General features: G+C 39.2%; 38 protein-coding genes. 11 read left to right on the top strand and 27 right to left on the bottom strand.

Annotated elements, in window-relative coordinates; genetic code table 11:
* Positions 1 to 202 (bottom strand): Clp protease N-terminal domain-containing protein (locus tag AC37HE_RS11875; RefSeq protein WP_500783064.1); only part of this gene is annotated, 202 nt, incomplete at its 3' end.
* 279 nt (positions 203 to 481) lie between these two features.
* Between AC37HE_RS11875 and gyrA the strand changes: the two genes are divergently transcribed.
* The gene (gene gyrA / locus AC37HE_RS11870; protein WP_500783063.1) at positions 482 to 2,980 is read left to right on the top strand and encodes a DNA gyrase subunit A; all 2,499 of its coding nucleotides are present in this window, start codon (positions 482 to 484) and stop codon (positions 2,978 to 2,980) included.
* Between the two features lie 73 nt (positions 2,981 to 3,053).
* The gene (locus tag AC37HE_RS11865; protein ID WP_500783062.1) at positions 3,054 to 4,241 is read left to right on the top strand and encodes a tetratricopeptide repeat protein; all 1,188 of its coding nucleotides are present in this window, start codon (positions 3,054 to 3,056) and stop codon (positions 4,239 to 4,241) included.
* 273 nt (positions 4,242 to 4,514) lie between these two features.
* Here the strand turns inward: AC37HE_RS11865 and AC37HE_RS11860 are convergent, their stop codons facing one another.
* The 10 genes from AC37HE_RS11860 to AC37HE_RS11815 all read right to left on the bottom strand — a co-directional run bounded on the left by AC37HE_RS11860 (position 4,515) and on the right by AC37HE_RS11815 (position 13,483).
* Entirely contained in the window at positions 4,515 to 4,733 is a 219-nt protein-coding gene (locus AC37HE_RS11860; protein ID WP_500783061.1) for a hypothetical protein, read from the bottom strand.
* 57 nt (positions 4,734 to 4,790) lie between these two features.
* Complete coding sequence (locus tag AC37HE_RS11855) at positions 4,791 to 5,261, bottom strand: methylglyoxal synthase (protein ID WP_500783060.1); 471 nt, start codon at positions 5,259 to 5,261, stop codon at positions 4,791 to 4,793.
* Between the two features lie 152 nt (positions 5,262 to 5,413).
* Positions 5,414 to 5,923 carry a flavodoxin gene (locus AC37HE_RS11850; RefSeq protein WP_500783059.1) on the bottom strand — a complete coding sequence of 170 codons (510 nt, stop codon included), beginning with the start codon at positions 5,921 to 5,923 and terminating at the stop codon, positions 5,414 to 5,416.
* An 11-nt stretch (positions 5,924 to 5,934) separates the two neighbouring features.
* A complete protein-coding gene (locus AC37HE_RS11845; protein ID WP_500783058.1) occupies positions 5,935 to 7,980 on the bottom strand; it encodes an alpha-ketoacid dehydrogenase subunit alpha/beta in 2,046 nt (681 codons plus the stop codon).
* Between the two features lie 7 nt (positions 7,981 to 7,987).
* A complete protein-coding gene (locus AC37HE_RS11840) occupies positions 7,988 to 9,283 on the bottom strand; it encodes a dihydrolipoamide acetyltransferase family protein (protein WP_500783057.1) in 1,296 nt (431 codons plus the stop codon).
* Positions 9,284 to 9,460: 177 nt separating this feature from the next.
* Complete coding sequence (locus tag AC37HE_RS11835) at positions 9,461 to 9,919, bottom strand: hypothetical protein (RefSeq protein WP_500783056.1); 459 nt, start codon at positions 9,917 to 9,919, stop codon at positions 9,461 to 9,463.
* A gap of 79 nt (positions 9,920 to 9,998) precedes the next feature.
* A complete protein-coding gene (locus tag AC37HE_RS11830; protein WP_500783055.1) occupies positions 9,999 to 11,303 on the bottom strand; it encodes a serine hydrolase domain-containing protein in 1,305 nt (434 codons plus the stop codon).
* A 20-nt stretch (positions 11,304 to 11,323) separates the two neighbouring features.
* Positions 11,324 to 12,235 carry a dihydroorotate dehydrogenase gene (locus tag AC37HE_RS11825; protein ID WP_500783054.1) on the bottom strand — a complete coding sequence of 304 codons (912 nt, stop codon included), beginning with the start codon at positions 12,233 to 12,235 and terminating at the stop codon, positions 11,324 to 11,326.
* Positions 12,223 to 13,002, bottom strand: coding sequence for a dihydroorotate dehydrogenase electron transfer subunit (locus tag AC37HE_RS11820; RefSeq protein WP_500783053.1), 780 nt, complete (start codon positions 13,000 to 13,002; stop codon positions 12,223 to 12,225). The genes AC37HE_RS11825 and AC37HE_RS11820 overlap by 13 nt, the downstream gene beginning before the upstream one ends.
* Positions 13,003 to 13,039: 37 nt before the next feature.
* A complete protein-coding gene (locus tag AC37HE_RS11815) occupies positions 13,040 to 13,483 on the bottom strand; it encodes a helix-turn-helix domain-containing protein (RefSeq protein ID WP_500783052.1) in 444 nt (147 codons plus the stop codon).
* Between the two features lie 777 nt (positions 13,484 to 14,260).
* On the opposite strand from AC37HE_RS11815, the gene AC37HE_RS11810 reads away from it, so the two are divergent.
* Positions 14,261 to 15,484 (top strand): metallophosphoesterase, encoded by a 1,224-nt coding sequence (locus AC37HE_RS11810; protein ID WP_500783051.1) that lies wholly within the window; start codon positions 14,261 to 14,263, stop codon positions 15,482 to 15,484.
* Here AC37HE_RS11810 and AC37HE_RS11805 read toward each other — a convergent pair.
* Positions 15,455 to 18,325 (bottom strand): TolB family protein, encoded by a 2,871-nt coding sequence (locus AC37HE_RS11805; protein WP_500783050.1) that lies wholly within the window; start codon positions 18,323 to 18,325, stop codon positions 15,455 to 15,457. The genes AC37HE_RS11810 and AC37HE_RS11805 overlap by 30 nt on opposite strands.
* A 183-nt stretch (positions 18,326 to 18,508) precedes the next feature.
* Here AC37HE_RS11805 and AC37HE_RS11800 point away from each other — a divergent pair, with 183 nt between their 5' ends.
* Together AC37HE_RS11800 and AC37HE_RS11795 are read left to right on the top strand one after the other, a co-directional pair.
* Positions 18,509 to 20,575 carry a hypothetical protein gene (locus tag AC37HE_RS11800; protein WP_500783049.1) on the top strand — a complete coding sequence of 689 codons (2,067 nt, stop codon included), beginning with the start codon at positions 18,509 to 18,511 and terminating at the stop codon, positions 20,573 to 20,575.
* Between the two features lie 52 nt (positions 20,576 to 20,627).
* Positions 20,628 to 21,674, top strand: a complete 1,047-nt coding sequence (locus AC37HE_RS11795; protein WP_500783048.1) for a DUF6340 family protein — start codon at positions 20,628 to 20,630, stop codon at positions 21,672 to 21,674.
* Between the two features lie 11 nt (positions 21,675 to 21,685).
* Here the strand turns inward: AC37HE_RS11795 and lgt are convergent, their stop codons facing one another.
* A complete protein-coding gene (gene lgt, locus AC37HE_RS11790) occupies positions 21,686 to 22,507 on the bottom strand; it encodes a prolipoprotein diacylglyceryl transferase (protein ID WP_500783047.1) in 822 nt (273 codons plus the stop codon).
* An 89-nt stretch (positions 22,508 to 22,596) separates the two neighbouring features.
* Positions 22,597 to 25,911, bottom strand: coding sequence for a preprotein translocase subunit SecA (gene secA, locus AC37HE_RS11785; RefSeq protein ID WP_500783046.1), 3,315 nt, complete (start codon positions 25,909 to 25,911; stop codon positions 22,597 to 22,599).
* Between the two features lie 242 nt (positions 25,912 to 26,153).
* Between secA and AC37HE_RS11780 the strand changes: the two genes are divergently transcribed.
* The gene (locus tag AC37HE_RS11780; protein ID WP_500783045.1) at positions 26,154 to 26,336 is read left to right on the top strand and encodes a hypothetical protein; all 183 of its coding nucleotides are present in this window, start codon (positions 26,154 to 26,156) and stop codon (positions 26,334 to 26,336) included.
* 55 nt (positions 26,337 to 26,391) lie between these two features.
* Here AC37HE_RS11780 and AC37HE_RS11775 read toward each other — a convergent pair whose 3' ends face one another.
* From AC37HE_RS11775 to AC37HE_RS11755, 5 genes are all read right to left on the bottom strand, one after another.
* Positions 26,392 to 26,862, bottom strand: coding sequence for a hypothetical protein (locus AC37HE_RS11775; RefSeq protein ID WP_500783044.1), 471 nt, complete (start codon positions 26,860 to 26,862; stop codon positions 26,392 to 26,394).
* A 198-nt stretch (positions 26,863 to 27,060) separates the two neighbouring features.
* Positions 27,061 to 28,203 (bottom strand): pyridoxal phosphate-dependent aminotransferase, encoded by a 1,143-nt coding sequence (locus tag AC37HE_RS11770; protein WP_500783043.1) that lies wholly within the window; start codon positions 28,201 to 28,203, stop codon positions 27,061 to 27,063.
* A 78-nt stretch (positions 28,204 to 28,281) separates the two neighbouring features.
* Positions 28,282 to 28,839, bottom strand: coding sequence for a hypothetical protein (locus AC37HE_RS11765; RefSeq protein WP_500783042.1), 558 nt, complete (start codon positions 28,837 to 28,839; stop codon positions 28,282 to 28,284).
* A gap of 33 nt (positions 28,840 to 28,872) precedes the next feature.
* Positions 28,873 to 29,454, bottom strand: a complete 582-nt coding sequence (locus AC37HE_RS11760; protein ID WP_500783041.1) for a porin family protein — start codon at positions 29,452 to 29,454, stop codon at positions 28,873 to 28,875.
* A gap of 117 nt (positions 29,455 to 29,571) precedes the next feature.
* Complete coding sequence (locus tag AC37HE_RS11755) at positions 29,572 to 30,225, bottom strand: thioredoxin family protein (RefSeq protein ID WP_500783040.1); 654 nt, start codon at positions 30,223 to 30,225, stop codon at positions 29,572 to 29,574.
* Between the two features lie 211 nt (positions 30,226 to 30,436).
* Here AC37HE_RS11755 and AC37HE_RS11750 point away from each other — a divergent pair, with 211 nt between their 5' ends.
* The gene (locus tag AC37HE_RS11750) at positions 30,437 to 30,649 is read left to right on the top strand and encodes a hypothetical protein (RefSeq protein WP_500783039.1); all 213 of its coding nucleotides are present in this window, start codon (positions 30,437 to 30,439) and stop codon (positions 30,647 to 30,649) included.
* A 25-nt stretch (positions 30,650 to 30,674) separates the two neighbouring features.
* On the opposite strand, the gene AC37HE_RS11745 is transcribed toward AC37HE_RS11750, so the two are convergent.
* The 3 genes from AC37HE_RS11745 to AC37HE_RS11735 are packed head-to-tail and all read right to left on the bottom strand — an operon-like array spanning position 30,675 to position 33,018.
* Complete coding sequence (locus tag AC37HE_RS11745) at positions 30,675 to 31,640, bottom strand: D-2-hydroxyacid dehydrogenase (protein WP_500783038.1); 966 nt, start codon at positions 31,638 to 31,640, stop codon at positions 30,675 to 30,677.
* Between the two features lie 18 nt (positions 31,641 to 31,658).
* A complete protein-coding gene (locus AC37HE_RS11740; RefSeq protein ID WP_500783037.1) occupies positions 31,659 to 32,003 on the bottom strand; it encodes a DUF4907 domain-containing protein in 345 nt (114 codons plus the stop codon).
* Complete coding sequence (locus tag AC37HE_RS11735; RefSeq protein ID WP_500783036.1) at positions 31,990 to 33,018, bottom strand: Kelch repeat-containing protein; 1,029 nt, start codon at positions 33,016 to 33,018, stop codon at positions 31,990 to 31,992. The genes AC37HE_RS11740 and AC37HE_RS11735 overlap by 14 nt, the downstream gene beginning before the upstream one ends.
* Positions 33,019 to 33,429: 411 nt before the next feature.
* On the opposite strand from AC37HE_RS11735, the gene AC37HE_RS11730 reads away from it, so the two are divergent.
* Entirely contained in the window at positions 33,430 to 34,767 is a 1,338-nt protein-coding gene (locus tag AC37HE_RS11730) for a DUF4270 family protein (protein ID WP_500783035.1), read from the top strand.
* Positions 34,760 to 36,031, top strand: a complete 1,272-nt coding sequence (bamG, locus tag AC37HE_RS11725; RefSeq protein ID WP_500783034.1) for a BamG family beta-barrel-assembly machinery protein — start codon at positions 34,760 to 34,762, stop codon at positions 36,029 to 36,031. Before AC37HE_RS11730 ends, bamG begins: the two co-directional genes overlap by 8 nt.
* An 11-nt stretch (positions 36,032 to 36,042) precedes the next feature.
* On the opposite strand, the gene AC37HE_RS11720 is transcribed toward bamG, so the two are convergent.
* The 5 genes from AC37HE_RS11720 to AC37HE_RS11700 form a co-directional block, all read right to left on the bottom strand.
* Positions 36,043 to 36,771: a LytR/AlgR family response regulator transcription factor gene (locus AC37HE_RS11720; RefSeq protein ID WP_500783033.1), complete on the bottom strand. Its 729-nt coding sequence runs from the start codon at positions 36,769 to 36,771 to the stop codon at positions 36,043 to 36,045.
* Positions 36,752 to 37,843, bottom strand: coding sequence for a sensor histidine kinase (locus tag AC37HE_RS11715; RefSeq protein ID WP_500783032.1), 1,092 nt, complete (start codon positions 37,841 to 37,843; stop codon positions 36,752 to 36,754). Before AC37HE_RS11715 ends, AC37HE_RS11720 begins: the two co-directional genes overlap by 20 nt.
* A gap of 201 nt (positions 37,844 to 38,044) precedes the next feature.
* Complete coding sequence (gene odhB, locus AC37HE_RS11710) at positions 38,045 to 39,286, bottom strand: 2-oxoglutarate dehydrogenase complex dihydrolipoyllysine-residue succinyltransferase (RefSeq protein WP_500783031.1); 1,242 nt, start codon at positions 39,284 to 39,286, stop codon at positions 38,045 to 38,047.
* A gap of 15 nt (positions 39,287 to 39,301) precedes the next feature.
* Positions 39,302 to 42,028: a 2-oxoglutarate dehydrogenase E1 component gene (locus AC37HE_RS11705; RefSeq protein ID WP_500783030.1), complete on the bottom strand. Its 2,727-nt coding sequence runs from the start codon at positions 42,026 to 42,028 to the stop codon at positions 39,302 to 39,304.
* Between the two features lie 257 nt (positions 42,029 to 42,285).
* Positions 42,286 to 43,587, bottom strand: a complete 1,302-nt coding sequence (locus tag AC37HE_RS11700) for an MFS transporter (RefSeq protein ID WP_500783029.1) — start codon at positions 43,585 to 43,587, stop codon at positions 42,286 to 42,288.
* A 235-nt stretch (positions 43,588 to 43,822) separates the two neighbouring features.
* Between AC37HE_RS11700 and AC37HE_RS11695 the strand changes: the two genes are divergently transcribed.
* Positions 43,823 to 46,498 carry an AMP-binding protein gene (locus tag AC37HE_RS11695; protein WP_500783028.1) on the top strand — a complete coding sequence of 892 codons (2,676 nt, stop codon included), beginning with the start codon at positions 43,823 to 43,825 and terminating at the stop codon, positions 46,496 to 46,498.
* Between the two features lie 124 nt (positions 46,499 to 46,622).
* Positions 46,623 to 47,630, top strand: a complete 1,008-nt coding sequence (locus AC37HE_RS11690; protein WP_500783027.1) for an alpha/beta hydrolase — start codon at positions 46,623 to 46,625, stop codon at positions 47,628 to 47,630.
* Positions 47,631 to 47,686: the final 56 nt, after the last annotated feature.

The following is a 47,686-nucleotide window of genomic DNA, read 5'->3' as shown; positions in this document are numbered from 1 at the left end:
TTAATTCGTTTTCAACAGCTATTTTGATCTCAGATAAATTAACGCCTAAACTTGTTAAAATGTCAATAGCAACTCCTTCACCATCTCTTAAAATTCCCAGGAAAATATGCTCTAACCCAATCTGTTCATTTCCTAATCGAATCGCTTCTTCGCGACTGTAGGAAAGTACGTCCTTTATTCGTGGAGAAAATTGAGAATCCATATCTATTAAGTTAAAGTAATTAACGGTTTTTTTCTGTAACAATACTAAATCTGAAAGGTTGTTTCAGATTACCCGTAAAAATAACATTTATCATTTTAAAAATACGCAAAAGCCTTAGGTGGTGATATTTTGACTTATTGATTTTTTAAACATACCGCTGTTGAAATTTAATTTGGAAATAGCCGCGAAAAAGCCTCCAGAGCCTACCGTATTAACAGTATTTTTTTATTTTTGTAAGTCGTTTTTTTGCAAGTATAAAATCTTTGAAAGGAATATTAAATGACTGAAGGCGAAAGAATTATTAAAATAAATATTGAAGAGCAGATGAAAACTGCTTACATCGACTATTCTATGTCGGTGATTGTTTCTCGTGCTCTTCCAGATGTTCGCGATGGTCTAAAACCGGTGCATCGCCGTGTTTTATTCGGAATGAGTGAGTTAGGTGTGTTTTCTAACCGATCATATAAAAAATCTGCAAGAATCGTGGGTGAAGTTCTTGGTAAGTATCACCCGCACGGAGACTCTTCTGTTTACATGACAATGGTACGTATGGCTCAAGATTGGTCGTTACGTTATCCGCTGGTCGATGGTCAGGGTAACTACGGCTCCATTGATGGAGACAGCCCTGCAGCCATGCGTTATACAGAGGCTCGAATGGCAAAAATTGCAGAGGAAACACTTAGTGACATTGAAAAAAATACGGTTGACTTTCAACCCAACTTTGATGAGTCTCTTAATGAACCAACTGTATTACCAACCCGAATTCCGAATCTATTGGTAAACGGAGCATCGGGTATTGCAGTAGGTATGGCTACAAATATGCCACCTCATAACTTATCGGATACAATTGATGCTATTGTTGCCTATATCAACAATAAAGACATTGAAATAGCTGACCTAATCCCTATTATTAAGGCACCAGACTTTCCAACGGGAGGTATTATTTACGGTTACAAAGGTGTTGAAGAAGCATTTGAAACGGGGAGAGGACGTATTGTAATTCGCGGAAAAGCCCATATTGAGACACATGGAAATAACCGAGAGCGAATTATTGTAACTGAAATTCCATACCTGGTCAATAAAGCTGAGTTGATCATTAAAATTGCGGAATTAGTTAACGACAAGAAAATCGAAGGTATTTCCAATGTCAATGATGAATCGGACCGGGAAGGTATGCGTATCGTGATTGACATTAAGAAAGATGAGATTTCGAATGTCGTTTTGAACAAATTGTTCAAGTTTACGCAGTTGCAAACATCGTTCAGTGTAAACAACATCGCTTTGGTAAATGGCCGGCCAAAGTTGCTTAACCTAAAAGACCTGATTCACTATTTCGTCGATCACCGCCACGAAGTGGTTGTTCGTCGTACTCAATACGAATTGGAACAGGCCGAAAAAAGAGCTCATATATTAGAAGGCTTGATCATTGCCTCAGACAATATTGATGAGGTAATTGCAATTATCCGGGGATCAAAAACACCGGATGAAGCACGTGAAAGCTTAATCGCTCGTTTCAACCTGACTGAAATTCAGGCTCGTGCAATTGTGGAAATGCGTTTGCGCCAACTAACCGGTTTGGAACAAGACAAATTACACCAGGAGTACGAAGACCTCATGAAATTCATCGATCATTGTCGTGAAATTTTGAGCAATGAAGATCTTCGGATGCAAATTATTACGGATGAATTGAATGCAGTAAAAGCACAATACGGCGATGAACGCAAAACTGAAATTGTGCCGAATGCAGAAGAATTTAATCCGGAAGATTTCTATGCCGATGAAGAGATGGTTATTACAATCTCGCATTTGGGTTACATTAAGCGTACTCCGCTATCTGAATTTAAAACGCAGGGTAGAGGAGGTGTTGGTTCGAAAGGAAGTAATACGCGTGATGAAGACTTTCTGGAACACCTGTTTATAGCAACGATGCACAATACCTTGTTGCTATTCACCGAAAAAGGGAAGTGTTTTTGGTTGAAGGTTTACGAGATTCCGGAAGGAACAAAAACAAGTAAAGGACGTGCAATTCAGAATCTGCTAAATATCGAACAAGATGATAAAGTGTTGGCATACATCAACGTAAAACGCTTGGATGATGCTGAATACATTAATAACAACTTTATTATTCTTTGCACGAAGAAGGGAATAATCAAGAAAACTTCGTTAGAAGCCTATTCTCGACCTCGTCAAAATGGAATCAACGCCATTACGGTTCGCGACGGAGACCAATTGCTGGAAGCTCGCTTAACAAATGGAAATCACGAATTGATGATTGCTGTCAGATCAGGAAAAGCAATTCGCTTCCACGAAAATATGGTTCGTGCCATTGGACGGACAGCTTCAGGTGTAAGAGGTATAACACTTGGTAGTGAGCAGGATGAAGTAATTGGCATGATCTCTGTAGAAAATCAATCAGAAGATGTTTTGGTTGTTTCAGAAAAAGGCTATGGAAAACGTTCCAGCATCGAAGATTACCGGGTGACAAACCGCGGTGGTAAAGGTGTGAAAACAATTAGCGTGACTGAAAAAACAGGAAGCCTGATTGCAATCAAAAGTGTTACTGATACGAATGACTTGATGATCATTACTGAACATGGTATTACGATCAGATTACCGATTTCTGCTATTCGCGTGATGGGTAGAGCTACTCAAGGAGTTCGATTAATTAATTTACGCAACGAAGATGCAATTGCATCAGTTGCCCGTGTTGAATTCGAAGAAACTGACGACAATATTGAAGATGTCGAAGGCACGGAAATATCTGAAAATGAAGATTAAAGAATAAAATTGCATTTGCGTGCACAATATTAAAGATTAAATTTGTAGCTAAAAAAAGTATCTTAAATTAACTATGATGATGAAGAAGACAATCTTATTATTAGCCGTATTTATTACTGCTGTTACCGGGTCTTATGCACAGAAGGGAAAGGTTTCCAGTGCATCTACACTAAAGGACAGTGGTAAGTTAGATAAGGCTCTTGAAGCGATCAACGAAGCTATTGATCCGAATAACGAAAAAGCAGAAAAATCGATTCCATGGCCTAGAACCTGGGAAGTTCGTGGTGAGATTTATCATGCAATTTATAAGTCGAAAGACGAGAACTATAAAAAACTTGCTACGGATCCGTTACAAACAGCCTTAGATTCATACAAAAAAGCACTTGAATTGGATGACAAAGGTAAAAACGGAAACGCTGTAAAAATCAACTTAACCTTGTTGATTAATGATTTTACAGACCAAGCAGTAAAAGCTTTCAATGACAACGACTACCCAAAAGCGCTGAAATCTTTTGAAGATATTTTGGAAGTCCAAAATATGCCATTGATGCAAGAGAATCCACCGACAGTTGATACTGTAATCATTTTTAATGCTGGTTTGGCAGCTTATAACGCTGAAAACTACGATAAAGCGATCAAGTATTATAAAGAAGCAGCAAAATACGATTACAATGGTTCTCGTACCTACGAATTGATTTCTGCTTGTTATACAAACGAAAATGATACTGTTCATGCTTTAGAAACTTTACAGGAAGGTTTCAAAAAATATCCTGAAGCAAGTTCAATTCTTGTTCAGATGATCAATATTTACATGAGTGCAAACAAAACAGATGATGCTATGAAATATTTGGACTTAGCGATCAAGCAAGATCCAAGTAATGCATCGTTCTATTTTGCACAAGGAGCCTTAAATGATAAGTTAGGTAACACAGATGATGCAGAAGCTGCATACGAAAAAGCGATCGAGCTTAAACCAGATTATTTTGATGCGTACTATAACTTAGGTGCCATTTATTATAACAAAGGTGTGAAGCAATTAGATGTTGCGAATGCAGTTCCTACAAATAAGCCAGATCAGTACGAAGTTGAAAAGAATAAAGCTGACGAAGAATTCAAAAAAGCAATTCCTTACATGGAAAAAGCTTCTGAAATCAACACAGAAGATACTTATGCTTTGGAATCATTAAAACAATTGTACTATCGTTTGAAAATGATGGACAAGTTTGATGAAGTGAACAAGAAACTTGAGGATCTTAAATAATTCAATTAAAAAGGGGGAAAATTTATTCTCCCTTTTTTTGAAAACACAAAAACAACATAATATCAACTATAAGACAATCGAATTACTATTTTTCAAACGCTACAATACTCTGGGGCCAAATGCAAATTAAAATTATTCGGACTGTAGATAATTTGAAATCGTTAAAGCCAAGGATTCCACGTTAATTATGTTGCCTTATATTATAAGCAATAAAAAAAGCAATACAGTCATTTTGTATTGCTTAATCTTAAATTTTAAAAATTGCAGAATTCATTAATTGGTTCTAAGAGTATAAAATTCCTCCAAACCCAAATTGATGATATCCTGAATATCATTAATTACTTTCGATTTTGATCTTTTTCGAAATACGCGGTCATCATCTTTCTTTTTAGACATGATATCTTTTAACAGATACATTGCCTTAATCATTTTACGTAATTTTTCTTGTTCCATAGCTGCGAGGTTTTTTACAAATTTAAGTCCTGCTGCCATATTTTTAGATTACCAATTGATTATGGCTTTCTTAAGAAAATGTGAACCTATACTCACTTAAATTTCCACATCACGTTTGATATAGCTGGTATAATCTTTTAGTATTGGCTTATAATCATCGTGAAACAAGTGCGAAGAGATCATGAAATCGGCTGTTGAACGAGTAATTGCAATCGGGATATTATAAACAGTAGCTATTCGTAATAAGGCTTTTACGTCCACATCATGTGGCTGTGCCTGCATCGGATCCCAAAAGAAAACTAACATATCTACTTTTCCTTCACTTATCAACGATCCTAACTGCTGATCACCACCAAGTGGTCCTGATTTTAACCGGTCAACTAATGGTGGTACTTCATCATTAATTTTACACTTCTGATCAATCGTTTCCTTGATCAAACGGCCTGTGGTCCCGGTACAAACTAAATCATGAGACAGGAGTTCTTTCCAGTTATAGGCTACCCACTCCACCATATCTTTTTTCCTGTTGTCGTGTGCAACAAGTCCAATTGTTTTCTTCTTTTTCATTTTCTGCTTTTAATCTGATTCGTTTGTAAAATTAGATTTTTATCATACTTGCATGTCTTTTTTTCAGAATGTACCGATTACTTTAACAGAAAGGTAGCAAAAAAGGCACGGTTTTATTGCCGTGCCTTTCTTATTCTATCTAATGTAGCTCCCTAATTGAACTCTTTCTTGAGTGTTTCAACCCATTTTTCAACCCGCCCCTTTGTCAAGCGAGGTTGGTTTTCCTGGTCAACACACAATCCGTAAAATTGACCATTGCCCTTGTCTGCTCTGGAAAATTCAAATTCGTACCCATCGGTTGAAGTAAATCCAACAATTTGACCACCACGAGATTCAATAAGCTCAGCGAAAATGCCAACACCGTCATTGAAATTCTCAGGGTAACCTTTCTGATCACCTAAACCGTAGATTGCAAACTTCTTACCAGACAAATCCAGATCTTCGATTGCAGGAACAAATTCATCCCAATAATTCGGAAGTTCACCATCCCACCAAGTTGCAACACCGATGATGTAATTATCAAAGTTCAGAAAATTTTCTTCATTAACCTCTTCTGCATTAATTACTCCTAGGTTATCTTTTCCAAAAGCTTCGATAATTTTCTCGCTTACTTTTGCAGTTTTATTAGTGTGAAAGGCGTAAAATATACCTGTTTTGCTCATGATTCCTTCTTTTAGTATTCAATTAATTCTTTAGCGGCAGCTATGATTTTTTCTGTATTTGGGAGAATTGCTTTCTCCAGAATACGGTTAAAACCAACCGGTGTATAAGTTGAACCAACTCGTTTAACCGGTGCATCCAGGTATTCAAACGCTTCTTCCATAATGGTTGAAGTAACTTCTGAACCAAATCCTGCGAATACTTTGTCTTCGTGAACAACCATCACTTTATTGGTCTTCTTAACCGATTCCAAAATGGTCTCTTTATCCAAAGGTACAATAGAACGTAAATCAATCACCTCTACATCAATTCCATCATCTGCAAGTATTTTTGCTGCATCTAAGCTGTGAATCAGTGTGTTACCGTAAGTAATCAGTGTAATATCATTTCCAGGACGACGGATTCGTGCTTTGCCAAACGGAACTTCAAAATCATCAGGTACGGCAGATGAAGCTTGCGGCGCATTATAGAGTGCTTTAGGTTCCATGAACATAGTCATACCTTTTGATCGCATTGCTGTACGTAACAATCCGGCTGCATCGTCGGCAAAACAAGGATAAACAATGCGCACTCCTGGGATGGTTGCTAAAGCTCCCTCTATATTTTGTGAGTGGTACAAACCACCACCAATGTAACCACCGGATGCTAATCGAATTGTCATGTTCGGAACGAATTGACCGTTCGAACGCCAGTAATCGTGGCTGGAATCCACATATTGCTCCATGGCCGGCCAGAAATAATCGGCAAATTCAGCCCCTTCAATAACGAGACGAATTTTATCGTTAAAACGGCTCATGCCATTTGCAGTACCAACAATAAAATCTTCAGCAATAGGTGCACTGAAAACACGCTGGTCACCAAATTCCTGTTGCATTCCTTTTGTAACGTTAAAAGCACCACCCTTTTCTTTATTGGCAACATCCTGTCCCCAAATAAAGGTATCCGGGTTTGCACGGAATTCCTCTTTCAGTGTTTTATTGATTGCATCAACCAATTTCAGCTTTTCACCATCCGAATCATGTGTTCCGTCCGGATATTTATCAGCACTGTAAGCTTCCGGCATTACGAAATCGAAGATCGATGCAGGATCCGGATCCGGGGCTTTCATACATTTTTTATGAGCAGCTTTGACAATTGCCTTTGCCTCTTCCTCAATCGCCTGGATATCCTCTTGGGTAAAACGATTGTAGCGAATCAGCATTCGAATGAATTTAGCCAGAGGGTCGTAGACACGTGTGTAATTACGTTCATTTTCACTACGATATAACTCGTGACGATCTGAGTTTGAGTGTGACTCCATACGTACACAGTTTGCCTGTACGATAACAGGCTCACCATGTTCCAGTACATGCTTTTTGGCCTCAGTCATGGCATTCATCGAGTCGAAAATATCTTTACCGTTACAGTGGATGATTCGGAGGTTCTTAAATCCGGCAAAGTTATTTGCTGTTTTCCGGTTTGCAGTTTGCATATTCTTAGGTACTGAAATACCATAGCCGTTATCCTGCAAAACGAAAATCACGGGTAATTTCTCGCGAGAAGCACCATTAATTGCCTCATATACATAACCTTCAGATGTCGAAGATTCTCCATGAGATGTAATAGAAACTCCTTTGTGGTTGTAAAATTTCATGGCTCGGGCAACACCAACAGCATGTAAGTCGTGGTTACCGGTACAGCTCGATACATTATGAATATTCCACTCAGGCTTCGCAAAGTGGTTTGACATGTGACGACCACCACCTGCAACGTCGGTCGCTTTAGAAATACCATTCAGGATAATTTCTTCTGCTGTCAGACCAGCCGAGAAGCAAGTCATCATATCACGGTAATAAGGAAAAAGGTGGTCAGTTTCGCGGTCAAAGACTTGTCCAATCGCAAACTGAATTCCATCATGACCGGCATAAGGAGCATGATAAGACCAACCAATAGCCTGTTTGAGGTAGTTTGGAGCTCTTTCATCAAGCTTACGACCGACAACAAGCGTCGTTAACCAGCCTTTCAGAATTTCCTTGTCAACATTCTTTATGGTATAAATTTTCGGATAAATACTACTCATAATCGGATTAAATTTTACGGTTTACGTCGAATTGTTCTAGAAGATCTGCAATACGTCTCAGGAATGCTCCACCCAGTGCACCATCAATGATACGGTGGTCGTAAGAAACAGACAGGAACATTTTATGACGGATAGCGATTACATCGCCAGCAGGAGTTTCCAGAACCGCCGGTTTTTTGGTGATATTTCCGGTTGCCAGGATTGCAACTTCCGGTTGATTAATAATTGGTGTGCCAATATCGTTTTTGAAAGTACCAAAATTACTGATACTGAATGTGCCTCCTGAAATTTCATCCGGAGTTAACTTATTAGTGCGGGCGCGGTTCGCTAAATCATTCATTCCGGAAGTTAAGCCTACCAGGTTTTTCTGATCCGCATCTTTAATGACTGGTACAATTAAGTTTCCATCCGGTTTGGCAACCGCTACTCCAATATTTACTTTTCCACGCAAAATAATTTTATCGCCATCAACCGATGAATTCAGCATTGGGAATTCACGCAATGCTGTTGCAGCTGCTTCAATAAATACAGGCATAAATGTCAACTTTTGACCAAATTTTTCCTGGAATTCATTTTTCACTTTATTTCTCCACAGCACAACGTTTGTCACATCGATCTCAACAACCGAAGTTACGTGTGGCGCAGTTTGTACTGACTGAACCATACGCTCAGAGATAATCTTGCGGATGCGATCCATCTCAACGACCTTATCATCTGCTCCAACAGTAATGTTCAATTTCGGAGCTGCAGGTTTTGCAGGCGCAGCAGCCGGAGTTTCAACTTTTGCTGCTGGTGCAGGAGTAGCTTTTTTAGCACCTTTACCTTCTAAATAATCTAATACATCTTGCTTTTGAACACGACCACTGGCTCCACTACCATCAATTGTTTCTAACTCTTCAAGAGAAATATTTTCTTCTTTGGCAATCGATCGCACTAATGGAGAATAAAAACGTGTTGCTTCTTTAAAATCAGCCGGGGCGCTCTCTTCGGCTACTTTATCTTCTTTGGGTTCCGCTGGTGCAGCTGCTTCTTCACTTGCTGACGAATCGCCATCATCTTCTCCATCAATTTGGATGATTGCAACAAGATCTCCTACCGGAACAACTGAATCAACTTCAAAAAGTATTTTTTTAATTACCCCATCAACAGGTGAAGGAATCTCGGAATCAACTTTCTCGGTCGCAATTTCGAAAAGCATATCATCTTCTTCTACCTTGTCCCCTTCTTTTACAAACCACTTTGTAATAGTTGCTTCCTGAACACTTTCGCCCATCTTGGGCATCTGAATTTTAAATTCTGACATTTTCCAATCTATTTATTTAACACTTTATTATCTGGAATTTTCATCACATTAAACACGCAGGTTTTAGAAATGTTCAAGCAATAGAAGACTTTCCAAAGCATTGATTGTTTCTATGCTTTATGCCGTAAATTAAATGTGAAAATTGAATGATTGCTTTGCCGTGAAATTGAACAGATTTTAGTTCTGAATTTCAATTTTATCAAAGATTCCGACGAGCTCGGTTGGATTGCTGGTAGCTCGCAATTCAGCTTCTAATGGAGTAGTATCTTTGGATGCAATGAGGATGCACTTCTCAAGAATACTGCCGAACTCACTTTCTGCTTCTTGCTTTTGTATTATTCCTTTTTTCAGACACTTACAAAAGTACTTCGATAATTTTTGGACAGAATAGTATAAATCAGGTTTTATGATTTCGGTAGAAACCTGAAAATCAGGAGCCCCCATATTAATCTGACGCGAGTAAACTTGATTAAATTGAGCTAATTTAATCCGGATGTCTTTACTGAGGTACTGATTGGGAGGGCATTCATCAACGATTGGGTAATGCAAGGAGTCAGCTTTAAAAACATATTTGTTCTGGGCCTTAGCTCCACAAACAATACTGATTAAAAAGCAAATAATACAAACACTCCTCATAGCCGTAAAAATTTCCTTTTAAAAATAGGAAGTTTCGGGAAAGAAGTAAAAAAGAATACGTTAAAATAGCTTAAAAAGGTTATTTAACAGCTGCAATCTCCAGTTTGTGAATTGGGTAGTAATTAAATAAATCTTCCTCTGGCCAATCTTTAACTCTCCGGCAAATTTGATACATCAGTTGGTTAATGTCCCGTGACAAAAGAGATCCTTTCCAGCTGCTTGTATTCGAAATAAATACCCATGTTAATCCGTCTTCTGTCCGTTTAATCATCGCCGAGGTGCCAGCCATACTACCAGTACGAATCCAACTTCCATTATTTAAAGTTGTTTTCCACCCTAGCGGTCCCTGGGCGTAGGTATTGTCAGTCATTTCATCTATTGAGGAAGCTTTCAAAATGTCGGGGACCCCTGGCTCATCATCAATATAGGTCACTAAGCGTGCTAACTCAATCGCAGAACAAATCCATCCCCCTGCTGATCCCAATAACTCAATCGGGTTTCCACCATCAGATTTGGCCACCATTTTGCCTGATCCATTATACTCAGGGACCAAACTGCTTCCTTCTACTTCAAAATAGTTGACTTCATTCGGCCTTTTGTTGGCTGCATAGCTGTTGCCGATATGCATGTCGGTTATACCGTTTGGAATCAATATATTGTCTTGAATGAAGTCTTCATAAGGCTGACCACTAGCTGTTGCAATTACTTGTTCCAAAAACATGTACCCCATATTGGAGTATGAACTTTGTGTTCCGGGATAAAATGATAGTCTTCTTGAAGCAATAAATTTATAATAGGATTTGATTGTCGCGGGTGCTTCATCACCAACTTTTTCAGCAACTGTTAATGAGTTAAAAGCAGGATCACCATAACGTTGTGTCCATCCGCCGGAATGAGACAGCAGGTTACGGACTGTAATTTTGTAGAGCTTCTTATCCCGAACTTTATTGAAAATAGAGTCCTTTATAATGCCATTAGGTCCAAAAACACAATCATCGAGTTGAAGTTTGTGATCCTCGACTAATTTCATAATAGCGACAGCTGTAAGCAACTTGGAAACGCTGGCTACTCGAAACAAATAGCCTGGTTGTACCTGGTCTCCTATTCTATTAGCAGGACCAAAGCCTTGTGCATAAACAAGCTTTTCATCCTTCACGACAGCCAGTGAAACGCCTTGAAGTCCCCAGTGTCTTCTGAAGCGATTAATTTGCTTCTCGATGTAGGCAGATCCTGAAAAATCTGATAGATCATTCGTGATTCGATTATTTAGACCTTCTAATTCGAGCTGATAATATGGTGGTATTTGTTTATGCGCATAATAGCTTTTTGAACTGTAACTAAATACAAGTACTACAATGACAAACAGATACTTAAGATACCTCACGTTACAATAGTTAATTAAGATTACATTTGTAAACCACCAATAATTTCACGAACTGAACTAAAGTTGTGACGCTCTAAATAGTCATTGATTCCATCTACAATTTGTACAGGAATCGTAGGATCAATAAAAATAGCTGTTCCAATCTCTACTGCAGTAGCACCGGCAAGCATAAACTCAATAGCATCTGTCGCATTCATAATGCCTCCCATACCAACAACCGGAACTTTAACGGCTTGAGCAACCTGCCAAACCATGCGTAAGGCGATTGGTTTAATTGCCGGACCTGAAAGTCCTCCGGTAATCGTTGACAAAACCGGTCGACGTGTTTCTGCATTAATTGCCATCCCCAGAAAAGTATTGACCAGCGATACACTATCAGCTCCCTGGCCTTCAACTGCTTTGGCAATTTCAGCAATGTTTGTAACATTCGGCGATAGTTTTACAATCATCGGTTTGGTATATACAGCACGAACTGCTTTAACTACCGATTCGGCAGATGCGCAGCTTACGCCAAAGGCCATACCTCCTTCTTTTACGTTCGGACAGCTGATATTTAACTCGATTGCCGGAATTTTATCTAATTCATTAATCTTTTCGGCAAGAGCGATATAATCTTCAATTGTTGAGCCATTTACATTTACAATAAAATTGGAATCAACATCTTTAATCGTCGGATAGATGTTCTTTATAAAATTGTCAACTCCTTTGTTCTGCAAACCGACTGCATTTAACATTCCTGAAGGCGTTTCTGCCATCCTGGGGTAGTCATTACCTTCGCGTGGATTGAGTGTTGTACCCTTCATAACAACACCGCCGAGCTTCGTTAAGTCCACAAAATCGGCAATTTCCTGCCCAAAACCACATGTTCCGGATGCAGTTAAAACAGGGTTCTTAAAGTAAAGGTCTTTTATTTTTACGCTTAAATCTGCCATGTCAAATCTTTAATATTGAATACAGGACCATCGGTACAAACACATTTGTGTCCGGAAGTTGTTTTTTCTACGCAACAAAGACAAACACCAAAGCCACAAGCCATGGTATTTTCCAGGGACACTTCACAAAATACCTCTGCAGCAGCAGCATCTTTAGCAACTGCTTTCATCATTGGGTTAGGTCCACATGTGTAAACTTTGCTAAAAGTGGCCAATTCACTTTTGTATACCGGGTGATTAGTGACAAATCCTTTTTCGCCCAGGCTTCCATCTTCTGTTGTGAAATATAAATTTCCATTTGATCTATAGGCACTTACATCGACATGATCCTGGGAGCTTCGGGCACCTAACAGCACATGAACTTGCTCCGGTTTTAATCCGCATACTTTCGAAAGGTAAAGCATAGGAGCAACACCACTTCCACCACCGATCAATAAAATTTTATCATCGGCCTGTGGCATTGTAAAGCCATTACCTAAGGGATAAATGACACTAATTTTGTCGCCTGCCTGGTATGTTGTCAATACTTTTGAACCTCGTCCAAGAATTTTAACCAACAATGAAAATTGCTTCTTTTCCTTGTCAACATCCAATATTGAAAAAGGTCTTCTCAGAAAGATCTCAGTTGCCTTTTTGATTTCAACATTTACAAATTGACCAGGGAAAATTGAAGGTAACTCATTTTCAGACTGAAGTACTAGGCGAAAATTATCGTGATTTAGCTGTTGATTCTCTACGAGCAATAGCTCCTGAACAGTTTTTTTCATTCCAAAATTCAATTTGCTCGCAAATATAGGAGAAAATTTACTTCGACGGTAGGTATTGTTTAAAAGTTTGATCGGTGTAGAACACGACAATACGCTCGATAACCTTATCGCCGGAAGCTTTGATTACATCTGCAACTTCTTGTTCTTTAACCTCGATGTTGATAAGTTCAGGTACCTGTTCCTCAGCTTTGGGCTCTTCTTGCTCTTTAACGAAAGGGATTTCTTCGTCTTTAGGCGTAGAGTTAAACAAGTTCACTGGTTCTTTAGTCTCCCCAATCAGCATATTACCATCGCCGGTAATAAGCCATTTGGCGTTGATGTCGGGGTAAGTCTCCAAAAGTTTACTAATGAATAAAAACCCCGGTTTATTACGACCTTGTAAAACGTGGGTAACATTTGACCGTTGTACTCCGATTGAATCAGCTAGTTCGGAAGAACTAAGCCCTTTATGATCCATAAACTGCCGTATGCGACTATTCATAAATGTCAATTTAAACTATTTACAAATATAAAGTAAATATTTGAATTCAAAGAATACAAAAGTGAATACTTGCGATTTATATTTGTAACTCAAATCGAGTATTTTCAATTTGAATTTGTTTGAATAGTCCTTAAAACGACCACAAACAACTTTCGTTAAAGTCAATAAAACTCTAATATTCAAAATATTAATACCAAATAAAGCTATAATTAACTATGCCATGGGGATTATAACACTATTCAGTTACAATCGATTTTATATAATCTATGTAATACGCTGATTTTAAATGTACAATACCCGTTTATACCCAACACAAATGCCCTATTGTAGGGATTAAAATATGTCAACTCCCCCACTCTAATATTTGGGTATTAGTGCCTAAATACCTACTACTTTTGTAAATCATATCGATTTGTTTTTGTGAATTCTGAAATGTCAATACTATTCTGTTTTGTGAATTCACAGAAATAAATTGTAAACTTTTTGAATTTCATTGGATAATTCGGGGAAATTAATTCTGAAAACTGTTTTTGTGCTGTCAACTCAAAAATTGAGTAATATTCATGTACAATGGATCATACAGATTGATTTATTCAACTCTAAAGGCCTTAAAAAGACGAACAACTCAATATTATGCGTTGATATACAGGCTATTTATTCAAAAATTCATCGACAAACAGTCGACTGCTTCTATATTATTCCAGAGAAGATTGGTACATGGGAGTGTTTTCTACCGTAAGATTTATAAATTTGAGTTTCAACCAAAAGAAAAATGCTATGCGAGGAATTCCTGCTTCTGGCGTGATTGTTTTTTTCTTGATCATTTTGCTCATCGAGTTATTATCCTACCTCGGAATTATTCAACTTGTCTCTGGCAAGAGATTGAAGAGAATTGTATCGATTATTTTTTGGGCTGTCTCTGCAGCATTCATCTCGGTCTGGCTTACGGCCTTTTTGAATCCGGAGAAAATTCGTCAAGCTGCCAATTATGATTTTTTCTATTTCGTTATTACAATCTCAGTCATGAACTTATTCCCTAAAGCCTTGATCGCTGTAGGGACAATCATTGCTTTCCCATTCAAACTGCTACATCTGAAAGTTTTTCACCAGACAATTTTATTGGCTGGAATTGTGATCAGCTTCGGAATGCTTATGAGTATAGCCTATGGCATTAGTATTGGTCGAGAGACACTTCAGGTTAATCACGAAGAAATAAGACTGCAAGGACTACCGACAGAACTAGACCAACTGAAGCTCGTCCAAATTTCGGATTTACACTTAGGGAGTTTCTCTAACGATGAATTTTTGGAGAAAACAGCTCAAACCATTAATAAAATTAAGCCTGATATATTGGTATTTACCGGAGATATGGTGAATAACTATTACCAGGAAATGATTGGTTTTGAAGATGCTTTAAATAGGATGAAAGCCAAATATGGCAAATTTGCAATCTGGGGAAACCACGACTATGGTGACTACTCGGATTGGAAAAGCCAAAAAGATAAAGTCGAAAATCACCAGGAAATCGCCGAAAAGATCAAAGCAGCTGGTTTTAATCTGTTGCAAAATCAATCGGCAAAAGTGACAATAAAGGATACTTCGTTGTACATTGTTGGAGTCGAGAACTGGGGGCACAAACCATTTCCTCAATATGCCGATTTGGGGCTTGCTATGCATAATGTCCCCGATTCTGCCTTTCGCATTTTGCTGTCCCACGATCCTGCTCATTGGGAAGACGAAGTTCGAACGAAAACGACAATTCCTCTAACTCTTTCAGGACATACACATGGTGGTCAATTTGGCGTCAAAATCGGCGGAATTACTTTTAGTCCGATGTATCTGATTCAACCTTTATGGGCCGGGCTGTACCGGAATAAAGATCAGTACCTATATGTGAATCAAGGTTATGGATGTATTGGATTTCCGGGAAGAATTGATATGAACCCTGAAATTACGGTAATAACACTGCGATCAAATACTGTCGAAACTTATCGAGAATAATAATTCAAATCGCATCTCTCTAAAATCTGGTAAATAAATTGAACGAATGCCGATTGACAACGGAGCCGGCAAGCGCAAAAAATGTCCATCACCCGTCATTTCAACACCAAATGAGCTTAAATACTTCTCATAAATGCTGTGCACAGAATTATCTTCATTATAGGTTTTTCCTTTAAGTGAAGAGAAGTCGTAAAATAGTGATGCTCTTAAGCGTTTCAGATAAAAAAAGCGTCCAAAGCTAAAATCCGGATATGCCAAAGGAAGCATATAGTCGGCTGTAAAAGTATAAAGTCGCGTATTACTGATTCGCTGAATTCCTCGTGGAAAGCGAACGACATCTGAGAATGACAAGCTTTTATCTGTCAGCTTTTCCTGGTAACCATTGTAAATGCGAATGGCTTGATTTTTCAGGATTCCGGGAAAGTAAAGATAAGTTTGAACAGCTTTCAAATCTCCGACTTTAGTACCTCCGGTCGGATTTTGTTTAAAGACGAAATCGACCGCCTGGCCCCAACGCGGCGCCACATCCAGTTCGGCCCGCCGAAGTACATTTTGAAAATACAGCTGATAGGTTATCCCATGATAAAACCCATGGTAAAATTCATCCGGTGTTGTTGCATCATGACTCAATTGGGTTCGAGCATATTCAATTTGCGGCTGGAGAAACTGCACATATTTTCCACTGCTGAAGGTTAATGGCAATTTAGCAGCTAATTCGTAAGACAACTCATTCCATGAAAAAGGGTGATAAATTGTATCTCCATTCTGCTGAATGACACCATAAGTCGATTTTCGTTTACCATAGTTAACCTCAGCCCTTATAACCGGAAACAATCCTGAATATTCGAAGCTCGCCCGATATTTACCAGCTCGTTCTGTCCAATCATAATCGTAGCCCAGATTTGCAGTTGATGTTCCCAATTTATTTTGAGAAAAGAATGAAACTCCGGGTCTCACCTCATAGGCTGTCGTATTGATATAAACCGGAGCCCAACTGTGAAAATTGAAAAGATGAGTCAGTTTCCGATAAGGTTTTATCTGGAATGAGGAATCAACTAAGTTTGAAAAATTGAGCACCTTCCCCTCCTGCTTTGAAAGTGAATCAGCTAACTTGTTAGATATCATTCGTTTTCCGGTGCTTGCCTCATCCAGCCATTTTTCAACCGGGAGTTTTGCCAGCTGATAACCATCAGCTGTATAATTACTGAAGTACAAGAATTTTCCGTCACAAGATCCGTAATCAGCTCCAAACGCAACACTTGTTTTTTGAGTGCTTATTTTCGAATTCAAATCCAGTTGCCATATATTGTCTACCCCTGATTCTGCTGATGTGTAGATTAATGAATGATCATAATAAGTAAGATTACGAATATCGAAGTATGAAGGCTCTGTTAAGCGAGAAACTTCACCACTTTGAAGATCGATAGCAGCAATGTATTTACCGTGCTCTGACATGCCAATGCAAAAAATCTGCTTGGCATCCGAATCCCAACAAGGACTAAAAATGAAATCGTTGCTGTCAAGTTTATAACTTCGAATCAGCGTCCCATCATTCAGATTATAGACACCAAGGCTGTAGTCATTCGTTGTATTTACACGGACTGCGGCAAATCGATTCCCCGTTGGGGATATTCTTGGAGCAAAAAGGTTGTCATCATATTTGAATTCTTGCTTTCGAGGGATTGACGGATCCAATAAAATAATAACTGATCGATCTGCATGATCCCAGCGCACATGCGCTCTTCGCTCCGACCAGATTACTTTTCCATCTATTGCCGAAAAAGATTCTTCCAACATTGTTCCTGGTGTAAAAAGGACTACTTCTTGTCCATCTATTAGATCCACAATTCGTCCGATATCATCTCGACTTTGTTTATACGCAATGATATCACCATGTGCTGTTACTTGAGGATATAGATAATTGGTATAGATTTTAGGGGCAGAAGTCAAATTTTCAGGAATTGTAGTTGCTTGCTTTTCAAGTTCTTTATTCCAGGATTCCTGATAATCAGAGAAGAGTTCAAGGTACAAGTTCTCCTTTGTTTTACCGGTTTCTTGCTTTAGTATTTTATTTACAGGATTGATTGATAAAGGTTTATTGGCAACGTTGTCCAAAATATCAGCCCATATTTTATCTCCGTATTTTGCACGAATTCCTCCAAGCATCCACCATCCAAACTTGTAACGATTTGGCACAAAATTTTTGTACGATCCCAAAGTTGCTTTATCGTAACTATACAAACCTTTCTCCATCAGCTGGGCTTTGTTCTCCATCAGAAAATAGGGATTACGTCCCCGCCCGGTATTGCTCAGTACTGTCTCCGAAATAACAGCATCTCCCTCCAAAAGCCAGAATGGCACATAGGCTGCAACAGTAGCAGCGGCGGCCTGTTCGCCGAATAAAAGTTTAAATATAAATGGAAGTTCAGTCTCTATTTTATCCATCTGAACAACATGTCGAAACTCGTGAATTGCCAATTCCTCCAACCAATCCTGCGCATAAATTTTTTGATGTGGAGTTGGGTATAATTCCATTCGCTTAGGAGTCCAGGCAACCATACCGTTTGAACTAACCGTATGCGTGTGCATGATCACCGATATTTTTCGAGGCGCTTTACCTAGCGATTGGTAACCAAACTTATATACTTCTTCCAAGATTGCAGCAAATCGCTGTGCTTTAGACTCATACTCCTCTGGGAATATTAATTGAAAATTCGTAGTGTTTATCTGAGACCATTTAATATTTGCCGGATCTGCTCCCGTTGAAAAATACTGGGAATAGGCTGAATTGACCATGAAAAGGATCAATATAAGGACCAAGCTGAATTTCAATCTCTTCATAAAAGCCACATCATTTTTTTAGCCTTGAATATAATTAAAAATAATACCCTTTGGTGTGTAAACCTATTGAAGAAGTATGGCATGAACTTGTTTCGTCCAAAAAATCACATAATAATCGATACTTGAGTTATTGATTTTGACTGCTTAGACTTATATTTGAGTAATTCTAAACAGATATTCTCATTGAAAATTTATTTCGAACAATCGAACGCTTTACTTTTCTTGCTACCAGCTCTTGTTTTGGTCGTATCTCTGGCTTGGTTTACCTATCGATCCCAAACTGAGCGTAGTTTCTATAGTAGGGTGCAACGGAGTATATTAGCAATTCTTAGATCGTTTGCTTTAACCTTGATGGTCATCCTCTTGTTGATTCCAGCAATCCAGCTTTATCAGTCTTATAAGAAACAACCTCTTATCATAATAGCTGCCGATAATTCAGAATCTGTTTTAAGTTACCGCAAAGCTTGCGAAGATGCTGTAAATAGGACGAAGCAGGAATTGAAAAACGTCAGAGTGGAACAATGGACTTTTGGACAAACGACCAAAAAAAGCGATGAAATCACCAATAGTGAAGCTCGATCAAATTATAGTGATTTGTTCCATACCATTCAAAATACGTACCTTCCTTCATCGGTTTCAGCTATGCTCGTTTTTGGAGATGGAATTTTCAATTCTGGGGTTGATCCGGTATATACAAGTCGAATGGTAAACTACCCGGTTTATACGATTGGGATTGGAGATACTACTCAACAGATAGATGCTGCGATCTTGAAAGTTAAACACAATCAAACAGCATTTCTTGGCAATTATTTCCCGGTCGAGATCGATCTTTCCTTCAATAATCTATCTCATAAACAGTCAGAATTGAAGATTTGGGAGGGGAATAAATTGGTGGAGCAAAGACAAATAGCTATTGACAATGCTGATTTTTTTCAGCAAGAGCAATTTCAGGTAAAAGCAGAGAAAGCCGGTATCGTAAACTATCGGGTTGAAATAAGCCAATTTGACGAAGAACAGAACTCCAAGAACAATCGCTATAATTTTTCCATTCGAGTAGTTAACCAAAAACAACAGATTCTGATTGTTTCCAATGGTTCTAATCCCGATAATGCAGCCTTAATTCGTATAATAAGTCCACAAAAAAGTTACAGCTTTAAGCTTGTTACAAGTAACTCTGAAAAAATTAATCCAGCTGATTTTGATTTGGTGATTTTGAATCAGCTTCCGGACAAAAGCAGTGCGAATAGCGCGTTAATTGAGAAATTAAAGCACTCCAGCAGACCAATATTGTGGTTGACCGGACAACAAACAGATTATTCCCGATTGAATAATTTGTTGCCCGGATTCCGGTTCGATGAAGTCAAAAATACAGAATACGCTTCAGCGGCTGTCAACGAGAATTTCGACTTCTTTCAGTTAGAAGACTATTGGGTGAGCGAGATAGAAAGCTGGCCACCTTTGCATGTTCCTTTTGCGAACGTCGAATTAACCGGAAACTGGCAAACATTGGCTTACCAACGAGTACAGCAGATTGATCTGATACGACCTTTAATTTGTTTGGGACGTGTCGATGGAACTAAAACAGCACTGATTGCAGGAGAAGGAATCTGGAAATGGCGTATTTATGATTTCTTGCAAAACAGCTCGGATGAAGTTTTTGATAACCTTTTTCTCAAGTTAATTAACTATCTGATTTTAAAGCCTAATGAAGATAATTTCAACATTTACTATCAGCAAAAATATACTGAGGATCAAGAAATTACATTAGATGCAGAATTATTAGATGAAAATTACGAGCCATTAAACACTCCAGATGTTAGTTTAAAGCTTACGGCTGATAACGGCACCATTTATGATTATACCTTCGATAAAACAGAAAGAGGTTATCACTTGAATGTTGGAAAACTTCCGGTTGGCAATTATTCTTTGGAGTCAATTGTAAATTATGGAGGAAAACAGCTCGTGGAAAATGGCTCTTTCAGAGTTGATAAAATACAACTTGAACAAACAAATTTACAAGCTAATTTCAATACCCTATATCAGATTTCAAAAACCACTGGTGGTAAATTTGCCACTGCCGATAAATTGGATCAGATCATTCAGAAACTCAAAGCAGATGACCATCTGAATACTCAAAGACTTAAGCGTTTAATTTTGAAAGAGCTCATTCAACTAAAGTGGCTTGCACTTTTAATCATAATTCTACTTTGTATGGAATGGTTTTTGAGAAAATATTGGGGATCGTATTAAACATCTATTGAAGATTTTCTAACTTTCAGGTTCGATTACTAATTCGAAGTTTATGAATTTATTGAAACACAACAAGCTGCAACTGGGACTATTGGTTCTGATACTAGCTCTTAGTTCATGTGCTTCTTCCTACAAATCGTTGGTTATAGAGACTGCTAAACCAGCATCACATATGCTACCGGAAGATATACACAGTTTAACCTTGATGAATCGGGCTATTACCAGCGATTTTCAAAATTTTAATAAGGATAGTTTACAGCAGTTTTTTTTCAGTCGCGGCTTTGACTTTAACAGCGTAGTACTTGATAGCGTTGCTGCCGATACGACTTTAAAAGCTCTTGGTGAGTTACTTTATGAATCGGGTCGCTATGATGTGGTAATTCCGGAAGAGCGCTTTTTAGAGCGTCATAAAAAGTTTTACCTGGTTCCGGACAAATTGGATTGGGACGAAGTTTCATCGTTATGCCAAGAATTTAACACGGACGCACTACTGGTTATTGAACGCTACTACAACAAAATAATGACTGGGTATAACGTTTTTAATGGTTCGAATGGTGATGCTAGTTATGCATCAGCAAGCATTGATTCGAAATATGATGTTGTTGTAAAGGTTTACGATCCAGCTAAGCAGGAAATTATCAGGCAGTTGGTTGTTGATGATACAATTTCATGGAGAGATGGAGGATATTCAACTGAAAAGATTTTTGACCAGTTACCCTTGATCAAAGAATGTTTGATCCAAACCGGTGTCCAGGCTGCTCTGGATCTGGATGATAAACTCTCGCCCAATTGGGTGAAGGAGGATCGGATATTTTTTGTAATCAATAAGTCGGATCCTGGTCAAATTAACTTGTTAGCCAATGATAATAAGTGGCAGGAGGCCTATGATTATTGGCTTCAGTATACCAAATCGACGAAGAAATCGGTAAAAGCCAAAGCTGAGTTCAATTTAGCTTTGGCATCGGAAATGTTGGGTGATATTGATTTAGCAATTGAATGGGCCAATAAATCGTATTACACCAAATACATGCAACAAACTCAAAACTATCTGCTGACACTAAAGAAACGTCAGAGTATACTTGAGCAATTCAATCATTAAATAATATTTGACTACGATTTTACTGCCGGATAATCAATATCCGGCTTTTTTAGTGCCCTGAACATCAAAAACAAACCGCCTAAAATAAACGGGATACTCAGCCATTGGCCCATGTTTAAAGTCATCCCTGCTTCAAATGCTTCCTGATCTTCCTTAATGAATTCAATCATAAATCGGGCGAAAAATACCATCACGAAAAACACGCCAACGATAAAACCTTGTTTTTTGCGCAAATCTGTTTTGAAGAACAGATACAGCATAACACCAAAGGTAATCAGGTAAGAGAGTGCTTCATAGATCTGGGTTGGATGCTTTGCTACTTCCTCGCCATTACGCTCAAAAATAAATCCCCAAGGCAAATTGGTCGGTATACCGTAAATTTCTGAATTCATCAGGTTTCCGGTACGAATCATAGCAGCAACCAAAGCTGTAGGTACCACTACCCGATCTAAAACCCATAATACGGAGCGCTTTGATACTTTTCTGCTCCAGATTATTAGTGCTATAAAAATTCCCAAAGCACCTCCGTGACTTGCTAAGCCACCATGCCAGACTTTCAATATTTCGCCGGGATGTTGTGAATAATAGTCCCACCCGTAGAAGAGAACATGTCCCAAACGTGCTCCTATAACGGTTGCTACCAGCATGTATATGAACAAACTTTCAAGCCATTTTACATCCGAACCTTCATACTTAAACATCTTTTCCTCAAGGTTATAACCGATCAAAAATCCAATCGCAAATAGTAAACCGTACCACCGAACCGATAATGATCCGATGTGAAAGATTTCGGGGTTGACGTTCCAATGAATAAAGCCTAAAATCATTTGCATATGTTTATGTTTGGAATATTATATTAGTCTGTAAACTACCAAAAACGAAATAAGAAAACATTAAAAAAAGAATAAGTAGCCTAAGCTACTTATTCTAAACCTTTGCCATGACAGCTCTTATATTTTTTACCGCTTCCGCAAGGACACGGATCATTACGACCAACCTTTTTCTCAACGCGAACCGGCTGAACTTTCTGTGGTTCCTTCCGTTCCGGTGTTCGTGATTGAGATTCAGGCAATTCGGACTTTTGAGTTGAATACTTACTCATATCCATTCTTCGGGCAGTTTCAGCTTCACGAACCTGACTCGGATCTGCAATTGGGATATGTCCCTTCATCAAAGTAGAAACAATATCCTTATTCACCTTCTCAACCATTTGTTTGAATAGGTTGAATGACTCAAACTTGTAGATCAACAGTGGATCCTTTTGTTCGTAGGCAGCATTTTGAACGGATTGTTTCAAATCGTCCATCTCGCGAAGTTGTTCTTTCCAGGATTCATCGATTGTGGCCAGAACAATTTGCTTCTGATAAGACTTCACCAATTCCTTACCGTGGTTGTTGTAAGCTTTTTCCAAGTTGGTAACAATCTGGAAGATTCGTTTTCCATCCGAAATCGGCACAACAATATTTTGGTACATGTGAGCCTTGTGCTCATAAACATCCTTAATTACAGGATATGCTTGTTTTGAGATTGTCTCTACCTTTCTTGTGTATGAATCAATCATCGTTTGGTAAATCTTCTCAACGATTTCTTCAGGCTTCATCTGTTTGAATTCGTCTTCATGAACCGGCGATTCGATTGACATTAAGCGCATCAATTCCAGATTAAAATCTTCGAAATCATTTTCGAGTCCGTAGTATTCATTAACAACGGCCTCCACTGAATCATACATCATATTCAGCAAATCAACTTCGAGACGTTCGCCATACAACGCGTGACGACGTTTTTTATAGATCACCTCACGTTGCGAGTTCATAACATCATCGTATTCCAGCAAACGCTTACGAATACCGAAGTTGTTCTCTTCAACTTTCCGCTGTGCACGCTCGATCGATTTAGTAATCATCGAGTGTTGAATAACCTCACCTTCTTCCAAACCTAAGCGGTCCATAATTCCGGTAATCCGATCCGAATTAAATAAACGCATCAGGTCGTCTTCCAATGACACGAAGAATTGCGAAGATCCCGGGTCTCCTTGACGTCCGGCACGACCACGCAACTGTCGGTCAACACGACGTGAGTCATGACGTTCGGTACCAATAATGGCCAAACCACCTGCTGCTTTCACTTCAGGAGTCAACTTAATGTCGGTACCACGACCGGCCATGTTCGTAGCAATGGTTACCATTCCTTGTTTACCGGCATCGGCTACAATTTCGGCTTCCCTTGCGTGCAATTTCGCGTTCAATACGTTGTGCTTAATTCCGCGCAACTTCAACATACGACCAAGTAACTCAGAAATTTCAACCGAAGTTGTACCAACCAGAACGGGACGTCCGGCTTCGTGCATTTCTACAATTTCCAGAATTACGGCATTATATTTTTCCCGTTTGGTCTTATAAACTTTGTCATTCCAGTCGTTACGCACAATCGGACGGTTGGTTGGGATTACAACCACATCCAATTTGTAAATATCCCAGAATTCGCCTGCTTCTGTTTCTGCAGTACCGGTCATACCTGACAGTTTATGGTACATCCGGAAATAGTTCTGCAAAGTAACAGTTGCGAATGTTTGGGTTGCCGCTTCAACCTTAACGCGTTCTTTAGCTTCAATTGCTTGGTGTAAGCCGTCTGAGTAACGACGACCTTCCATGATACGACCGGTTTGCTCATCAACGATTTTCACTTTGTTATCAATCACCACATACTCCACGTCTTTCTCAAACATGGCATATGCTTTCAACAGCTGGTTGATTGTATGAACGCGTTCTGATTTAACAGCATAATTTTGCAGCAGGGTATCTTTCTTTTCAATCTTATCCTGAGCGCTAAGTGTTTCGTCATTCTCAATTTCAGCAACCGAAGCCCCAACATCCGGTAAAATAAAGAATTCAGTATCTTCAACATCCGAGGATATTAAATCGATCCCTTTATCTGTTAACTCTACCGAGTTCATTTTTTCATCGATAACAAAAAAGAGCGGATCGGTTACGACATGCATATTCTTACTGTTATCCTGCATGTAGTAATTCTCCGTCTTCTGCATGACAGCTTTGACGCCCTCTTCGCTCAAAAATTTGATCAGGGCTTTTGTTTTAGGCATCCCCTTGTGCGCACGCAAAAGTTGCATGGCACCTTCCTCTTTTTCTTCTTTTGTAGCATCTGACTTACCTAATAAGCGTTTGGCATCGGTCAGGCACTGCATCGTATAATTTCGTTGTGCTGAAACCAAACGTTCAACACGAGGCATTAACTCTTCAAATTTCTGATTATCGCCTTTCGGAATCGGTCCTGAGATAATCAATGGAGTACGAGCATCGTCAATTAAAACCGAGTCAACCTCATCAACAATGGCATAGTGGTGTTTGCGTTGCACCAAATCACGAGGATTGATCGCCATATTGTCACGCAGATAATCGAAACCGAATTCGTTATTCGTTCCATAAGTAATGTCGGAATTATAAGCTTTTCGACGTGCATCAGAGTTCGGTTGATGTTTATCAATACAATCGACACTCAAGCCGTGGAACTCGAAAATTGGTCCCATCCATTCGGAGTCACGTTTTGCCAGGTAGTCGTTCACAGTAACTACGTGAACTCCCCGTCCGGCCAAAGCGTTAAGAAAAACCGGTAATGTTGCTACCAGGGTTTTACCTTCACCGGTTGCCATTTCGGCAATTTTCCCGTTATGCAAAACAACACCACCAATCAACTGTACGTCGTAGTGAACCATTTGCCAAGTGATCTCTGTACCACCGGCTACCCAGGAATTGTACCAGATGGCTTGCTCTCCGTCAATTTCAATGCTTTCTCTTGTAGCTGCCAAATCACGGTCAAAATCGGAAGCTTTTACGACTACTTGTTCATTTTCAGAGAACCGTTTAGCCGTTTCTTTTACAATCGAAAAAGCAGCGGGAAGAATTTCATTTAAGACTTCTTCAAGCTTTTCATCAATCAGTTCTTCCAATTTATCGACACGCTGATAAAGTTGTTCACTTTCCTGTATTCCAACTTCTTCAGCTTTAGCCTTCAGTTCAGCAATTTCCTGTTCTTCGGGTTTTATTCTGTCTTGTATGATTTGTTTTAATTTCTCTGCTTCTGCTCTAAGCTCATCGTTGGAGAGTTGAGTAATCCGAGCATATTCCTTTTTGATATTCTCAAGAATCGGAGTAACTTCCTTGATATCCCGATCTGATTTGTTCCCCAGAAATTTTCCAAGGATTTTACTTACAAAAGCCATTCTATTTTATTTTTTTCTTATAAATCTACTTGACTGCCCACAAAAGTAATTATAATGAATTACTATACTACTGGCAGGTTATTTTTTTTCAATAATAATTATGCCACAACAATTAGCTCCTCAATAGGCCGACAGAATAGCATCTTTTCGCGTATTTCATGACAGAAAATCCGATTTCAAATTACTTGTTCTGACAATTGAAATAGCTACTTTTGAGGGCTTAAAGTAAAAGATTTTCCCTGATGATAGACGATTTCAATACAACCTGTTTTGTCTGCGAAGAGCCTGTTGAAAAAGATTGTTCCCGTAATACCTCCGTCAACTTACCGGTATGCAATAAGTGCAAGGGAACCGAGCGAGAGAAAGAAAAAGTTCAGGAATTGCTGGACGGAATGGCAGATGGATTTGTTTGCGGATGCATCTAAAAAAAGCCGCGATCAAAAAGTATGAAAGCGGCTTCTATCCTGCTGTTTAATCATTCTAATAGAGCAGATGCTGATAACTTGGATTTACAAGATTGGGTAAAAATGCTGCAATTAATGCCAAAGCTTGCTCATCATCTACTCTATTCGGAGTCAGAATTCGTTGCTTTGCCATCTCTTCGGAATTAAGAACGGCGCTGGTTAACAGACGAGGAAACTGGCTTTCTGATTTTTTTACCTTTCGTGCACCAAAACCAGTTTTGGAACATTCATATACAACCTCGAAATGGTCGCCCCGAACGATATAAGTTTTACAATTCTTATTCTTCTTGTAGGTAATAAGAATCGGACATTCCTGATTGTCATAATTTAAGGTCCATGCTGCATCTACACCTCTAAAAAGTTCGGCATGTTTCATTTGTTTAATAGTATAATCGTCGAAAGTACGGCTACTACCTGCGGCACTTGATGACAAACTGATAGTTAATAGAACAATAACTGCTGCAAATTGGAATAATCTGGTTTTCATGACTGTTTGATTTTAATGTTTAATTCTGAAATTGTTTCTTTTACTTAAATGCTTGTTCTTGTTTCTTACATTTAAATAGACGCCAACAAAATCAAAATATTACAGCCATTGCAGGTTCCTTCGACCAACGAAATTAGAAATACGGTAAACGAGGCTAGTTAATCTGTAAACGAATTGAAAAAGTTCGAATTAATAATTTTACTTTCTATTCTGAAGATAAATTTCCAGTCGATCCAAACCTTCTTTTATACGGTCGAGCGAATTGGCATATGAAAAACGCAGGTATCCCTCTCCTCCCGGACCAAAGTCAATTCCGGGAGTAACGCCAACATGAGCCTTCTCCAGGATATCAAAAGCTAACTGATATGAATTTGAAGACAGATGACTGGCATCAACAAAAACATAAAAAGCTCCGGTGGGCTCAACCGGGATCGTAAAACCAAGTTGTCCTAAACGTTTAATCAAGTATTTACGACGTTCATCGTAGGTAACAACCATTTGGATCACATCATCATATCCTTCTTGCAAGGCTGCAATACCGGCTTTTTGCGCAGTGGAACTGGCACAAATGAACAGGTTTTGTTGCAGCTTTTGAAGTGTACGCATGTATGGTTTGGGGGCAATCAGATAACCCAATCTTAGGCCTGTCATCGCAAATCGTTTTGAAAAACCATTCAAGACGAAAGCCTGATCCGTAAATTCTAATATACTGTGCGCTTTATCGCCATATACTAAACCGTGGTAAATCTCATCCGAAATAATCGGCACATTGAGCGCGGCCATCATTTTTAATGATTCTTGACTCAATAAATTTCCGGTCGGGTTCATTGGGCTGTTGATCATGATTGCTTTTGTCCGTTCCGTTATTTTCGCCACAACATCTTCTCCATGAAATTGAAATCCATCGGATGCAGAAACTGGAACCCGAACGACTTTGGCACCGATGTAGTGAATAAAATTTGCATAACATGCATAGGCCGGATCAGAAATAATCACTTCATCTCCCTGTTCACATAGCACCGAAAGCGCCATTAGTATTGCCGGCGAAGAGCCCGATGTTACAATGATTTGCTCAGTATCTACAAAAACTCCATATTCTTTCCGGTACTGTTCCGCAATAGCTTGTCGAAGTTCCGGATCACCCAAACTATGGGTATAATGAGTCCGACCTCCTTCAAGTGCTTCACAAACGGCATTTTTAACACAAACTGGAATCTCAAAATCAGGTTCCCCTACCTCCAGGTGAATGATGTCAATTCCCTGCTTTTCCATAGCTTGTGCCTTTTCCAGCACTTCCATTACAATAAACGGATTAATTTCTTTTGAGCGTGAAGCCGTCATGGTGATGATGTGAGTTTTTATTTGCGAAAATACTGAAATTATCGCTCAACAAGACAGCGAACAGCAATTCAAATTCTGTCAAAATCCATTTGCATCATGGTAGATTTGCACTCCACCGCCAATTCGAAACTTATCTGAGACCTTATATTCCAAATGAAGATTAACCCCTTGGATATTCATCTTATCAGGGGATGAATGTAGTGGTTGTACTCCGAAAATTGAATTTGCAGAAAAATTACTACCGGATAAACTAAGCTTATCTGAAAGTTTATAGCTTGCAAATGAGTTAAGCGAATAAGCTGAAATAAACGGAGTAAACGACACCCCAAAAGGATAAAACGAAAATGTTCTGATTGGATATATGGAAAAATCAGGTCGTTCAACTTTCAGCTTCAAGAGATCAGAAATTGCATTTTTCTGAAATGAAAGCTCTCCAGCATCAAATACCAAAGGCATATTTAAGGGCTGGTAGAAGTTCACCCCTGTTTGTTCTGACTTCACTTGCTTATCTGGCTCTAATCCAACCGGACCGGAATATTCCTGAGCATACCCCTTCGTCGCAAATACAATGAATATCATCACAAAGAGAAACTGCTTTATCACAGCAAATCTATCTCTAAAAATGGATGCAGCCATAAAGCAGTTTCCTAGAATATTATGATCCAACTATTAAAGGAATTTAATTCCCAATGTAACCATGAATAATTTACTCTTTTCTTTACCGGCATCCGAATAGATATCTCCAAAACTGTTTTCCATCCTAGCATCAAGCGACAAGAACAAAAAATCAACCCCAGCACCATACTGGATACCAACGTAGTTATCCTTTACCTTATCAAGATTAAATTGTGTATCTGTTGTAGAACCATCTTTATCGGTTATAAACGAAAAAACGGGGCCCGCATTAATCCGCAAATTAAAAGCCGGTAGTTTAATCAATTTATATCCCAACAACACAGGAACATCAATGGTCTTCAAATCAAGAGATTCTTCCGACATAAGATCAACATCTTTGAGGATACCACCTTTGGTGGCAAAATAACCTTCCGGCTGCAGGTAAATTTTGCCCATGTTAATCCGGACAAAGGCTCCAACCAAAAAATTATTGACCGATCCGTCATTAAATTGATCCAGGCTTGTTGTAATTTTCGACGATGAATAACCAGCTTTCAACCCCAGGTTCACCGGAGAAATCCCAAACGAGAGTTGGGCAACAACTAACAGCAAACTTACGACTACGATTTTTTTCATAAGAATCAGTTTTGAATTCGAGCAAAAGTATCAGTTATAACAGGACCTCTCCCTAATTAAGAATAAGGATATTCCCGTGTAATAATTAAACGATGCGATTGCTAAAATAGTACAATTCTACTTATCCCAAATCAAATCGCAAGCATCTGCTGGCATCCAGTGTTTTTCTTTCCCTTCCCATTTGACGTTACAGCCAATAGGGTTCGTTACCGGAACCGAAATATTTTTCCCTTCAACAAGTTCCTGCAGGGCCCGATCCAAATCATTCACTGTTACTTTTGAGCGATCTTTAGGGTTATCTACTGCCCGACCGGTATAGACCAGTTTACGCTCCTCATCAAACACATAAAAATGTGGCGTGCGCAAAGCTCCATAAGCTAAAGCGACCTTTTGTGTTTCATCATAAAGGTATACCCATGGAAATTTATACTCATCCATTCGTTTCACCATATGCTCAAAGTCATCTTCCGCATAGGTATTTTTGCTGTTCGAGTTTATCCCAACAAATTTAACATCGTTTTCGCTAAACTTAAGTGCTGTTTCCCTGGTCAGCTCATCGCTTCCAATGACATACGGGCAATGATTGCAGGTGAAAAATATTACCAGAATTCTGGCATCTTTGAAATCATCCAATGTATAGACTTTCCCATTTGTCGCCGGTAACTGAAAAGCTTTAGCATTTTCACCAATTTCCAAAGTAAAACTCATAATTGTCTTTTTCTTTTTACAAACAACAAAACCGATAATTAGTTTTTGTCCTTTTCTCTTCATTCAAAAAGGTATATTGAAATTGCTCAGGTGGTCATTTAGTAAATGAAAATTTGGTTATTGATGTTAATAATCGCACAAAATCAGTGGAAAAACGGCATTTTTTACTTCGAACTATTGGAAAATAGAAAAAAAATCTAGTAGTTTGAAAATATGAATTTTATCAACTTTATTACGTTATAATCTTTTGTTATCTAAGTTAATAGCTTGAAAAATGAAATCGGATAAGAACTCAAAAAAGAACTTCAAACATTCTGACATTGAGAAAAATGATTTAGGAGGCCATGCTGGCAAGAGTGTAAAAAAGGATAAAAGTGGCAAAAAACGTCTATCCATCTACGACGAGTTTGATGAAGAAGATTTGGATCTGATGAACTACAAGCGTGAGGAGGAGGATGATTTGTATGATGAAGATGAGGAGGATTAATCGGACTTCTTCATTATAGCCACGCTTATAAAGCTGGATTATTCACTCGATTTTGAGGTTTATTTTGTAAATAAGCCTCAAAATTTTTCACCATAATTTCCATAAGCCTTTGTCTGGCAGCTATTGTAGCCCAAGCAATATGGGGAGTAATAATGCAATTGGGCGCCGAAAGTAGTGGATTATTTGCAGCAGGTGGTTCCTGTGATAAAACATCTAACCCAGCACCGCCTAAGTTTCCGGTTTTTAATGCTTGAGCCAAGTCCATTTCGTTTATCAATCCACCACGCCCGGTATTAATAAGAATAGCCCCACTTTTCATTAATGAGAACTTTTCGTTGTCCATGAATTGAAAGTTGTCATCCGTAAGCGGACAATTAAGACTGACAAAATCTGCTCGTTGAAGAAGTTCGTGCAATTCCACCTGCTGCCAATCGGCATTTAAAGAACTTTTATCAGATCGGTTTTGAAAAATCACCCGCATCCCAAATGCTTGAGCTATTTGAGCAACTTTTTGTCCGATTTTCCCAAAACCAACGATTCCGATTGTCTTTCCGGCTAACTCGATCAGCGGAGTCAACCGATAGGAAAAGTCAGGGCTTTTTCCCCACCCTCCCTCCTGTACATCGCTAAAGTGTGATGTTACCTGGTTCGTAAAAATCAGAATGAATGCGAACACAAGCTGAGCAACCGAATCGGTACTGTAGGCCGGGATATTCGTAACGGTAATGCCCGAACGATCGGCAGCATCTAAATCAACAACATTATATCCGGTTGCCAACACCCCAATATATTTCAAATTCGGACATTGCTCGATTATTTCCTTCGTGACAATAACTTTATTTGTAAATATTGCTGTAGCTCCCTGAATGCGCTCTAAAGTTTCCTCCGGGTGCGTTCTATCATAAACACGCAATTCTCCCAGGTCTTCCAGTAATTTCCACGAAAGATCCCCTGGGTTTAATGTATAACCGTCGAGCACAACAACTTTCATAAAGGATCTCTTGAGGTATTAATGCTGATAGTTTATACCGAGACTATCAATTTCCTGAATTGTAAGTGTCGGCATTTTACCGTCTCTAAGTTTTGTTAAGACTAAACGTCCTGTTTTTAGAGCATCTTCTTTGGATTGAAATCGCTGACGACCAGAAATACAAGGTATATATTCCTGATCAATATAGACTTTGTCTTCGATTAAAATTTGATAACTCCATCCACCTTCAACAGCAACTGTTTTTAATTCAGCAATTTTTTGAGGCTTGCATGAAAACAACAATACTCCTGAGATTCCCAGGAGTATTGCTATTAATTTCGTTCTATTTAAGAACCAAGCCATGTTTGACTTAGTCTGCATCATTATATTCTGCATTTGGTTCAAAACGATACATATCGTCGAAGTTAGAACTGGTTCCTTGCTGACCAGTTAATACATAACCAATGTTATTGATCGTGAAAGCAACTGCATTATAACGAGATGAACCTTCGAAAGCAGTTTTTTCAACCCAAAGATCGGTACTTGGTGTGTATTCCCAAACCGTACTGCCTGAAGAACCTTTTCCGCCGGTTGCGATATATCCTTTACCATCACAAGTAAATGCTACAGCATTAGTACGGATGATATCATAGTCGTCATCATAAGAAGCATCACTTTTATCTGAAATCGCTCTCAATGCAGTCCATGAATCAGTTGTCGGATCATACTTATAAAAATCATCCGGGTAAGAACCATTCGCAATACCGGTACAAACATAGGCATAACCATCAATCACGAAACCAACAGCATCTGAACGTTTGTCGCCTCCGAAATCAGCTTTTTTACTCCAGGTACCTACTGATGGATCATAAGCATACATATCTTTATAGGCAGTACCATCTGCATCAGATCCTCCCAATACATAACCTACGTTATTAATAGAAAAAGCTGTCATACCCTCACGGCCAGTTACTTCCGGGCTATTAACGTTATCAGATTGCAAATCATCAATCTGTGTCCATGTATTATCTGAAGGGTTGTATTCGTAAAAATCTTTCAAGCGAACACCACTTGTTCCGTCAAAACCTGTACCTACATACAATTTACCATCAGCTGCAAAACTTACGGCATTTGTTCTTGCTGCTCCAGGGAAATTAGCAATTTGGTTCCAGGTGTTTGCAGCTGCATCGTAAGTCCAAAAATCAACCAGGCGCTCATCTTTTGAATAGTTATAACCTAATCCGATAAATCCCAGTTCTTCACCATTTACCTCCACAGTTGTTCCGGTTGCACTCGTTCTGGGGATACCACTAAAGCTCCCTAGCTGAACCCAGTTACCAACTAAATCACTAGAACTATTTCCACTACAAGAAGCCATAGAAGCTATAATAGCAAGCATTAATCCGAGTCTAGCAACTCGGGCATACCATTTATTTACAAAGAAATTTTTTCGAATCATCTGTGAAATAAAATTATATCAGTTAGGCCGCAAACATAAACGGTTAGTAAGACGGAAAAAAAAATGATAGACGTAGAAGCTTTTTTCCTATATATAACCAATTTTTATCCACACAAACCCTGTTTTTATCTATATCAACGCCAATAACGTTAAAATTATTAGCATCTGTTAACAATAATTAATCGAAATTCAGCAGATTTAGGCTTTTCGTCGATAAAAATAGCCGTTTAATTGAAACTTTATCATTTTTCATCGATATTTCTTTTGTTGCTTAGATCAAAATTTTTGCTTTGCAAGCTGAGTTTAGCTAAAAACATTTTTCCTTTGCATAAATATCTTACGAGCTCATATATGAATAAATACTTGATTTTTGTATTCATTATTGCTTTTCTGGCCTCATGTAAAAATGACGCGGGCAATTTTACTATCGGCGAAGACCTGGTAAAAAGTGAAACTACGGTTATGATGTCGGATAGTTTCAGTATATCTCTTTCAACTGTTGTTCTCGACTCTGTCGCCACATCAGATCCAACAACAGCTTTAGTCGGGAAATATTCGAACAGTACAATTGGTTCCACCGAGTCAAACTATTACGTAAATTTCGATTTAAGCAGTAACATCAGCCAAATAATTAGTGGTGGAAGTGGCAGCGACAGTAAAAAACTGGATAAACTGGATTCGTTAACAATTGTATTACCCTATTCAGGTTTTAGTATTGGAGATACAACCCAGATGGTAACGTTTAACGTTTACCGGCTACAAGACGAATTGGCATTTCAAAAGTCACAAACGGAACAATATAATACTTACAGTTATCCTTATGAAGATACACCTATTGGTAGCTTGACTTTCTTACCTGAACCATCTAAGGATAGTATAGAAATTCGCCTGAATGATGATTTGGCACAAGAAATCATGCAACTGAAGTACGATGATGCAACTGAAGTCAGTAGCTCAAATGATTTTCGGGAATATCTGAAAGGTTTTGTAATTGCCCCGGCAGAAAACTCGAATGTTATTGTGGGGTTTGAAACAAGCGGCATTCAATTGCGGCTCTACTCCTATGCTGTTACAACAACGGTTAATGAAAATGAAACAAATTTTGACATTAGCAGCGAAAGTACTGATTTTAACAGCATAAAGACCGACAGAACGGGAACCAACTTTGAAGGCTTAGCGAATCAGCGTGAGGATGTATCATCAACCCAGGCAAACCATTTAACGTATATACAAGGAGCCTCCGGTGTTTATACAAAAGTTACTTTCCCATCGTTGAATTCAATTTATGACTATGGTGAAAGTGTTTTGATCCGGGCTGAGTTAGTTTTGGTTCCGTCCTTAGATAATGATTTCAGGGACCTCCCATCAACCTTAAACTTTTATGCCACAAGCGAGCCTCGTAATAATTTAGGTAGTACATTAACGACTACAACTTCTTCCGGTGCAACCACTGCAGTTACCGCTAGTCTGGTTTCCAATACGGTTACCGGAGAATATTATTACTTCGCCAATATCAGTGATTATTTAAAAACACAATTGGAAGGAAACTACTTTGACACTTCACAAGGACTGTTAATTGGCTTTCCTTCAACTGAACAAAATTCAGAAGCCAGCACCTTGTTTATCACTGATGGCCGTGCAAACGGATTAGAAACTAAATTGAATCTCTATTTCTTAAGATATGAATAAGACATACAATTGCCTTAAATATACGTTTATAGCAACATTCGCGCTGCTTTTTTTACAGACATCAACAGTCGTTGCGCAAAATAATACACGCTCCCCCTACTCTATGTATGGATTAGGCGAATTACGCTCACAAGTAAATGCTGTTAACACAGCAATGGGTGGAGCCGGTATGGCTATGAGTTCTAACACTTTCGTCAATGTGCTTAACCCAGCCTCAAATCACGGTATTGATAGTTTAAATGTGATATTTGACACTGGCTTGGAAGGGAAATATTCTCAATTTAAGTCTCAAGGTTCAACACAAAATCTAAATACCGGTAACTTTAGTTATTTTTCGCTGGGGTTCCGTATTAACTCGAAAATTGCGGCAAGCATTGGTCTGAACCCATTTAGTTCTACCGGTTACGAAATTAACAGTACAGCTAGCATCGATGGCGTTGTTGACTCTGAATACCCCTTAAATATCGTCGGCACAGGCGACATTAGTCGTGCCTACGGAGGCCTTTCTTTTGATCTGCTTCCGAATTTACACCTTGGGGCTAGAACTTCATTCTTATTTGGATCGGTTAAACAGACTCAATATCATAACTTATCTTCTTTAGGTAGTAGTTCTATTTATAATGAAACCACCAATTACTTCCATAACTTTTACTTTGAATTTGGTGCACAATATGAATTCAAACTGAAGAACTATGCCATTTCACTTGGTGCAATTTTTAATCCGGAACAAAGATTGGTTACAAAGCAAGTCAACCAAACATACAACTCTAGCAGTACGATCATGGCGGATGAAACCAACTATAATGGAGATTTCAAAATTCCGCAAGAGTTCGGCTTTGGTATTGCTGTAAACGATAATAATAAATTTCTATATCTAGTTGATGCAGGGGTTCAAAAATGGTCAAATTACAACTATACCAGCGTTAAAAGTGTAACACTGAGAAACACGCCATACGTTCGTCTTGGCTTGCAATTTACACCCAGTACCAACTTTATGGACAGCTACTTTAAAAAGGTAAATTACCGGTTGGGATGGAGATATTCGAAATCATACCTGGAATTGAAAGGAAACCAATTACAGGAATATGTGCTTTCATTCGGACTTGGTCTTCCAATCAGAAATCAAAATTCGCACATCAACTGTGCATTTGAATTAGGCTCGTTCGGAACAACCTCAAACCGATTGATTCAAGAAAACTATGTTCGGATACGTGTCGGGTTCTCGCTGAAAGATATCTGGTTCCAACAACGTAAGTTCAATTAAAGAACTTACGCTTACAAAGTAAAACGATTAATTACAGAGCTTTGAAAGTCGCTCTTGTAGTTATCCCCCACCGGTATCCAGCGATCATGGATAATAATCCGGTTCTTTGTAACAGACTTGATTTTATTTGTATTGATAATAAAAGATTTATGAACTCTTAGAAAATGGCTTGACGGTAAACTGTCGGCCATTTTTTTCAGGGAGTTAAGCGTAATGATTGGTTTATCTTCGTTTTGAATATAGATTTTCACGTAGTCTTTTAAACCTTCAATATATAACACTTGATTGAGCTGAATTTTCACCGACTTATAATCTGATTTCACCATGATAAAATCTTGCTCTGATTCAGCAGGCTCAACCAATTCCTCTTTCTTCACCTTATTGGTCGACGAAAATAATTGATATGCTTTATTTGCCGCCCTTAAAAAACGTTTAAACGGAATCGGTTTCAATAGGTAGTCGACTGCATTTAAATCAAAAGCTTCAAGTGCATATTCAGAATAGGCCGTTGTGAAAATAAACATCGGTTTCGTATCCAGACTGCTTATAAATTCGACCCCATTAACATTAGGCAAGTGAATATCCAGAAAGATCAGGTCAATATGCGTTTTTTGAAGTGCTTCCAAAGCCTCAAAAACAGAATTACATTTCTTTTCCAAAGTCAGGAAGGGAATATTTGAGATATAGTCTTCAATGATTTGTTGAGCCAGTGGCTCGTCGTCAATTATTAAACATTTCATAGTTTGATTTTTCAAGCATTATTTTTAATTCAACAGAATATATCGAATCTTTTTCTACAATTGTCAATTTATGTCTGCCTGGATAAAGCAGCTGCAACCGTTTTTTAATATTGTCAAGTCCAATACCTTTATCAAGTTCTGCACCTATGTTACGTTTTTTGATAACCATCGGGTTCGAAACAAAAAAATGCAGTTCCTTATCCTGTATTTCCAACAGTACTCTAATGGTACTTTCCTTTGTGTAATCGATTCCATGTTTAAATGCATTTTCCACCAAGGCTGTAAACAAGAGTGGTTCAATGAGAATGTCCTTGGTATTTCCAGTCACTTTATAATCAATCCGCACAATCTCAGACAACCTCATCTTCTGCAAATCTATGAAATTCCGGATATGAGCAACCTCTTTTTTCAAAGGTACTCTTGGAGCATTTGCATCATAGATTACATAACGCATTAGGATCGATAACATCATGATGACCTCTGGCGTCTTGTCGGATTTTTGTCTTGCCAGCGCATAAATTCCGTTAAGTGTATTAAAAAAGAAATGAGGATTCATTTGAGCTTTCAGGTATGACAACTCTGCGATCAATTTCTTATTCTCAATTTCCTTGATTTGATTTTCCTGCTTAAACCACTCGTGGGTTCCCCTAATACCGGTACTTACAGCCAGCGAAACAATGCTCAACAATACAATTCCTAAGCTTAATGTTACCGGGTTTGGTGGCGGAATAACCAAGTACCCGCTATTCTCGATGTTGTCAAAATCAGGAAACGGCAAGCTATCATAAAACGGCAGCTCTGTTAGGTAAATAAAGAAAAATGCAAGAACTAAGATTCCCACCAAAGACAATACATAATCCCAAATTTTCCGTTTAGAAAGGAGATTCGGAATAAAAACGAAATAATTTAAATAGAAGACACTAATAATTACGAACATTAATTTCAAAAACTGAAATTCATTCATAATTCCACTCAGGTTTATGGAAATATAATGCAATACAACACCGATAATACTCCACAGAAGAATATACAATATAATCTTCCATGCTCCGTATTGTCTTTCTTTTACCATTCGTGGTTCCAGTTATTTTTAAGAATAAAGAGGACTATTTTTCAACCTGTCATACAAAAATGCTATAAAATAATCACATATCAAACACAACAAATGAACTTATTGCACATAAAATGAATCTAATCCTCTGTATTGCAGCATAAAGAAAGAGCAGGATTACACTAAGTTAACCCTGCTCTTAACAATAAATAAAAACATATCTTATAGCTGTAACAGCAATTCTTCCGGTGCTTTTCCTTCTGTTAGTAATAACTGTGGATTCTCCAATAATGTCTTTACTTTTACCAGGAAGCCAACCGAATCTTTACCATCAATGAGCCGATGATCGTATGATAAAGCCACATACATCATCGGACGGATGACAACTTGTCCGTTGACAGCCATTGGACGCTCAACGATGTTGTGCATTCCCAAAATAGCCGATTGGGGTGGGTTAATAATCGGAGTTGACAACAGCGAGCCGAACGTACCTCCATTTGTAATTGTAAAGGTTCCTCCGGTAAGTTCTTCAATCGTAATCTTTTTATTTCGGGCTTTCTCAGCAAGCTCTTTTATCTCAAGCTCAATTGCAGGAATGCTCTTACTTTCTGCATTACGTACAATTGGCACCATCAATCCTTTAGGAGTGGAAACAGCAATACCGACATCCACGAACTGGGGTTCAATAATCTCATCTCCGTCGATCATTGAATTAACGGCCGGGTGAAACTGTGCTGCTGTAGCAACAGCTTTCGTAAAGAAAGACATGAAGCCAAGTTTGAAGCCATGCTTCTCAACAAATTTAGGCTGGTATTTCTTTCTCAAGTCCATAATCGGACTCATATCAACCTCGTTAAAAGTTGTAAGCATTGCCGTTTCATTTTTTACGGCAACCAAACGTTGGCTCAACTTACGACGAAGCATGGTCATTTTTTCACGCTTCTGCTCTCGCGAGAACAGATTTTTAGCTGATTCAGCAATTGGAGTCTGAACTGCTGCAGGTTGACTGATTACAGCTTCAACTTCTTTTTTGCCAATCCGCTGTAATCCGGAAATAATATCATCAACCGATAAATGATGTTCATCCATCATCTCTTTGGCAACAGCTGTTGTCTTAATTTTTGGGTGATCTTCCGTTACAACCTTCTCTGCTTTTGGTGCAGGAGCAGCTTCTTCCTGTTTTTCCGGAGTCGGTTCTACAGGCTTTACTTCCTTCGGTACTCCGGCTGCATCGGTATCAATGGTACAAGCAATTGCACCAACTTCAACCGTATCGCCTTCCTGTACTTTAAAAGTAATTTTACCCGATTCATCGGCAACAAGAGTCAAGGTTGCTTTGTCCGATTCAATTTCGGCAACTTCTTCATTCTTTTCTACGATACTTCCATCTTCTACGAGCCATTTACCTAGCTCAACCTCGGTGATTGACTCACCAGGGGTAGGTATTTTAATCTCTATTATCATGGGATCTTATCTTTTTTAGGCGAGAACTTCCTCGCTAAATATTTTATTCATAATTTTTTCAAGGCGCAGGTTATGTTGTTTCATTAAGCCGCCGGCAGGAGTACCACTTTCCGGACGCCCGGCTAAGTCAAAATTAATGTGTTTCAATTTTCGCTGTAAGAAAGGCCATGCTCCCATGTTTTCCGGTTCATCCTGTGCCCAGATGATACGCTTTGCTTTCTTGTATTTCGCCAACACGGCATCAATCTGATCAATTGGAAGCGGATATAACTGTTCAATTCGAACAATTGCTGTTGAATTATCACCTACATCATTACGTTTTTTCACCAGGTCGTAATACAAACGTCCGCTTGTAAATACAATCTGATTTACCTGAGTCGGTTTAACAATAGCATCATCAATAACTTCACGGAAGCCACCTTCGGCCAAATCATCCAACGTACAGTTTACCATTGGGTGACGCAGCAAGCTCTTCGGTGTAAATACAATTAGCGGCATACGGGTTTCCCAAAGCATATGGCGGCGCAATAAATGGAACAAGTTATCGGGTGTTGTTGGTACGATTACCTGCATATTGTTATTTGCAGCAAGCGTAAGGAAACGTTCCAGGCGTGCACTTGAATGTTCCGGCCCCTGCCCTTCGTAACCATGAGGAAGAAATAAAGCCAGGTTATTCATCAAGCCCCATTTCTCTTCAGCCGAAGTGATATATTGGTCGATAATAACCTGTGCAACATTGGCAAAGTCTCCGAATTGCGCTTCCCAGACCGTCAATGCATTAGGTTGAGCCATCGCATAACCATATTCAAAGCCCATTACGCCATATTCCGACAGGTGTGAATTATAAATATTAAAAGGAGCCTGAGTTTCAGACAAGTTCTTTAACGGAAAATACTTCTCATCCATATCTTCCACGACAAAAGCGGCATGCCGATGTGCAAAAGTACCTCGTTCGCAGTCCTGTCCGCTGATACGCACCCGGTGTCCTTCGGTCAACAAGCTGGCATAGGCCAGTAACTCGGCCATGGCCCAATCCAGTTTATTATCCGAAAGCATCATTTTACGATCAGAAATAATCCGGTTCACTTTATTAAAGAATACTTTATCAGCAGGTAAGCTTGTCAGCTTCTCTCCCAATTGATGCAAATTATCCAGCTTAACTTTCGTATCGATACGCTGGCTAAAATCAACTTTTCCTGGTTTGTGGAAATTATCATACTCATGCACCAGGAATTTCTTAATCTTCAGCTTTTCAATCTTTTCCGACTCATGATACATATCGTCCAGGTGATTATCAAAGGCTACGATTTCTCCATTTACCTGTTCTTTGGTCATAATGCCCAACGCAACAAGTTTCTCAGCATAAATATCACGAGGGTTTTTGTGTTTAGCAATCGCTTTGTACAACAAAGGCTGAGTGAAACGTGGTTCATCACCTTCGTTATGGCCATATTTGCGGTAACACAAAATATCAACAAACACATCAGAATTGAATTTCTGACGGTATTCCATGGCTAGTTTAATGGTGTAAATTAAAGCTTCCACATCGTCTCCATTGACGTGAAAAACCGGGCAACGGGTTACTTTAGCCACATCTGTACTGTAAGTACTAGAACGGGCATCCAGGTAGTTCGTCGTAAAGCCAACCTGATTATTTATTACGAGGTGAATTGATCCACCTGTTTTGTACCCTTTCAGTTGCGACATTTGGGTTACTTCATACACAATTCCCTGAGCTGCAATAGCTGCATCACCATGAATAACAATTGGAGCGACTTTACTGTAATCCCGATGATAAAGCTCGTCGATTCGGGAACGAGACATTCCCTCCACCAGAGCGGCAACCGTTTCCAGGTGAGAAGGGTTCGGAACCAGGCTCAACTTCACATCTTTTCCAGTATCCGTTTTAATGGTATTTTCAAAGCCCAGATGGTACTTCACATCGCCCATCATAATATCTTCCTCATATTCGGTTCCGTAGAACTCTTTGAAGATATTCTGATAAGGTTTCTTCATAATATTACTCAGCACATTCAGGCGGCCACGATGGGCCATACCAACTACAAACTCACTGATTCCTAATTCAGCACCATGCTCAATTACGGCATCCAGTGCCGGAATCAAACTTTCAGCACCTTCAAGCGAGAAACGCTTTTGCCCGACAAATTTCTTATGGATATAGCTTTCGAAGCCCACGGCAACCTTAAGGTGATAAAAGATATGTTTTCTTTTTTCATCGGTAAACGGCTGTGAGTTTTTGGAGCTTTCCATCTTTTGCTGCATCCAATCAACAATCTCCGGGTGCCGAATATACTGGTATTCAACACCAATGGAGTTACAATAAGTGGCTTCCAGATGCGCAACAATATCTTTCAGTTTAGCTGGTCCTATTCCAATGCTGTTTCCCGCTTGGAATACTTTTTCAAGGTCACTTTTCTCCAGTCCAAAATTTTCAATGTCCAAGGTAGGCTTGTACTTACGGCGGGCACGTACTGGGTTGGTCTTCGTGAATAAGTGGCCACGCTGACGGTAGCCGTGGATCAGATTAAGAATTGCAAACTCCTTATCAATATCACTCCCTGAGAATTCCGACTTGCTTTGATAGTTTTTTCGAGCTAATTCAAAGCCTTTAAAAAAATGCCTCCAACTTTCGTCAATACTTTCAGGATCTCTCAGGTAATCCTGGTAAAGTTCATCAACGGCGGCAATTTCCTGATTTCCTACTTGAGAATAGTTATCCATTTTGTAGTGTTAGCTAATTCCGACCTTATGTTATAAAAAGTTCTCAAAGATTAACAAACGGGTGTTTTTAAAGTTTAACAGATGTCTTGAATTCTGCCCCATTTTTTAATTTTTTGTTTTTGTAACAATTCGCTTTCGAAAGAACAAAGTAAACTCAAATATTAAGCCCATTGGCTGACATAAATCCTGAATAAAAACCTTATTTGATAATTTTTAATCGAATGGATTTGAAACCCCCACCAATTCAAATTGAATAATCATTCTGTTTTCAAGCGGGTAAATGCGATAATCAGCATACTCACGATAAAGAAGGAAGACAGTAAAAGAGCACTGTTTCTCATACTTCCGGTGATCTGTTCAATAACTCCAAATCCGAGCATACCGAATACAATGGCCAGTTTTTCGGTACTGTCGTAAAAGGTGAAGTAAGAAGCCGTATCAACCGCCCCGGACGGAATTAGTTTCGACCAGGTGGAACGAGCTTGAGATTGAATTCCCCCCATTACCAAACCAACCATTGCGCCCAATGCGTAGAATTGATATTCATTTTGTATGAAATAGGCCGAACCGCAAACAAAGATCCAAATAAAAAGCATCCACAACAAAGAGGTTTTATTGCCGTATTTTGTCGAAACCCTCGCGAATAAGATGGCGCCTAAAATTGCAACAACCTGAATGATCAGAATGGTGATTATCAATTTTGAACCTGTGATTCCTAATTCGGCACTCCCAAATAATGAGGCAATAATGATAATAGTCTGAACCCCCATGCTAAAGAAAAAGAAGGCCAGCAAAAAGCGATACATCGCCTTGTGTTGCTTTATAAAGCTAAATACCTGAACAACCTCTTTAAATCCGCGGGTTAGAATCTTGGCATCCAGTTTTATTTTTCTTCGTTCCTCCTTTAAATAATAGAAAGCAAATTGAGATATGGCCAACCACCAAACACCGACTTCAACAAAGGCAAATCTTATAGCTTCCAGTTTGCCGGTAAACCCAAAGAGCTCATACTTTTCGATCGAAAATAAGTTGAATATCAACAGCAACATACTCCCGGCATAGCCAAATGAAAATCCTCGTGCACTGATTCGGTCCTGTCTGTCGGGACTTGCAATAAGGGGAAGAAATGAATTGTAATAGACAAGCGAGCCGGCAAAACCAATTACTGCCAAAGCCGGCAAGCCGATTCCAAGACTGATATTTCCTCCGTTAAAACTGAAAAGGCCCATGCAAGACAAGGCTCCGATTACCGTAAACATCTGCATAAAACGTTTGCGATAGCCTCCCAAATCAGCGATGCCCGACAAAGCCAGCGTTAAAAATATAATCACAAAATAACCACTGGCTATCGCATATTCATACAGTACTGTATTCTTAATCGTTATCCCCCAAAAATCAATCATCTCCGAACCAAAGGCCTCTTTGGTAACTTCCTGGTAAAAAATGGGATATAATACTGTAGCAATGCTCAAATTATAAGCAGAATTAGCAATATCGTAGGAACACCAGGCATTGATGACTTTATTGGAATTGACTGGCATTGGGGAAGTATTATTCATAGTTGTGCAGGTTTTATGGATATTATCAGGAATAGTTTTTCCCAATTTATCCCTTAGATTCCAGTTTATAGTATATTTAAAGTTAGTTCTTAAACGTGAAAATAGGAGAAGTTTCGTATTAATTTCCGGATATTCGGATTTCTTTTTAGATATAGACGGTATTTAAACGACTCTTTTCAATAAAACCAGCAGAACAACGAATTAAAATCAGAACGCATTAACCCGATCGAAAACTATGAAGAACCACTCTCCCATTATACTTCGGCTTGTAAAGGTTGTGATGTTCGTCGTTCGGAAGATTCTTTCTTTAAGGTATCACGTGACAGTTGAAGGTGCCGAAATCCTAGAAAGTTCCTCCCCGCTTTTTATATTGCCTAACCATCAGGCTTTGATTGATCCGGTTCTTTTAATTTGTCACATCTACCGAAATTCCAAAGCAATTCCGGTCATTATTTCAGACTATTACGACCTCCCCGTACTCAAATTTGTATTTAAGACATGGGGAGCTATACGTGTAAGTAACCTGGAATCGGGCAGCCGTAATGTTAAAGTATTAAATGAAATATCGCGTCCCGTAATCAAAGGATTCAACCGGGGCAAAAACATCCTGCTATACCCTAGTGGTCAGCTAGCAGGACAAGGGTATGAACGGATTTTCAACAAGCAATCGGCCTATAAAATTGCCAGCAGATTACCTGATGATGTTCGAATTGTAGGAGTACGAATGACGGGCCTTTGGGGAAGTATGTGGTCTAAAGCATGGACCGGAAAATCACCCAATTTCTTCATTCAGTTTTTGAAAGGGTTACTGTTCATTTTGGCAAACTTCATTTTCTTTTTACCCAGGCGAAAAGTCGTTTTTGAATTCGAAGACCTGACCCTTGCAGCAAAGGATAAAGCCCGCGAAGGACGGAAAGAATTTAATGCTTTTCTGGAGGAATTCTATAACTGCAAGGGTGAAGAACAACCGGTTTTCCTGAAGCATTTTTTCTACCTGCCCCCATCGAAGAAGAAACCGCCGACTCGAATCGAATCATTGAAAGAGGATCTTGCATCATCAGCCTTGCCTGTTGATGATGAATCTCTTCAAACAGACGTTCTGGAACAAATCAAAAAAATTGTCGCTTCAGTAACCGATTTCGCTCCTGGGAAAATGGACGTTGATTCTCATTTGATGAATGATTTAGGAGCTGATTCGCTCAATTTAGTGGAGATCATGTCCGAAATTGAGAACCGTTTCGCTACGTTTTCAACGCCCCAAATCAACGACATAAAAACCATTGGCGACTTATATCTCGTGGCTACAGGACAATTTTCCGCTGAATCAGAGTTGAAACCATCACAGCTGGATAAGCCTTTATCCAAACTGGAGGACATACATGCGGATCCGGACAAAAACATCCTTTGGCAGTTTCTGGACACGTTCACCACAAATCAGCATGACTATTTTTCGTACGATGCCACATTGGGATGTACAAACCGTAAAGATTTTCTGCTAAAAGCAGCTGTGGTTTCAAAAATCATAAAGAAACAGGTAAAAGGCCTCCATGTCGGGATTATGCTACCTGCACTGCAAAGTACCACCATGCTGGTCATTGCCAGTTATATGGCTGGAAAAATTCCCGTCATGCTCAACTGGACAGTCGGGAAGAAAGTATTGGAGCATTGCATAGAAACTGCCGATGTGGGCATCATTCTCTCAGCCGGAACTTTCATCAGTAAAATTGAAGAGCAACTACCGGAAAGTGTGAAAAATAAACTGGTACTACTCGAGAAGGAAGTTCCCAAAACCGGAATAGTTATTAAACTGAAAGGGCTAATTACGTCTAAATTTCCGCGAATTTTACTGTCTTACAAGCAGCTGAATGAAACGGCGGTCATCCTGTTTACCTCAGGCAGCGAGGCCACGCCCAAAGCCGTTCCACTCACCCATAAAAATATAGTGTCTGATTTGCATGGGGTTTTCTCAAGCGTGCAAATTGAAAACAATTTGATATTCCTGGGATTTTTGCCTCCTTTCCACAGCTTTGGATTCACCGTGTTGTCTGTACTTCCACTGATCTCTGGCGTCAAGATCGCATACACCCCCAACCCGACTGATGCACGCGAAGTCCTGAAAATATTGAAGCATACCAAAGCAAATATCCTGTTGGGAACCCCCGGCTTTTTAAAACTGATGCTGGGGAAAGGGACTTCCTATTTTTTTAAATCCGTAAGGTATGTCATCAGTGGTGCCGAAGCCATGCCCCCGTCGTTAAAAGAACTTTTTGACCAAAATACCACCAACGCCCGGCTACTTGAAGGGTACGGAATTACAGAGTGTGCACCTGTACTGACAATCAATCCAACCGAAAAACAAAAACTGAACAGTGTCGGGAAATTCATTGAGGGTGTTGAAGGACTAATCGTTGATCTTGAAAAGGGGCTCCCCTGTCCGGCCAATCAGGTTGGTATGATTTACGTACGCGGAAACAATGTTTTTGGTGGCTATCTAGGAGAAGCCGGCTCTAATCCATTCGAACTAATTAACGGCAAAAACTGGTACAAAACCGGCGATTTGGGCTATCTGGATGATGAAGGATACCTATTTATTACAGGACGATTGAAGCGTTTTATTAAAATCGCCGGTGAAATGATTAGCTTACCATTCATTGAAAAAATTCTGATCGAAAAATACGGAGAGGAAGAGCAGCTGGTTCTCGCAGTGGAAGGTTCTGACAAGATTACACCGCCTCAGATTGTGCTGTTTGCGATTCGTCCATTCAAGCTCGATGAAATAAACAGTTTCCTGATAAAAAACGGCGTAGCACCAATAGCCAAAATAAAACAAATCATCCAAATGGATGAAATACCGGTTTTAGGAACCGGAAAAACCGACTACAAAGTTTTGCGCAAAATGATTGAAGCCTAACCATGTCGTATCCAAAGACACAGACCTTGAAATCATTTCTTAATTTGCTTAGAGGGCCACAAGTATCAACTTTCATTAATTTTTTATTTATAATTGCGTTGTTAAATTACCAGCAAAAATTGCAATGAATCGTATTCTAAGGATTCTTCTGACATTACTTCTCTTTGTGACTTTTTTATATGTTGTTGGCCCCGAGTTTCCGGAGCCTGAACTAACGAAAGAGATTCCCAAGGTTGAAATAAAGCTTGATAGGCTCGATCAATATCTCGCAGATCAGGAAAGCAAGCTGCCGGTGAAGCCGGGGAACCAAAGCATTGTTGTTTGGGCAAACGACAGCATCAGGGAACAAACCAACTGGAGCCTGCTTTATTTGCACGGCTTCTCGGCCTCGCGAATGGAGGGTTTTCCTACGCACGTTAACTTTGCTTCCTATTTTGGCATGAACGCTTACCTCCCGCGCCTGGCCTCGCATGGCTTGGATGTTCCCGAGCCGTTGATGGATATGACACCTGACAAACTTTACGACTCGGCTAAAAAAGCCCTGCGAATAGCTCACCTGCTGGGAAAGAAAGTGATAATCATGAGTACGTCAACAGGAGGCACCTTATCCCTGAAACTGGCGGCTGATTTCCCCAATTTGGTGGATGGTCTTATTTTACTTTCGCCCAATGTTGCCATAAACAATTCAGGTGCATTTTTACTGTCAAAGCCTTGGGGACTGCAAATTGCCCGGCAAATTTTTCATCATAAATACCGGTATGTGAATCGGAACCCGGATGATGAAGTATGCAAATACTGGAATTGTTTTTATCGTCTGGAGGCCATAGTCTATTTGCAGCAACTGGTTGATGCGACGATGACGAAAGATGTATTTGAGAAAGTGAAGACACCCGTTTTTCTGGGTTACTATTATAAAGATAAAAAACACCAGGACCCGGTTGTTCGCGTTGATGCCGCTTTGGAAATGTACGACGAATTGGGAACGCCCGCCGACTTAAAAGAAAAGCAGGCTTTTGATGCCGGTGTTCATGTAATTGGATGTGGCATGTACTCAAAGGCTCAAAAGGAGGTTGAAGCGGCTGCCATACAGTTTGGGGAAAAGGTTCTTCACATACATCCACAGGAAAACTAAATTGACGCAAGTAATTCTGATTCTTTTCGCTTGGAATAACGAAATGAGCACTGCTT

It is taken from the genome of Mangrovibacterium sp., assembly GCF_059905295.1.
This window is presented reverse-complemented; position numbering and strand designations above follow the sequence as displayed.

What these genes read in the sequence shown, in the direction of transcription:
- gyrA (WP_500783063.1), top strand. Translation starts at nt 482, where the DNA reads ATGACTGAAGGCGAAAGAATTATTAAAATAAATATTGAAGAGCAGATG.
- AC37HE_RS11865 (WP_500783062.1), top strand. Translation starts at nt 3,054, where the DNA reads ATGATGATGAAGAAGACAATCTTATTATTAGCCGTATTTATTACTGCT.
- AC37HE_RS11860 (WP_500783061.1), bottom strand. Translation starts at nt 4,733, where the DNA reads ATGGCAGCAGGACTTAAATTTGTAAAAAACCTCGCAGCTATGGAACAA.
- AC37HE_RS11855 (WP_500783060.1), bottom strand. Translation starts at nt 5,261, where the DNA reads ATGAAAAAGAAGAAAACAATTGGACTTGTTGCACACGACAACAGGAAA.
- AC37HE_RS11850 (WP_500783059.1), bottom strand. Translation starts at nt 5,923, where the DNA reads ATGAGCAAAACAGGTATATTTTACGCCTTTCACACTAATAAAACTGCA.
- AC37HE_RS11845 (WP_500783058.1), bottom strand. Translation starts at nt 7,980, where the DNA reads ATGAGTAGTATTTATCCGAAAATTTATACCATAAAGAATGTTGACAAG.
- AC37HE_RS11840 (WP_500783057.1), bottom strand. Translation starts at nt 9,283, where the DNA reads ATGTCAGAATTTAAAATTCAGATGCCCAAGATGGGCGAAAGTGTTCAG.
- AC37HE_RS11835 (WP_500783056.1), bottom strand. Translation starts at nt 9,919, where the DNA reads ATGAGGAGTGTTTGTATTATTTGCTTTTTAATCAGTATTGTTTGTGGA.
- AC37HE_RS11825 (WP_500783054.1), bottom strand. Translation starts at nt 12,235, where the DNA reads ATGGCAGATTTAAGCGTAAAAATAAAAGACCTTTACTTTAAGAACCCT.
- AC37HE_RS11820 (WP_500783053.1), bottom strand. Translation starts at nt 13,002, where the DNA reads ATGAAAAAAACTGTTCAGGAGCTATTGCTCGTAGAGAATCAACAGCTA.
- AC37HE_RS11815 (WP_500783052.1), bottom strand. Translation starts at nt 13,483, where the DNA reads ATGAATAGTCGCATACGGCAGTTTATGGATCATAAAGGGCTTAGTTCT.
- AC37HE_RS11810 (WP_500783051.1), top strand. Translation starts at nt 14,261, where the DNA reads ATGCGAGGAATTCCTGCTTCTGGCGTGATTGTTTTTTTCTTGATCATT.
- AC37HE_RS11805 (WP_500783050.1), bottom strand. Translation starts at nt 18,325, where the DNA reads ATGAAGAGATTGAAATTCAGCTTGGTCCTTATATTGATCCTTTTCATG.
- AC37HE_RS11795 (WP_500783048.1), top strand. Translation starts at nt 20,628, where the DNA reads ATGAATTTATTGAAACACAACAAGCTGCAACTGGGACTATTGGTTCTG.
- lgt (WP_500783047.1), bottom strand. Translation starts at nt 22,507, where the DNA reads ATGCAAATGATTTTAGGCTTTATTCATTGGAACGTCAACCCCGAAATC.
- secA (WP_500783046.1), bottom strand. Translation starts at nt 25,911, where the DNA reads ATGGCTTTTGTAAGTAAAATCCTTGGAAAATTTCTGGGGAACAAATCA.
- AC37HE_RS11780 (WP_500783045.1), top strand. Translation starts at nt 26,154, where the DNA reads ATGATAGACGATTTCAATACAACCTGTTTTGTCTGCGAAGAGCCTGTT.
- AC37HE_RS11775 (WP_500783044.1), bottom strand. Translation starts at nt 26,862, where the DNA reads ATGAAAACCAGATTATTCCAATTTGCAGCAGTTATTGTTCTATTAACT.
- AC37HE_RS11770 (WP_500783043.1), bottom strand. Translation starts at nt 28,203, where the DNA reads ATGACGGCTTCACGCTCAAAAGAAATTAATCCGTTTATTGTAATGGAA.
- AC37HE_RS11765 (WP_500783042.1), bottom strand. Translation starts at nt 28,839, where the DNA reads ATGGCTGCATCCATTTTTAGAGATAGATTTGCTGTGATAAAGCAGTTT.
- AC37HE_RS11760 (WP_500783041.1), bottom strand. Translation starts at nt 29,454, where the DNA reads ATGAAAAAAATCGTAGTCGTAAGTTTGCTGTTAGTTGTTGCCCAACTC.
- AC37HE_RS11755 (WP_500783040.1), bottom strand. Translation starts at nt 30,225, where the DNA reads ATGAAGAGAAAAGGACAAAAACTAATTATCGGTTTTGTTGTTTGTAAA.
- AC37HE_RS11750 (WP_500783039.1), top strand. Translation starts at nt 30,437, where the DNA reads ATGAAATCGGATAAGAACTCAAAAAAGAACTTCAAACATTCTGACATT.
- AC37HE_RS11745 (WP_500783038.1), bottom strand. Translation starts at nt 31,640, where the DNA reads ATGAAAGTTGTTGTGCTCGACGGTTATACATTAAACCCAGGGGATCTT.
- AC37HE_RS11740 (WP_500783037.1), bottom strand. Translation starts at nt 32,003, where the DNA reads ATGATGCAGACTAAGTCAAACATGGCTTGGTTCTTAAATAGAACGAAA.
- AC37HE_RS11735 (WP_500783036.1), bottom strand. Translation starts at nt 33,018, where the DNA reads ATGCTTGCTATTATAGCTTCTATGGCTTCTTGTAGTGGAAATAGTTCT.
- AC37HE_RS11730 (WP_500783035.1), top strand. Translation starts at nt 33,430, where the DNA reads ATGAATAAATACTTGATTTTTGTATTCATTATTGCTTTTCTGGCCTCA.
- bamG (WP_500783034.1), top strand. Translation starts at nt 34,760, where the DNA reads ATGAATAAGACATACAATTGCCTTAAATATACGTTTATAGCAACATTC.
- AC37HE_RS11720 (WP_500783033.1), bottom strand. Translation starts at nt 36,771, where the DNA reads ATGAAATGTTTAATAATTGACGACGAGCCACTGGCTCAACAAATCATT.
- AC37HE_RS11715 (WP_500783032.1), bottom strand. Translation starts at nt 37,843, where the DNA reads ATGGTAAAAGAAAGACAATACGGAGCATGGAAGATTATATTGTATATT.
- odhB (WP_500783031.1), bottom strand. Translation starts at nt 39,286, where the DNA reads ATGATAATAGAGATTAAAATACCTACCCCTGGTGAGTCAATCACCGAG.
- AC37HE_RS11705 (WP_500783030.1), bottom strand. Translation starts at nt 42,028, where the DNA reads ATGGATAACTATTCTCAAGTAGGAAATCAGGAAATTGCCGCCGTTGAT.
- AC37HE_RS11700 (WP_500783029.1), bottom strand. Translation starts at nt 43,587, where the DNA reads ATGAATAATACTTCCCCAATGCCAGTCAATTCCAATAAAGTCATCAAT.
- AC37HE_RS11695 (WP_500783028.1), top strand. Translation starts at nt 43,823, where the DNA reads ATGAAGAACCACTCTCCCATTATACTTCGGCTTGTAAAGGTTGTGATG.
- AC37HE_RS11690 (WP_500783027.1), top strand. Translation starts at nt 46,623, where the DNA reads ATGAATCGTATTCTAAGGATTCTTCTGACATTACTTCTCTTTGTGACT.